The 57671-nt window shown below is 60.1% G+C and carries 47 protein-coding genes, 4 tRNA genes and 1 other RNA gene (2 of these 52 only partly in view); 12 read left to right on the top strand and 40 right to left on the bottom strand.

Features of this window, described 5'->3' with window-relative positions:
• Positions 1-369, bottom strand: partial view of a lysophospholipase L2 gene (gene pldB, locus WA302_RS22700; protein ID WP_043142212.1) — the 5' end (the start) only. 675 nt of this gene lie to the left of the window's left edge; the window shows 369 of its 1044 coding nt (coding positions 1-369); the start codon lies at positions 367-369; the stop codon falls past the left edge of the window.
• A gap of 148 nt (positions 370-517) precedes the next feature.
• Between pldB and rhtB the strand changes: the two genes are divergently transcribed.
• A complete protein-coding gene (rhtB, locus tag WA302_RS22695; protein ID WP_060434791.1) occupies positions 518-1138 on the top strand; it encodes a homoserine/homoserine lactone efflux protein in 621 nt (206 codons plus the stop codon).
• Positions 1139-1186: 48 nt separating this feature from the next.
• Here the strand turns inward: rhtB and rhtC are convergent, their stop codons facing one another.
• The 3 genes from rhtC to pldA are packed head-to-tail and all read right to left on the bottom strand — an operon-like array spanning position 1187 to position 4574.
• Positions 1187-1807 carry a threonine export protein RhtC gene (gene rhtC / locus WA302_RS22690; RefSeq protein ID WP_043142215.1) on the bottom strand — a complete coding sequence of 207 codons (621 nt, stop codon included), beginning with the start codon at positions 1805-1807 and terminating at the stop codon, positions 1187-1189.
• Between the two features lie 12 nt (positions 1808-1819).
• Positions 1820-3652, bottom strand: coding sequence for an ATP-dependent DNA helicase RecQ (gene recQ / locus WA302_RS22685; protein ID WP_025304878.1), 1833 nt, complete (start codon positions 3650-3652; stop codon positions 1820-1822).
• A 43-nt stretch (positions 3653-3695) separates the two neighbouring features.
• The gene (gene pldA, locus WA302_RS22680) at positions 3696-4574 is read right to left on the bottom strand and encodes a phospholipase A (protein WP_025304877.1); all 879 of its coding nucleotides are present in this window, start codon (positions 4572-4574) and stop codon (positions 3696-3698) included.
• Positions 4575-4777: 203 nt separating this feature from the next.
• Between pldA and WA302_RS22675 the strand changes: the two genes are divergently transcribed.
• Positions 4778-5248, top strand: a complete 471-nt coding sequence (locus WA302_RS22675) for a thioesterase family protein (RefSeq protein WP_336064754.1) — start codon at positions 4778-4780, stop codon at positions 5246-5248.
• Between the two features lie 66 nt (positions 5249-5314).
• The gene (gene rarD, locus WA302_RS22670) at positions 5315-6202 is read left to right on the top strand and encodes an EamA family transporter RarD (RefSeq protein WP_025304876.1); all 888 of its coding nucleotides are present in this window, start codon (positions 5315-5317) and stop codon (positions 6200-6202) included.
• Between the two features lie 16 nt (positions 6203-6218).
• Here the strand turns inward: rarD and corA are convergent, their stop codons facing one another.
• On the bottom strand, positions 6219-7169 hold the full coding sequence (gene corA / locus WA302_RS22665; RefSeq protein ID WP_004934262.1) for a magnesium/cobalt transporter CorA: 951 nt from the start codon (positions 7167-7169) through the stop codon (positions 6219-6221).
• A gap of 444 nt (positions 7170-7613) precedes the next feature.
• On the opposite strand from corA, the gene WA302_RS22660 reads away from it, so the two are divergent.
• Positions 7614-8087 carry a WbuC family cupin fold metalloprotein gene (locus tag WA302_RS22660; protein WP_033636654.1) on the top strand — a complete coding sequence of 158 codons (474 nt, stop codon included), beginning with the start codon at positions 7614-7616 and terminating at the stop codon, positions 8085-8087.
• 45 nt (positions 8088-8132) lie between these two features.
• Here the strand turns inward: WA302_RS22660 and uvrD are convergent, their stop codons facing one another.
• The 6 genes from uvrD to lptM form a co-directional block, all read right to left on the bottom strand.
• Complete coding sequence (gene uvrD, locus WA302_RS22655; RefSeq protein ID WP_313245171.1) at positions 8133-10295, bottom strand: DNA helicase II; 2163 nt, start codon at positions 10293-10295, stop codon at positions 8133-8135.
• Between the two features lie 78 nt (positions 10296-10373).
• Complete coding sequence (gene yigB / locus WA302_RS22650) at positions 10374-11090, bottom strand: 5-amino-6-(5-phospho-D-ribitylamino)uracil phosphatase YigB (protein WP_025304873.1); 717 nt, start codon at positions 11088-11090, stop codon at positions 10374-10376.
• The gene (gene xerC, locus WA302_RS22645) at positions 11090-12001 is read right to left on the bottom strand and encodes a tyrosine recombinase XerC (protein WP_148123034.1); all 912 of its coding nucleotides are present in this window, start codon (positions 11999-12001) and stop codon (positions 11090-11092) included. Before xerC ends, yigB begins: the two co-directional genes overlap by 1 nt.
• On the bottom strand, positions 11998-12711 hold the full coding sequence (locus WA302_RS22640; protein WP_049209356.1) for a DUF484 domain-containing protein: 714 nt from the start codon (positions 12709-12711) through the stop codon (positions 11998-12000). Before WA302_RS22640 ends, xerC begins: the two co-directional genes overlap by 4 nt.
• Positions 12708-13532 carry a diaminopimelate epimerase gene (dapF, locus tag WA302_RS22635; RefSeq protein ID WP_025304871.1) on the bottom strand — a complete coding sequence of 275 codons (825 nt, stop codon included), beginning with the start codon at positions 13530-13532 and terminating at the stop codon, positions 12708-12710. Before dapF ends, WA302_RS22640 begins: the two co-directional genes overlap by 4 nt.
• 71 nt (positions 13533-13603) lie before the next feature.
• Positions 13604-13810, bottom strand: a complete 207-nt coding sequence (gene lptM / locus WA302_RS22630; RefSeq protein WP_004934241.1) for an LPS translocon maturation chaperone LptM — start codon at positions 13808-13810, stop codon at positions 13604-13606.
• A gap of 78 nt (positions 13811-13888) precedes the next feature.
• Between lptM and cyaY the strand changes: the two genes are divergently transcribed.
• Complete coding sequence (cyaY, locus tag WA302_RS22625; RefSeq protein WP_004934237.1) at positions 13889-14209, top strand: iron donor protein CyaY; 321 nt, start codon at positions 13889-13891, stop codon at positions 14207-14209.
• Between the two features lie 36 nt (positions 14210-14245).
• On the opposite strand, the gene WA302_RS22620 is transcribed toward cyaY, so the two are convergent.
• Positions 14246-16798 (bottom strand): class I adenylate cyclase, encoded by a 2553-nt coding sequence (locus tag WA302_RS22620; protein WP_019452546.1) that lies wholly within the window; start codon positions 16796-16798, stop codon positions 14246-14248.
• A gap of 316 nt (positions 16799-17114) precedes the next feature.
• Here WA302_RS22620 and hemC point away from each other — a divergent pair, with 316 nt between their 5' ends.
• Genes hemC through hemY form a run of 4 tightly spaced genes read left to right on the top strand, consistent with a single transcriptional unit; the run spans position 17115 to position 21140 of the window.
• Positions 17115-18056 (top strand): hydroxymethylbilane synthase, encoded by a 942-nt coding sequence (hemC, locus tag WA302_RS22615; RefSeq protein WP_041037210.1) that lies wholly within the window; start codon positions 17115-17117, stop codon positions 18054-18056.
• Complete coding sequence (hemD, locus tag WA302_RS22610; RefSeq protein WP_049209355.1) at positions 18053-18793, top strand: uroporphyrinogen-III synthase; 741 nt, start codon at positions 18053-18055, stop codon at positions 18791-18793. Before hemC ends, hemD begins: the two co-directional genes overlap by 4 nt.
• 22 nt (positions 18794-18815) lie before the next feature.
• Complete coding sequence (gene hemX / locus WA302_RS22605) at positions 18816-19940, top strand: uroporphyrinogen-III C-methyltransferase (RefSeq protein ID WP_016929498.1); 1125 nt, start codon at positions 18816-18818, stop codon at positions 19938-19940.
• A 3-nt stretch (positions 19941-19943) separates the two neighbouring features.
• On the top strand, positions 19944-21140 hold the full coding sequence (gene hemY, locus WA302_RS22600; protein ID WP_004934228.1) for a protoheme IX biogenesis protein HemY: 1197 nt from the start codon (positions 19944-19946) through the stop codon (positions 21138-21140).
• A 707-nt stretch (positions 21141-21847) separates the two neighbouring features.
• Here the strand turns inward: hemY and WA302_RS22595 are convergent.
• From WA302_RS22595 to trxA, 20 genes are all read right to left on the bottom strand, one after another.
• A non-coding RNA gene (locus tag WA302_RS22595) (RtT sRNA) lies at positions 21848-21976 on the bottom strand.
• Positions 21977-22011: 35 nt separating this feature from the next.
• Positions 22012-22088, bottom strand: a tRNA-Pro gene (locus tag WA302_RS22590).
• 74 nt (positions 22089-22162) lie between these two features.
• Positions 22163-22249: transfer RNA gene (locus tag WA302_RS22585), tRNA-Leu, on the bottom strand.
• A gap of 41 nt (positions 22250-22290) precedes the next feature.
• Positions 22291-22366, bottom strand: a tRNA-His gene (locus WA302_RS22580).
• A gap of 63 nt (positions 22367-22429) precedes the next feature.
• Positions 22430-22506 (bottom strand) — tRNA-Arg (locus WA302_RS22575).
• 135 nt (positions 22507-22641) lie between these two features.
• Entirely contained in the window at positions 22642-24045 is a 1404-nt protein-coding gene (gene thrP / locus WA302_RS22570) for a bifunctional threonine/serine APC transporter ThrP (protein WP_025304867.1), read from the bottom strand.
• A 366-nt stretch (positions 24046-24411) separates the two neighbouring features.
• Complete coding sequence (gene wecG, locus WA302_RS22565; RefSeq protein WP_025304866.1) at positions 24412-25152, bottom strand: lipopolysaccharide N-acetylmannosaminouronosyltransferase; 741 nt, start codon at positions 25150-25152, stop codon at positions 24412-24414.
• A 14-nt stretch (positions 25153-25166) separates the two neighbouring features.
• Entirely contained in the window at positions 25167-26534 is a 1368-nt protein-coding gene (gene wzyE / locus WA302_RS22560; protein WP_336064752.1) for an ECA oligosaccharide polymerase, read from the bottom strand.
• Positions 26531-27616, bottom strand: coding sequence for a TDP-N-acetylfucosamine:lipid II N-acetylfucosaminyltransferase (locus WA302_RS22555; protein WP_261456758.1), 1086 nt, complete (start codon positions 27614-27616; stop codon positions 26531-26533). The genes wzyE and WA302_RS22555 overlap by 4 nt, the downstream gene beginning before the upstream one ends.
• Positions 27613-28863: a lipid III flippase WzxE gene (gene wzxE / locus WA302_RS22550; RefSeq protein WP_025304863.1), complete on the bottom strand. Its 1251-nt coding sequence runs from the start codon at positions 28861-28863 to the stop codon at positions 27613-27615. The genes WA302_RS22555 and wzxE overlap by 4 nt, the downstream gene beginning before the upstream one ends.
• A 1-nt stretch (position 28864) precedes the next feature.
• Positions 28865-29995 (bottom strand): dTDP-4-amino-4,6-dideoxygalactose transaminase, encoded by a 1131-nt coding sequence (gene rffA / locus WA302_RS22545; RefSeq protein ID WP_049203642.1) that lies wholly within the window; start codon positions 29993-29995, stop codon positions 28865-28867.
• Positions 29982-30713 carry a dTDP-4-amino-4,6-dideoxy-D-galactose acyltransferase gene (gene rffC, locus WA302_RS22540; RefSeq protein ID WP_043142245.1) on the bottom strand — a complete coding sequence of 244 codons (732 nt, stop codon included), beginning with the start codon at positions 30711-30713 and terminating at the stop codon, positions 29982-29984. Before rffC ends, rffA begins: the two co-directional genes overlap by 14 nt.
• Complete coding sequence (rfbA, locus tag WA302_RS22535; protein ID WP_043142249.1) at positions 30691-31572, bottom strand: glucose-1-phosphate thymidylyltransferase RfbA; 882 nt, start codon at positions 31570-31572, stop codon at positions 30691-30693. Before rfbA ends, rffC begins: the two co-directional genes overlap by 23 nt.
• A 48-nt stretch (positions 31573-31620) precedes the next feature.
• Entirely contained in the window at positions 31621-32694 is a 1074-nt protein-coding gene (gene rffG, locus WA302_RS22530) for a dTDP-glucose 4,6-dehydratase (RefSeq protein ID WP_193389589.1), read from the bottom strand.
• Positions 32685-33947, bottom strand: a complete 1263-nt coding sequence (gene wecC, locus WA302_RS22525) for a UDP-N-acetyl-D-mannosamine dehydrogenase (protein WP_049203647.1) — start codon at positions 33945-33947, stop codon at positions 32685-32687. The genes rffG and wecC overlap by 10 nt, the downstream gene beginning before the upstream one ends.
• Complete coding sequence (gene wecB, locus WA302_RS22520) at positions 33944-35074, bottom strand: non-hydrolyzing UDP-N-acetylglucosamine 2-epimerase (RefSeq protein WP_043142254.1); 1131 nt, start codon at positions 35072-35074, stop codon at positions 33944-33946. Before wecB ends, wecC begins: the two co-directional genes overlap by 4 nt.
• Before the next feature lie 86 nt (positions 35075-35160).
• On the bottom strand, positions 35161-36213 hold the full coding sequence (gene wzzE / locus WA302_RS22515; RefSeq protein WP_043142257.1) for an ECA polysaccharide chain length modulation protein: 1053 nt from the start codon (positions 36211-36213) through the stop codon (positions 35161-35163).
• A gap of 27 nt (positions 36214-36240) precedes the next feature.
• Positions 36241-37338 (bottom strand): UDP-N-acetylglucosamine--undecaprenyl-phosphate N-acetylglucosaminephosphotransferase, encoded by a 1098-nt coding sequence (wecA, locus tag WA302_RS22510; protein ID WP_025304855.1) that lies wholly within the window; start codon positions 37336-37338, stop codon positions 36241-36243.
• A 296-nt stretch (positions 37339-37634) separates the two neighbouring features.
• Positions 37635-38894 (bottom strand): transcription termination factor Rho, encoded by a 1260-nt coding sequence (gene rho, locus WA302_RS22505; protein ID WP_004934188.1) that lies wholly within the window; start codon positions 38892-38894, stop codon positions 37635-37637.
• Between the two features lie 400 nt (positions 38895-39294).
• Positions 39295-39621, bottom strand: a complete 327-nt coding sequence (gene trxA, locus WA302_RS22500; RefSeq protein WP_025304854.1) for a thioredoxin TrxA — start codon at positions 39619-39621, stop codon at positions 39295-39297.
• A 131-nt stretch (positions 39622-39752) separates the two neighbouring features.
• Here trxA and rhlB point away from each other — a divergent pair, with 131 nt between their 5' ends.
• Both rhlB and ppx read left to right on the top strand, forming a co-directional pair.
• On the top strand, positions 39753-41039 hold the full coding sequence (rhlB, locus tag WA302_RS22495; protein WP_025304853.1) for an ATP-dependent RNA helicase RhlB: 1287 nt from the start codon (positions 39753-39755) through the stop codon (positions 41037-41039).
• A gap of 5 nt (positions 41040-41044) precedes the next feature.
• Positions 41045-42541, top strand: coding sequence for an exopolyphosphatase (gene ppx, locus WA302_RS22490; RefSeq protein ID WP_025304852.1), 1497 nt, complete (start codon positions 41045-41047; stop codon positions 42539-42541).
• 32 nt (positions 42542-42573) lie between these two features.
• Here ppx and rep read toward each other — a convergent pair whose 3' ends face one another.
• The gene (rep, locus tag WA302_RS22485) at positions 42574-44598 is read right to left on the bottom strand and encodes a DNA helicase Rep (protein ID WP_043142264.1); all 2025 of its coding nucleotides are present in this window, start codon (positions 44596-44598) and stop codon (positions 42574-42576) included.
• Between the two features lie 109 nt (positions 44599-44707).
• Between rep and ppiC the strand changes: the two genes are divergently transcribed.
• Positions 44708-44989 carry a peptidylprolyl isomerase PpiC gene (ppiC, locus tag WA302_RS22480; protein WP_004934175.1) on the top strand — a complete coding sequence of 94 codons (282 nt, stop codon included), beginning with the start codon at positions 44708-44710 and terminating at the stop codon, positions 44987-44989.
• Between the two features lie 26 nt (positions 44990-45015).
• Here the strand turns inward: ppiC and WA302_RS22475 are convergent, their stop codons facing one another.
• The 7 genes from WA302_RS22475 to bcsA form a co-directional block, all read right to left on the bottom strand.
• On the bottom strand, positions 45016-46518 hold the full coding sequence (locus WA302_RS22475; RefSeq protein ID WP_025304850.1) for a M16 family metallopeptidase: 1503 nt from the start codon (positions 46516-46518) through the stop codon (positions 45016-45018).
• A 260-nt stretch (positions 46519-46778) separates the two neighbouring features.
• Positions 46779-48065 carry a dicarboxylate/amino acid:cation symporter gene (locus WA302_RS22470; protein ID WP_016929514.1) on the bottom strand — a complete coding sequence of 429 codons (1287 nt, stop codon included), beginning with the start codon at positions 48063-48065 and terminating at the stop codon, positions 46779-46781.
• Between the two features lie 273 nt (positions 48066-48338).
• Entirely contained in the window at positions 48339-50345 is a 2007-nt protein-coding gene (gene hmsP / locus WA302_RS22465; protein ID WP_025304849.1) for a biofilm formation regulator HmsP, read from the bottom strand.
• Between the two features lie 228 nt (positions 50346-50573).
• Positions 50574-54047 carry a cellulose synthase complex outer membrane protein BcsC gene (gene bcsC, locus WA302_RS22460; protein WP_261456757.1) on the bottom strand — a complete coding sequence of 1158 codons (3474 nt, stop codon included), beginning with the start codon at positions 54045-54047 and terminating at the stop codon, positions 50574-50576.
• Entirely contained in the window at positions 54029-55141 is a 1113-nt protein-coding gene (bcsZ, locus tag WA302_RS22455; RefSeq protein ID WP_043142331.1) for a cellulose synthase complex periplasmic endoglucanase BcsZ, read from the bottom strand. The genes bcsC and bcsZ overlap by 19 nt, the downstream gene beginning before the upstream one ends.
• Positions 55142-55146: 5 nt before the next feature.
• On the bottom strand, positions 55147-57453 hold the full coding sequence (gene bcsB, locus WA302_RS22450; RefSeq protein WP_089181522.1) for a cellulose biosynthesis cyclic di-GMP-binding regulatory protein BcsB: 2307 nt from the start codon (positions 57451-57453) through the stop codon (positions 55147-55149).
• Positions 57454-57515: 62 nt separating this feature from the next.
• A protein-coding gene (bcsA, locus tag WA302_RS22445) for a UDP-forming cellulose synthase catalytic subunit (protein WP_025304845.1) crosses the window boundary here: on the bottom strand, positions 57516-57671 show its final stretch. Its footprint extends 2448 nt past the window's final position; the window shows 156 of its 2604 coding nt (coding positions 2449-2604); its start codon lies beyond the right edge, outside the window — the gene reads right to left on this strand; its stop codon occupies positions 57516-57518.

Below are 57671 nucleotides of genomic sequence, written 5' to 3'. Positions count from 1 at the left end.
AAGCTGCTCGAAATCGTCCACGTAGTCGGCGAAGTTTACCACATGACCGCGGTGCGTATCCGCCAGTAAACGCCCGGAACGCCCTTGGCCGCGATGATCGACGATCACCACGTCGTAACCGCAGTGGAACAGATCGTAGGCCACCTCGGGGTATTTCACGTAGCTTTCGATGCGGCCGGGGCTGACCACCACCACGCGCTGATGCCGCGCGGAACTGAAACGCACAAAGCGGATCGGCACGCCGTCCACGCCGCTGAACTCGCCTTCTTCGCGCTGCCGCCAGAAATCCAGCAGCGGCCCGGTGGCGAAGGCAGCGAACTGCGTTTCACGCGTTAACCAGTCATCGGAGCTGAGAGTGAACGAGGTCATCGAGAGCGTTTTCCCTGTGGGGCCGGCGGAAAAATGTGACCGCTGGCACAAGAAATCATACTAGCGTATTGTGATTCAATTCTGACAAAAAACGGCGCCGCCTCGGCGCATTGTGGCACAAAACGACACTTTCAGGGAGCCGAGAACCATGACCTTGGACTGGTGGTTAACCTACCTGCTGACCACGCTTATCCTTAGCCTGTCCCCTGGATCCGGCGCCATCAACACCATGAGCACCGGCATCAGCCACGGCTATCGCGGCGCCGCCGCGTCAATCGCCGGCCTGCAGGTCGGGTTGAGCGCGCACATCGTGCTGGTGGGCATCGGTCTCGGCGCGCTGATTTCTCAATCATTGCTGGCGTTCGAACTGCTGAAATGGTTGGGCGCCGCCTACCTGGTGTGGCTCGGCATCCAGCAATGGCGCGCCGCTGGCGCGCTGGATCTGCATGCGCTGGCGGGCAGCATGCCGCGCCGCCGTCTGTTCCGCCGCGCGGTGCTGGTCAACCTGACCAACCCGAAAAGCATCGTGTTCCTCGCCGCGCTGTTCCCGCAGTTCATCTTGCCCAATCAACCGCAGGCCGAGCAGTACCTGGTGCTCGGCGTCACCACCGTGGTGGTGGATATTCTGGTGATGATCGGTTACGCCACCCTGGCGACGCGCATCGCCGGCTGGCTGAAAACGCCGCGCCAGATGCAGCTGCTTAACCGGGTGTTCGGTTCACTGTTCATTTTGGTGGCGGGGCTGCTGGCGACCGCCCGCAAAGCCTGACAAAAAAGGCCGGGCATCGCTGCTCGGCCTTGGGCATCTCACCGCCGGTCAGCGGGTAAAGATCAGGTGTAACCCGAAGCCGGTGAACAGCACGCCCGCCACCCCGTCGATCCACTTGGCCAACCGCTGATAGCCGCGGCGCATCGCCGGCAGCGCGAACACCACCGCCACCAGGCTGAACCAGACGAAGGTCTCGGCAACGATCAGCAAGAACAGCCCCCAGCGCGCGCCGGCGCCGACGCTGTCACCGACGAACAGCGAGAACACGCTGCCGAAATAGATCACCGCTTTCGGGTTGGACAAATTGGTCAGGAAGCCGCGAATAAAGCTGCGCCCGGCCTTCGGCAACGCCACCTGGGCCTCCGCCGCCGGCTGCGCTCGTTGCGCCCGCGCGGAACGCAGCAGCTGCCACCCCATCCAGCACAGGTAAATGCCGCCGCCGACCATGATGATCTGATGCAACCAGGCCATCTTCTGCAGGATCAGATGTAGCCCCATCAACGCCACGCCGGCCCAAACCACGATGCCGAGCGAAATGCCGACCACGCCCATCATCGCCTCACGGCGCGAACGGCTGGCGGCGGTTTGCGACACGAAAAAGAAGTCCGGCCCCGGGCTCATCAGCGCAATCAGATGCACCAGCGCCACGGTGAGAAACAGCATCAGCATGATTTATCGCCCTCAGTCTTCATCATTGTCGAGATGGTCGCGGATCATCGCCATAAAGGGCGCGCCGAAACGCTCCAGTTTGCGCTGGCCGACGCCGTTGACGCTCAGCAGATCGCCGGCCTTGATCGGCATCTGTTCGGCCATTTCCAGCAGCGTGGCGTCGTTGAACACCACGTAAGGCGGGATGTTTTCTTCGTCGGCGATCGATTTGCGCAGTTTGCGCAGCTTGGCGAACAGCTTGCGATCGTAATTGCCGCCGTAGGATTTCTGGTTGGCGCTGCTGCGCGACTTCAGGCTCTGAATACGCGGCACCGCCAGCTGCAGCGCCACCTCGCCGCGCAACACCGGACGCGCCGCCTCGGTCAATTGCAGCGCCGAGTGCATGGCGATGTTCTGGGTGATAAAGCCCAGGTGGATCAGCTGACGCAGCACGCTGGTCCAGTGTTCGGTGGTTTGATCGCGGCCGATGCCGTACACCGGCAGCTTGTCGTGACCGTATTCACGAATGCGTTGGTTGTTGGAGCCGCGCAGCACTTCCACGATGTACCCGAGGCCAAAGCGCTGGCCGACGCGGTACACGCAGGACAGCGCCTTGCGCGCGTCCTCCAGCCCGTCGTAGCGCTTGGGCGGATCGAGGCAGATGTCGCAGTTGCCGCAGTTCTCGTGCTTGCCTTCGCCGAAGTAGTTGAGCAGCACCAGGCGACGGCAGGTTTGCGCCTCGGCGAACGCGCCCATGGCGTTCAGCTTGTGACGCTCGATGTCCAGCTGTTGCCCGGCGGGTTTCTCCTCCAGGCAGCGGCGCAGCCAGGCCATGTCGGCCGGATCGTACAGCAGGATGGCTTCGGCCGGCAGGCCGTCGCGCCCGGCTCGGCCGGTCTCCTGATAATAGGATTCGATATTGCGCGGGATGTCGAAATGCACCACGAAGCGCACGTTGGGTTTGTTGATGCCCATGCCGAAGGCGACGGTGGCCACCACCACCTGCAGATCGTCGCGCTGGAACGCTTCCTGCACCTGCGCGCGGCGATCGTTGTCCAGCCCGGCGTGGTAGGCACCGACGCTCAGCCCGCGGCTTTGCAGGCGCGCAGCGGTGTCTTCCACCTTGGCGCGGCTGTTACAATAGATAATGCCGCTCTTGCCGCGCTGATCCTGCACGAAGCGCCACAGCTGGTCGAGCGGTTTGAATTTTTCCACCAGCGTGTAACGGATGTTCGGCCGGTCGAAGCTGCTGACCTGCACCAGCGGATCCTGCAGCGACAGCAGACGCACGATATCGCCGCGGGTGGACTCGTCGGCGGTGGCAGTCAACGCGATCACCGGCATCGACGGGAAGCGCTGTTTCAGTTGGCCCAGCGCGCGATATTCCGGCCGGAAGTCATGGCCCCACTGCGAGATGCAGTGCGCCTCATCCACCGCCAGCATTGCCGGCGGGCAGTGGTCGAGCAGGTTGAGGAAGCTTTCCATCATCAGCCGTTCCGGCGCGATGTACAGCATCTTGATGTTACCGTTGCGGCAGCCGGCCATGACGTCCAGCTGCTCCTCGCGGGTTTGCGTCGAGTTATAGCAGGCGGCGGAAACGCCGTAGGCCAACAGTTGGTCGACCTGGTCCTTCATCAGCGAGATCAGAGGGGAAACGACCAGCGTCAGGCCGTCCATCACCAGCGCCGGGATTTGGTAGCACAACGACTTGCCGCCGCCGGTCGGCATCACCACCAGGCAATCCTGCCCGCCGATCGCGGCGTTGATAATCGTTTGCTGCCCCGGACGGAATTGCTGATAGCCAAAGGTATCGCGCAATACCTGCTCGGCCAGCAACTCTCTGTTAATCACTGCTGCGGTTGACACACACTTCCCCATTTTTTCATCGGTACACACCCAGCGGGTATGATTACATAATATCGTTCAGCATGACACCAACGCCCACCCGTGTCTGCCGGAAGTTATAGTCGATCAGCGATTCGCCGTAGCCGCTGAATACCTGGGTATAGAAACGCACGTTGCGGGTGATCGGATAGCTCCAGCCCAGCTCCGCGCCGCCGTAGCCGCTGTTCCAGTTATAGTGGCTGTCGACGCTGAACACGCTGTCGCCCCAGGCGTAACCGACCTTCAACCGGTAGTATCCCATGTATTTGGTGATGTCCGGGTTGTCGTCGTTGCTCGAGCTCTCCGAGAAGCGGAACCAGGGCTTGAGATCCACCTGCCAGTTGCCGTTTTGCGCCATCAGCCGCGCATAGCCGCGATTCCAGCTGCGCGACGTCGGATCCGAGCGGCCGTTAGACTGATGGTTAACGCCGATTTCAACATCGCGCAGCGTCCAACCGGCAAAACGGTAATCGGTCGCCCACCCCACGAACAGCTGCGGCTCGTAGTTGGTTTCGCGGAACGGCGAAGACTCGCCGCGGTTGGACAATTGCCACCAGGAGCGCTGAGTATAAGACGCGCCGAGCACCGAGTTGTCGCCGGCAATGCCCCGCCACAGCGGAAACGCCAGGCTAAGTTGGTATTTCACCTCGTCCTTGCGCGCCTTGTCGCCCCAGTTGTACGTCTTGATGGCCTCTTTGTTGATATCGCTGGTGTCGGTGTACAGCAGATAATTGGGATCGTAAGGATACAGCGTGAACGGATTCTCGTGCTCCTGCAGCAGGTTGGCGATAATGCTGCCGCGCACCGCCGGCTTATCGTGAATCTGCTGCTCTTTGGCTTCCTCAGCCAATGCCAGCGCCGGCATCAGCAGCGTGGCGGAAACGATCCCTGACAAAATGCGCATAACCTCTCCTCACTCCAACGAAAAAGGGCAAGCCCGGAAAAAATCAGGCCATTTTACACACAAAGGGCGTTTTACCGCAGCGCAGGCCGGTTTTATTGGAATAGTCTGGAAAGCAACAAAGGTTAAGCATAAAATCAACATTTCATTAACCTGGACTGACCAGTTAGCTCCCTTAAAACGCAAAAGAAAAATGGAAACCCGCTATGTCGACCACACCACTGACCCTGGAAGCCGCCCGCCGCAAGATCGGCGAAATCTTTGTCTACCACATGCCGTTCAACCGCGAGCTTGGCCTGGAGCTGCGCCGCTTCGACGATGACTACGTCGAGCTGAGCTTCACCAACCAGCGCAAGCTGGTAGGCAACGCCGCACAGGAAATTCTGCACGGCGGCGTGATCGCCGCGGTGCTCGACGTCGCCGCCGGGCTGGCTTGCGCCGGCGGCGTGCTGACGCGCCTGGAGCCGCTGATCGAAGAAGAGATCGCCGCCAAACTGTCGCGCATGGGCACCATCGATCTGCGCGTCGACTATCTGCGCCCCGGCCGCGGTGAACACTTCGTCGCCTCCGCCAGCGTGCTGCGCAGCGGCAACAAGGTCGCCGTGGCGCGCGTAGAACTGCATAACCACGACGGCCTGCATATCGCGACCGCCAGCGCCACCTATCTGGTAGGCTGATGATTGTGTGCGGTGAGCGTCTTCAGTACACTCACCGCATCTTAAGTTCCCCACCAGAGTGACGTCATGGACGCAAAGCAAACGCGTCAGGGCATTTTCTTCGCCCTGGCCGCCTATTTTATGTGGGGCATTGCCCCGGCCTATTTCAAACTGATCCAGCAAGTGTCCGCGGACGAGATCCTCACCCACCGGATCATCTGGTCGTTTTTCTTCATGCTGGCGCTGATCACGCTGGGCCGCAACTGGCCTAAAGTGCGCGCCGCCTGCCAAAACCGCAAACGACTGCTGCTGCTGGCGGTCACCGCGCTGTTGATCGGCGGCAACTGGCTGCTGTTCATCTGGGCGGTGAACAATCACCATATGCTGGAAGCCAGCCTGGGCTACTTCATCAACCCGCTGGTTAACGTGCTGCTGGGGATGCTGTTTCTCGGCGAGCGCTTTCGTCGCATGCAGTGGGTGGCGGTGGCGCTGGCATTCACCGGGGTACTGGTGCAGCTCTGGCAGTTCGGCTCGTTGCCGATCATCGGTCTGGGGCTGGCGTTCAGCTTCGCTTTCTACGGCCTGCTGCGCAAGAAAATCGCCATCGACGCCCAGACCGGCATGCTGATTGAGACGCTATGGCTGCTGCCGGTGGCGGCCGCCTATCTGTTCCTGTTCGCCGACAGCCCCACCAGCCACCTGAGCGCCAACCCGTGGTCGCTGAACCTGCTGCTGGTCGCCGCCGGCATCGTCACCACCGTACCGCTGCTGTGCTTCACCGCGGCGGCTACCCGGCTGCGCCTGTCGACGCTCGGTTTCTTCCAGTATCTCGGCCCGACGCTGATGTTCCTGCTGGCGGTCACCTTCTACGGTGAGACCATCGGCCAGGACAAGCTGGTGACCTTCGGCTTTATCTGGGCGGCGCTGATCCTGTTCACCCTCGACGCGCTCTACACCCAACGCAAGCTGCGCTAAGCCCGGCGCCGCCGGGTTACAGCCAGTTTTTGCGCTTGAAGTACAGGTAAGGGGCCAGGCCGGCCAGGATCATCAGCGTGATGGCGCCCGGGTAGCCGAACGACCATTTCAGTTCCGGCATGAATTCGAAGTTCATGCCGTAGCTGGAGGCCACCAGCGTAGGCGGCAGGAATACCACCGACACCACCGAGAAGATCTTGATGATGCGGTTCTGTTCGATATTGATGAAGCCCATCGCCGCCTGCATCAGGAAGTTCACCTTCTGGAACAGCGATTCGTTGTGCGGCAGCAGGGATTCGATGTCGCGCAGCACTTCACGCGCCTGCTCCAGCTGGCCGGTCGGCAAACGCGCCTTGCGCACCAGGAAGTTGAGCGCGCGCTGGGTATCCATCAGACACAAACGCACCTTCCAGCCGATATCTTCCAGCTCCGCCAGCGTCGACAGCGCGGCGTCGTATTCGTCGCCCTGATGCCCTTCCATGATCACCCGGCTGAGCTGTTCCAGATCGCTGTAGATGTTCTCTATCTCGTCCGCCAGCTGTTCAATCTTGGTTTCGAACAGATCCAGCAGCAGTTCGTAGGCGTTGCCTTCAAGCATGGTCTGGTTGCGGGCGCGCATGCGGTACAGGCGGAACGCCGGCAGTTCACGCTCGCGCAGGGTATACAGGCGGCCGTCGCGAATGGTGAAGGCCACCGTGGAGTTGCCGGCGTGATCTTCCGCATCTTCGAAGTAGAAGAAGGAGTGGATATGCAGACCGTCTTCGTCTTCGAAGAAACGGGCGGAGGCTTCGATATCGTCCAATTCGGGACGCGTCGCCAGGCTTTGTCCCAGCTCATTCTGCACGCGCTCACGCTCGCCCTCTTCCGGCTCGACCAGATCAACCCACAGCGATGACGTGAGATCATCCGAGTCGTCCAGTTCCAGACGGGACAAGCGGCGGTTATCTAATTTAAAAGCGCTCAGCATGTGCCAAAACTCCGTGAAGGTAACGGGTGCGGACAACGCGTTGAAGCACAGAAACAGAGGGGATGCGTATCACCGATTGTTTCAGACCATGAAGAGATCTGACTCATAGCGACACTTTGCGGGGTCGCCGACAACCACGAAGGCTATCAGCAAAAACGGAGAGCCTTAGAAGTTATACCTGCGGCGCAGGTCAGTGAGCCAGTATCTACTGGGTGTGTCCAAGGCGTCTGTCCTCAATGATAATAGTGCGCGCATGTTACGCCGAGAAGAAAAAGCCTGTCAACACGTTAGGCGGGATAATTGCGCAACAAATCATCACGATGATCAATGGCAGAAATGACGCTTAAACCGTACTGAAAAAGTCGCGACGATCGCTTACCGCCACCAAGAATGTTGCTAAGATGACATCACCCTAATGGTACGACAAGCATGCGGATTTAAACGATGAAACAGATTACCGCCCATGAACTGACCGCGATGAGCGAACAGGCCGCCAGCGTGCCCCGCCTGCGCGCGCACCGCACCTTACACGAAGAGCTGAGCGACCCGGTGCAACGCCTGGCGATCGCCATGGAGCCCGGCACCTATATCCGCCCGCACCGCCACCCGCAAACCTGGGAGCTGCTGACGCCGCTGCGCGGCCGCTTTGTGGTGCTGCAGTTCAACGATGACGGCGTCGTAACACAGCGCACCCTGCTTGGCGAAGAAACCAAAGTGCTGGAGATGCCGGCCTTTACCTGGCATGCGGTGCTGTCGGTCGATGCCGGCGGCGTGGTGTTCGAAGTGAAGCAGGGCCCGTATCAGGCGCTGACCGAAGAGGACTGCATGCCATGGGCACCGCAGGAAGGCGGCGAAGGCACCGAAGCGGTGATGCGCTGGTATGCCACCGCGCAGGTCGGCGATCGCTACCCTCACTGATAATGAACGATTGCAGGGGCCTGCCCCTGCAACTCTCCCCGCTCTTTATACCGTTTCCAGGCGAGCGTAGGCCGCCACCAGCCACTTGATGCCCTCGCCCGGGAAAGCGATCTGTAACCGGCTGTGCTCGCCGCTGCCTTCCAGATTGACGATGGTGCCTTCGCCAAACTTGGGATGGCGCACGCGCTGGCCCAGCTTGTAGCCGGTTTCGTTCTCGCTGATCGGCGTGCCCATGCGGCGGTGATTGACCGGGCGCGATACGCTGGCGCGCAAGCGCACTTCTTCCACACACTCTTCCGGCAGTTCGCCGATAAAGCGCGACGGCCGATGGTAAACCTCTTTGCCGTACAGACGGCGCGTTTCGGCATAGGTCAGCGTCAGTTTCTGCATGGCGCGCGTTACGCCCACATAGGCCAGACGGCGCTCCTCCTCCAGACGGCCGCCTTCATCCAGCGACATCTGGCTCGGGAACATGCCTTCTTCCATGCCGACGATAAACACCAGCGGGAACTCCAAGCCCTTGGCCGAGTGCAGGGTCATCAGCTGCACCGCGTCCTGATAGGCGTCGGCCTGACCTTCGCCCGCTTCCAGCGCCGCATGCGACAGGAACGCCTGCAGCGGCATCAGATCCTGATCTTCTTCCTGATAGCTGAACTGACGCGTCGCCGTCACCAGTTCCTCAAGGTTTTCGATACGCGCCTGCCCCTTTTCGCCCTTTTCCTGCTCATACATGATGAACAGCCCGGAGTCGCGGATCACCCGGTCGGTCTGCACGTGCAGCGGCATGTCAGCGGTTTCATGCGCCAGCGACTCCACCAGTTCGATAAAGCGCTGCAGCGCCGACGCGGCGCGGCCGGCCAACACTTTGTCCTGCATCAGCTCGCGCGTCGCCTGCCACAGCGTCAGCTGGCGATCGCGCGCCGCCTGGCGCACCACGTCGAGGGTGCGATCGCCGATGCCGCGCGTCGGGGTGTTGACCACGCGCTCGAAGGCCGCATCGTCGTTGCGGTTGGAAATGAGGCGCAGGTAAGCCAGCGCATCCTTGATTTCCTGGCGTTCGAAGAAGCGCTGGCCACCGTAGATGCGGTACGGCATCGCCGTCTGCAGCAGCGCCTCTTCCAGCACGCGCGACTGGGCGTTGCTGCGGTACAGGATGGCGCAGTCGTTCAGCGCGCCGCCGTTGTCTTGCCAGGTCTTGATGCGGTTGACCACGAAGCGCGCTTCGTCGAGTTCGTTGAAGGCGCAGTAGAGGGAAATCGGCTCGCCTTCGCCGCCTTCGGTCCACAGATTTTTGCCCATGCGCCCGTCGTTGTTGGCGATCAGGGTGTTGGCCGCTTTCAGGATGTTGCTGGTGGAACGGTAGTTCTGCTCCAGGCGGATGGTTTCCGCGCCGGGGAAATCCTTCAGGAAGCGCTGGATGTTTTCCACCTGCGCGCCGCGCCAGCCGTAGATCGACTGGTCATCGTCGCCGACGATCATCACGTTGCTGTTGCCGCCCGCCAGCAGGCGGATCCAGGCGTACTGGATGCTGTTGGTATCCTGGAATTCGTCCACCAGCACGTTGGTGAAACGCTCGCGGTAGTGGTTGAGGATATGCGGCTTGTTCAGCCACAGTTCGTGCGCGCGCAGCAGCAGCTCGGCGAAATCCACCAGCCCGGCGCGATCGCAGGCTTCCTGATAGGCCTGATAGATGCGCAGCCAGGTGGCCTCTACCGGGTTGTTGTAGGTCTCAACGTGCTGTGGCCGCAGGCCCTCGTCTTTCTTGCCGTTGATGTACCACATCGCCTGACGCGGCGGCCACTGTTTCTCGTCGACGTTCAGCGCCTTGATGATGCGCTTGAGCAACCGCAGCTGGTCGTCGCTGTCGAGGATCTGGAAATCCTGCGGCAAGTTGGCCTCCAGGTGGTGGGCGCGCAACAGGCGGTGCGCCAGGCCGTGGAAGGTGCCGATCCACATGCCGCCCTGGCTGGTGCCGATCAGATGTTCGATACGGTGGCGCATTTCCGCCGCCGCCTTGTTGGTGAAGGTCACCGCCATGATCGAATACGGTGAGCAGTTCTCCACCGACAGCAGCCAGGCGATGCGGTGCACCAGCACCCGCGTCTTGCCGCTGCCCGCTCCGGCCAGAACCAACAGGTTGCTGCGCGGCGCCGCCACGGCTTCACGTTGTTTTTCATTCAGGCTGTCGAGCAGATCGGAGACGTCCATAGGCACCACTAATGGTTAAGGGAAAACCCGCCGGTGACGGGTTTTTCACTGGAAATTTATACAGAGTTCTGGCAGGGATTATAACAATGCTGTCAGCGATGCCAACTGCGAAATCTCAATATGCGGCAGCAAGCGGCTGTCGGCGGCCTGCATCAGGCAGCGTTGCCGATCGTTGATCCAACAGGCCTGCAGCCCCGCGCGCAGCGCGCCGGCCACGTCGGTGGTCAGATCGTCGCCCACGTGCAGGATCTGCTCGGGCGCCACGCCCAGCCGCTCAACGGCCAGGTGGTACATGTCCTGATACGGCTTGGCGCGCCCGTCCGGCCCGGAGCGCAACACGAACTGGAAATAACCGTCCAGGCCGCACAGAGACGGATCGACGTTGCCGTTGGTGATCGCCACCAGCGGGTAGCGCGCGGCCAACGCCTTCAGCGTGGCGTGGGTCGCTTCCGGCACCTCAATGCGGCTGCGCCACAGCGCGAAGTTCTGCATCGCCGCATCGGCCCCGATCGCCGCTTCGGCGTCGCGCAGCCCCTGCCGGCTCAGCGCCAGATGAATGGCGCGCCAGCGCCACTGGGTGACGTCGTGGTAGATCTCCGGTTCCTGCTCGCGCAGCTCCTGACGCAGGCGATGAAAATCCGCCGACTGAAAGCTGCTCAGGCCGGGGTGGTAACTCTGCAGGAAGGCCACCGATTGTTGTTCGGTTTGCCGGATCACCGGACGGTTATCATACAGCGTGTCGTCCAGATCGAAAGTCAGCGCCGCCAGCGGGCGCAGCGGGCGATAAAAATGCATCAGGATTTCCCCCGTTTGGCACGCGGATGCGCGGCATCGTACACGTTCGCCAGATGTTGAAAGTCGAGGTGGGTATAAATTTGCGTGGTGGTCAGGTTGGCGTGGCCGAGCAGCTCCTGCACCGCGCGCAGATCGCCGCTGGACTCCAGCATGTGGGTGGCGAAGGAGTGGCGCAGCTTGTGCGGGTGAATATGGCTGTTAACGCCCTGTTTCACGCCCCACTCGGCGAAGCGTTTTTGCACGTTGCGCGTCGAGATGCGCCGCCCCTGATTGGACAGGAACATGGCATCGTCCTGCGGCCCAAACAGATCGCGCATTGCCAACCAGTGTTCCAGCCAGGTGACGGCGGTGCGCCCGATCGGCAATTTACGCTCTTTGCTGCCTTTCCCCATCACCCACACCTCGCCGGCGGCCATATCGACATGACGGCAATCCAGCCCCACCAGCTCGGAGAGGCGCAGGCCGGCGCCGTACATCACCTCCAGCATGGCGCGATCGCGCACCGCCAGCGGATCGTTAAGATCGATCTCCAGCAGTTGGTTCATTTCATCGACGTCGATATTTTTCGGCAGATGGCGGCCGCTGCGCGGCGTGCGGATGCCCTTGGCGGGGTTGGCGTGCAGCACGCCCTGGCTGACCAGCCAATCGAGGAAGCTACGCAACGAAGAGAGCCGCAGCGCCAGGCTGGCGGACTGCAGACCGGTGCGTTTGCTGCGCGCCGCCAGCATGCGCACCCGGGCGGCGTCCAGCGCCGCCCAGTCGGTGACGCCGATCTCCTGCGCCAGGCGCATCAGCGCCGCCAGCTGGCGTGAATAGCTGAGCTGCGTCAGCGGGCTGAGTTGCCGTTCTACCTTGAGATAACGCAGAAACGCGTCCACCGGCTGCTGCAGGCTGGGCGCAATCGGCGTCATGCTCGTTCGATCCAGCGTTCCAGCAGCGCCGGCAGCATGCGCGCCAGTTGATTGAGCATCACCGTGCCCATGCCCTGCTGATAGTGTTGCGTATCGCGGCTGCTGAAGATCACCATGCCCAGCTCGCCGTCGTCGCCCAGCATCGACAGCGCCACCGAGCCAATCTGGCCGATCTGTTTGGCCTGCGGCAACAGCAGCAGCAGCTCGGGGCCGTTCAGGCCGCCGAGGTAGTGTTGTTCGCTGCCCAGCCGCTGAATGCGGAACGGCTCGAACGCCGAACGCGTCAGCGCCAGGTGGGTGAAATCGGAAGGCGCGCCGATATTCCAGCGCTCGGCGAACAGCCGAACCGTGGCACCGGCCAAACCGAAGCCGCGCGCCCAGCGCTGCAGCCGGTTGAGCATGTCCTGCAGGCTGTCGGCGGTGGCCAAATCGGCCTGCAGGTGCAGCAACCGGGCGAACAGCCCTTCGTTGGCGCTGGCCTGCTCCATCAACAGCGTGATCTCTTCTTCCAACCGTTCGATGTGATTGCGCTGGCGGGCCAGGTGCCATTCCACCAGCGAAACGGTGCCGCGCACCGGGTGCGGCACGCGCATCTGCTCAACCTGGCGCGCGTTGCGAATAAAGAAATCCGGGTTCTGCAGCAGGTACTGCATCATGGTGTCGTCATCCAGCGCCAGGCCGGCGACGCTCTGTTCTTCTACGCTTTTCATAGATGAATAAATCCGTCATAGACATGGGTTGCCGGACCGGTCATAAACAGCGGGTTGCCCGGCCCTTTCCAGCGAATATGCAGGCTGCCGCCCGGCAGTTCTACATGCACCTCTTCTGACAGCAATTCCTGTTGGATCCCCACCGCCACCGCCGCACAGGCGCCGCTGCCACAGGCCTGCGTTTCACCAGCGCCGCGTTCATAAACGCGCAGCTTGATGTGATCGCGGCTCACCACCTGCATAAAGCCGATGTTGGCCCGTTCCGGGAAGCGTTCATGCCCTTCCAGCACCGGCCCAAGCAGCTCCACCTTGGCAGTTGTTACATCGTCCACCTGCAAAACACAATGCGGGTTACCCATCGACACCACGCCGCACAGCACGGTATGTTCCGCCGCGCGCATGATGTAGGTCTTTTCAGCCTTAGTGGCGCGGAACGGCACCGCCTGCGGGTCGAAATTCGGTTCGCCCATGTTGACGCACACCAGATCGTCGTCGGTGACACTGAGCACCATGCGCCCGGTTTGGGTGCTGACACGGATGTCGCGTTTGTTGGTCAGCCCTTTCAGCCGCACGAAACGCGCGAAGCAACGCGCGCCGTTGCCGCACTGCGCCACTTCGCTGCCGTCGGCGTTAAAAATTCGGTAGTGAAAATCCAGTTCGGGATCGTAAGGCGGTTCTACCACCAGCATCTGGTCAAAGCCGACGCCCAGGTGCCGATCGGCCAACCGGCGGATCAGCTCAGGTGAAAAATAGACATTCTGTGTAACGGCATCGACCACCATAAAGTCGTTGCCCAGACCGTGCATTTTGGAGAACTGCATATCATACTCCGCTATCTGGACGCGCTATCCGTCTTGATGTTGCGGTGGCGCTCGCTACCGCAAACCGGGGTTTACTGGTCAACCATCGACGGTTTTTGCTGAGAGCCAGACTGCTCCTGCTGGTTCTTTTGCACCTGATCGCCCGTTTGCACCGGCGGCTTGGCCGGTTTCTGGCTGGCGGGATCGGCAGGCGGGAAGTAAAGCGGGCCTTTCAGACCGCAGCCGGCGAGGCCGGTAACCAGAACTGCCATCAGCGCATAGCGTAGTTGTTTTTTCATTTGCATTAATGCCTGTAATTCATGCGTCCAAGGTCTCTATAATCGCAGGTGGATCATGAAAAGCAATAGGAATTGAATATGAACGACAGTGAGTTTCACCAGTTGGCCGACCAGCTGATGCTGAATATTGAAGAGACACTGGACGATTTTGACGGCGATGCGGATATCGATTACGAAACCAATGGCGGCGTAATGACGCTGAGCTTCGAAAACGGCACCAAAATCGTCATCAACCGCCAGGAGCCGCTGCACCAGGTGTGGCTCGCCACCAAGGCCGGCGGTTATCACTTCAACTACCGCGACGGCGTTTGGCTATGCGATCGCAGCGGGCAGCCGTTTTATCAGCTGCTCAGCGAAGCGGCCAGCGCGCAGGCCGGCGAGGAACTGCATTTTTCCTGAGGCTAAGCAGGGCTCGGCAACCGAGCCCTTGCGGCGTCAATGCAGCTGGAACTGCTGTTTCAGCGGCTGAGCGGCGCCGTCGGCCACCGTCACGCACAGGCTGGACAGCACGTTGCTGCGGAACGGGATCACCTGCGTGCGCCCGTCGAGTTGCACGATCTGATAGAACTGCGGCAGATTGAAGTTGATGAAGCTGGAGCCGTAGGTGAAGCGATCGTGCGACGAGGAGTAGAAGCGGCTGACGTCGCGCACCAGCTCCTCTTTACTGCCCTCGCAGTGGTGATACACCTCCACCCGATTCGACTCATCCAGAATATAGATGTTGAAGCCCTTGTCGTCTGAGGTGTCTTCGAAGAAGAACTGGATGATCCCCTCGCTGGCGAAGCCGTCCACCACCGGCGGCAGATGCACCTGATCGGTTTCCACCTTGATAGACAGGCCGTGCAGCTTGTTGTTGGAGATGGCGCCGTAAAACTCCACCGCATTCTCCAGCTTTTGCACCGACACGCTCAGGCGCTCGAAGAACAGCCCCCAAGTCTGCCCGGCAACGCGCACCGCCTTGAAGCGGCCGGGTTCCAGCCGGGTACTGGACAGGCGCAGCTCGATGCACTCCGACACCAGCTGCTGGATACGGGTGCGGATCAGGCCGCGCAGGTGCTGGCTGTAGCAGAACACTTCCACCGACTCCGGCGGCGCGGCGTCCTGGTGCATTTTGCCGAGAATGGTCTTCAGCGCTTCCAGCACCGACTGCTCGCCGCTGAAATGCAGGGTACGCACTTCGTTCCAGGAGTTGCGATACAGCAGATCGATACTGCCCACCAAACACTGCTGCTGCTGGCCGAAGCTGAACACGTCCAGTTTGCGGAAATCGAAGTGCACCACCTGATTGCGGAAGGCGGCGGTCGGATCGTTTTCCAGATTGACGATGATGGCCAGATGGCGAATTTCGCACGGGCTGTACAGCGCTTTCGGCGTCGGCGCCGGCAGGCGCAGCGGGAAGTGATGAGAAACGTCGGCCACCAGCTCCTGCAGCTTGGCGGTGTCGCACAGGTTGCCGCTCTTGATGTGCAGGCGGGTCTGCGGCGTTAGCAGGCCGTTGAAATAGGCCCAGGCCACCAGCTTGTTCAGGTAGCGGTTATATTCCAGCGGCTGATGGCTGACGATCGAATCCATAGCCGGTGCCTGATTATACAGGTACCAGCCGGTGCGGTTGGCGCGGCCAACCGGCACGTGAATAAAGGTTAAATCGTTTTCCGACAGGTCCGGTGAGATCTGCGGGTTCACCAGCGTCACCTTGCCGGGCAGCGCTTCGAACGCCGCGTACAGTTTGCGGGTCAGCACGCCGATATCCTGCGGGCTGGCGCTGACGCTGAGGTTGTTGCGGCGAGCGAAACGGATCAGGTTGCGGTAGCTTTGCATCATCGCATCGAGCAGTTCGTTATGCGCTTCGCGCACCCGCTCGATTTTCCAGTTGGCGCGGTTATCCAGCATCGCCAGACGCTCTTCGCTCCAGCCCCACTCGCTGACCAATTGGCTGAGGATCTCGCGTCGCCAGCCGACGCAGGCCTTGGCCAGCGACAGCTTTTCACATACTTTCAGGTAAAAACAGCGGCGGGCCAGATCGAGGCGGGTGGTGTCGTTGATGTCGGTCAGGTAGCGGGTCACGCGCTCAAGCATCATGCAGTAGGCATCAAGCCCGAAGCTGACGATCTCACCCTGATGCAGCCGGTGTTTGATGTCCGTCGCCAGCAGTTGGGTATTGGGGTATTCCCAGGAATAGGCTTCCAGCAGCAGGGTCTTCAGCACCGCCTTGTAAGGCGAATCGATGCTCTTGTACAGCTGCCACAGGCTGGCGCCGAAGTACTCTTCCGCCGACAGCGAACTCAGGCCACCGAGATCCAGCCACTCGTTCGGCGTCAGCGCACCCTGCGCGTACAGCGACAGCACGTATTCATCGTAGTGCGCTTCTTCTTCACCCGGTACCATGTTCCACAGGATGCGTTTGCCAGCCAGGCGCACTGCGGTGCGATAGAATTCATCGAGCAACAGGATGTGCTGCGTCGAGCCGCAGTCTTCGCCACCCAGGCTGCCGCTTTCATTATGGCGGAAGCGGTTTTCGTCGATCAGGAAGAAGCTGACCTCCACCCCCATCGAGGCGGCCCACTTCTCAAGCAGGCTGCATTTTTGCTGCAAACGGGTGCGTTCTTCGTTGTCCAGCCAGGACTGGTGGCAGACCCAGATGTCGAGATCCGAGCTGCAGCTTTGGCCGATAGACGAGGTGCTGCCCATCGAGTAGACGCCGGTGATCGGCAGCTCGCCGCTGGCCGGCTTGTCAAACGGGCTGCCCCATTTGTCTTCTAAATCGTTCAGGTAATCTTGTTGAGTTTCATCAGGCGTGTAGAGGCAAATGCCATGGGGAACGTTACCGTTCAGGTAACCCGGCATCAGCGGGTGGTGGTGGTGCAGTAAGGTGGGCAGCAGACTGTATACCCGTTGAAACGCGGGCTTCATAGCCGCTAGGGCGCGATCGACGCGTAGCTGATTGATCGCATCCAGTCTCTGCTTCAATGTCTCGATGTAGAGGTACAAGACGTCTCGCCTGATTATCCCGGTGTTTAGAAAAAAACCCGTATTCCATAAGCGCCGTTAGTGTAAGAAGAATATTTGGCGACTTATTGCTGGAAACGTGATCAATTTAACACCTTGCTGATTGACCGTAAAGGAGGTAACGCTTCACAATTATTGTAGCGCTTCCCTAAACGATTTACCCGCAGTGTTAACTGCCCCAAAGCACATCACACGTCCCTTTGATTCCGTTGTCCTTTTTCCGCCTCCGGCTTCTTGCACTGACAGTATTGGCTCTCAGTGGTAGGATGGATGGCGAAATATAAAAACGGTAACAAGCATGTTAGACAAAATTATTCGAATTGCCACCCGACAAAGCCCGCTTGCACTCTGGCAAGCACATTATGTGCAGCAACGTCTGATGGCCAGCCATCCCGGCCTGCAGGTCGAGTTGGTGCCGATGGTGACGCGCGGCGACGTTATTCTGGATACGCCGCTGGCGAAAGTCGGCGGTAAAGGCCTGTTTGTTAAAGAACTCGAGCTCGCGCTGCTGGAAGGCCGCGCCGACATCGCCGTGCACTCGATGAAAGACGTGCCGGTCGATTTCCCTGCCGGCCTCGGTTTGACCACCATTTGCGAACGCGAAGATCCGCGCGACGCTTTTGTTTCCAATCGTTTCGCCTCGCTCGATCAGCTGCCGCAGGGCAGCGTGGTCGGCACCTCCAGCCTGCGCCGCCAGTGCCAACTGCGCGAACGCCGCCCGGACCTGATCGTACGCGACCTGCGCGGCAACGTCGGCACTCGCCTGGCCAAGCTGGACAACGGCGACTACGACGCGATTATTCTGGCGGTGGCCGGCCTGAAGCGCCTGGGGCTGGAGCAACGCATCCGCAGCCCGCTGAGCGCCGAAGAGTGCCTGCCGGCGGTCGGCCAGGGTGCGGTCGGCATTGAATGCCGTCTCGACGACAGCGTCACCCGCGCGCTGCTGGCGCCGCTGAACCATGCGGCCACCGAAACCCGCGTGCGCGCCGAGCGGGCGATGAACACCCGCCTGGAAGGCGGCTGCCAGGTGCCGATCGGCAGCTATGCCGAACTGGATGGCGACAGCCTGTGGCTGCGCGCCCTGGTCGGCGCGCCGGACGGCAGCCAGATGGTGCGCGGCGAACGCCGCGGCCCGGCCGCCGAAGCCGAACGGATGGGCGTTGAGCTGGCGGAAGAGCTGCTGGCGCGCGGCGCGCGCGAGATCCTGCGCGAAGTTTATCAGGGAAATCCGCCGGCATGACGATCCTGGTAACCCGCCCATCGCCTTCGGGAGAGCAGTTAGTGAGCCGGCTGCGCGCACTCGGCCGGGTTGCCTATCATGCACCGCTGATCGACTTCGCCCCCGGCAGCGATCTGCCGCAGCTGCCGCAGGCGTTGCAGCAGTTGAACGCCGGCGATCTGGTATTCGTGCTGTCGCAGCATTCGGTGAACTATGCCGATTCGGTCATCGGCCGCGCCGGACTGAGCTGGCCCGCTCACCTGGCCTATTACGCCATTGGCCGTACCACCGGACTGGCGCTGCACCGCATCAGCAGTTTGCCGGTGGAATACCCGCGCGAGCGCGAGATCAGCGAAACGCTGCTGCTGCTGCCGGCGCTGCAGAAACTGGCGGGCAAACGCGCGCTGATTTTACGCGGCAACGGCGGCCGCGAGTTGCTGGGCACAACGCTGAGCGAGCGCGGCGCCGACGTCAGCTATTATGAATGCTATCAACGCAGCCCGGTGCACTACGACGGCAGCGAGCAAAGCGCCCACTGGCAGCGTGCCGGTGTGGATACGCTGGTGGTGACCAGCGGTGAAATGTTACAACAGCTCTATACTTTAGTTCCTGATTACTATCGTTCTTCATGGCTGCTGCGTTGCCGCCTGGTAGTAGTGAGCGAACGCCTGGCTACCCTCGCCCGGGATTTGGGCTGGCGTACGATTCGGGTAGCTGACAACGCCGATAATGACGCGCTGATCCGCGCGCTACAATAATCTGACTATGGGATGTGCCACTATGACGGAACAAAATACCCCAGCCGCCCCGGTTGAAGAGCCAACTACCGCGGTTGAGAGCTCCCAGCAGCCAGCCGCTGCCAGCCGCAAAGGCAAGAACACCGGCCCGGTGCTCGGCGCGATCGCTATCGTGCTGGTCATCGCCCTCGGCGCGGGCGGCTATTACCACACGCACAAGCAGGCGCAACAGCTGATCGCCGCCAATCAGGCGCTGCAGCAGCAGCTTGAAGGCGTGAAGCAGAGCCAACAGCAGGAAAGAAATGCGCTGGAAGGTCTGCTGCAGCAGCAGGGTAAAACCCTGGACGCCGCCGATCGCGAGCAGGCGAATCTGGCGCGTCAACTGAGCGAGCTGCAGGAAAAAGTGGCGACCATCTCCGGCAGCGACGCCAAAACCTGGCTGCTGGCGCAGGCCGATTTCCTGGTGAAAATGGCCGGCCGCAAGCTGTGGAGCGATCAAGACGTGACCAGCGCCGCCGCGTTGCTGAAAAGCGCCGACGCCAGCCTGGCGGACATGAACGATCCTAGCCTGCTCGACGTGCGCCGCGCCATTACCGAAGACATCAGCACGCTTTCTACGCTGACCCAGGTCGATTACGACGGCATCATCCTCAAGGTCAATCAGCTGTCCAACCAGGTGGATAACCTGCGCCTGGCCGATAACGACACCGACGAAGCGCCGATGGATCAAAACAGCAGCGAGCTCTCCGGCTCGATCGGCGAATGGCGGCAGAACCTGGCCAAGAGCTGGCGCAATTTCATGGCCGACTTCATCACCATCCGCCGTCGCGATACCAGCGCCGAACCGCTGCTGGCGCCGAACCAGGACATCTACCTGCGCGAAAATATCCGTTCGCGCCTGCTGGTGGCCGCACAGGCCATCCCACGCCACCAGAACGAGACCTACAAGCAATCGCTGGAAACCGTCTCCACCTGGGTGCGCGCCTATTTCGACACCACCGATCCGGCGACCAAGGCTTTCCTGGAAGAGCTGGATAACCTGAGCCAACAGTCGATCTCGATGGACGTGCCGGATCAGCTGAAAAGCCAGCCGCTGCTCGAAAAAGTGATGCAGACCCGGGTGCGCAACCTGATGACCCAGTCCCCTGCCGCTCACCAGGAGGGTTAAGCCATGTTACGCGTGCTATTTCTGTTCCTGGTGGTGATCGCCAGCGTGGTGCTCGGGCCGATGTTGGCCGGGCATCAGGGCTACGTGCTGATCCAGACCGATAACTACAATATCGAAACCAGCGTCACCGGCCTGGTGATCATGTTGGTGCTGCTGTTCGTGGTGCTGCTGGCGATCGAGTGGATCCTGCGCCGCATCTTCCGTACCGGCGCCCGCACGCGCGGTTGGTTTATCGGCCGCAAGCGCACCCGCGCGCGCCAGCAAACCAAAGCCGCGCTGATCAAACTGGCGGAAGGCGACTATAAGCAGGTTGAGAAGCTGATGACGCGCAACGCCGATCACGCTGAACAGCCGGTGGTGAACTACCTGCTGGCCGCCGAGGCCGCGCAGCAACGCGGCGATGACTTCCGTACCAATCAATATCTGGAACGCGCCGCCGAAGCTGCCGACACCGATCAGCTGCCGGTGGATATCACCCGGGTTCGCATCCAGCTGGCGCAGGGCGAGAACCACGCCGCGCGCCACGGCGTCGATCGCCTGCTGAACCAGGCGCCGCGCCATCCGGAAGTGCTGCGCCTGGCGGAACAAGCCTATCTGCGCACCGGCGCCTACGCGTCGCTGCTGGAAGTGCTGCCGTCGATGCGTAAAATCGAACTGCACAGCGAAGAGCAGCTGCAGGCGTTGCAGCAGCAGGCTTACATCGGTCTGATGAATCAGGCGATGGCGGACGAAGGCAGTGAAGGCCTGAAGCGCTGGTGGAAAGATCAGAGCCGCAAGACGCGTCACGAGGTGCCGCTGCAAATCGCGATGGTGGAACACCTGATCGAATGCAACGACCACGAACTGGCGCAGGAGATTGTGCTCGACAGCCTGAAGCGCCAATACGACGAGCGCCTGGTGCTGTTGCTGCCGCGGCTGAAGTCCGGCAACCCCGAGCAGCTTGAGAAAGCGCTGCGTCAGCAGATGAAACAACACGGCGCGACGCCGCTGTTAAACAGCACGCTGGGGCAACTGCTGATGAAGCACGGCGAGTGGCAGCAAGCGGCCGACGCCTTCCGCGAAGCGCTGAAACAGCGTCCGGACGCCTACGATTACGCCTGGCTGGCCGATACGCTGGAGAAACTGCATCGTTCGGATGAAGCGGCGCAGATGCGGCGTGAGGGGCTGATGTTGACGCTGAAACAGAACGGCGGCGAATAACGCCCTGCCCGAGAGAGAAGAGCGCGGCCCCGATGCCGCGCTTTTTTTTTTGCTCAGGGTTTTTCTGTGGCGCAAAAAAAAACACTTGCCGTATGGCAAGTGTATAAAGAAGCAATCAGGTCTAGGACAACAGGGGCGGTGCCTCACTCAACGTTCTGCCCTGAGCGTGATGACGGGTTAGTCATCGTTCTCGTGGGCGATAGGCACCCTAAATCGGCTCTGCGTCATTCCCAGGGTTTATGAAGCCTAAGGCGAACATAAGAGGTGGAATGAGCATCTACGCTATAGATATAGCATTTGGCGTGCCAACTTTTATATTGAGTCCATCCCCATAAGAAAATAGAATTCAAAATATTGAAAATATTGATTTTTATTTAATTCCATCCTTTGCGTTGCAAACCACTTCCTGGCATTCCTTGCCAGCGGCCGTTATCAGGATGTCGCCTCAAAACGACGACTTAAGCCAAAGCCAACTTTATCTTTTTAAATCAATGAATTATTTGTCTCAACCTGACGACAGCGCTGGATGGCGTTGTCGCTGAAAACCAACACGCTTGCCAGCAGAGACAAAATGCCCATCCTTCGATACGCAAAAAACCCGCGCATTGCTGCACGGGCTTGTCGGTATTAGCTTCGTCATGCTGAGAAAACTTGCTCTCATAAACGGCAGATGTAAAAAAACCGACTTGCGTCGGTTTCTTTGAAAGTGGTCGGCGAGAGAGGATTACGCGCATCTTTGATGCGCGCCCTGCGGGCCGTTGCTAAAGCAACGTTGTCTCGCTTCGCGAGGCTCGAACCTCCTGCGGAGGTACTCATCCTCATAAACCGCAGACGAAAAAAAACCTGCTTTAAAAAGCAGGTTTTTCGAATGTGGTCGGCGAGAGAGGATTCGAACCTCCGACCCACTGGTCCCAAACCAGTTGCGCTACCAAGCTGCGCTACTCGCCGATTTGTGTTGCTCATACTACCCGATTTATCAGACCGTTGTCCATATAAATCTTATATTTATCAGATATTTTGCGTGGTGCGAAGAGAGGGACTTGAACCCTCACGTCCGTAAGAACACTAACACCTGAAGCTAGCGCGTCTACCAATTCCGCCACCTTCGCACTGTCACAAAATACTGCTAAATCTTCACTTCGTTAGGAAGTGGGGTGGCTAATGGGACTCGAACCCACGACAACTGGAATCACAATCCAGGGCTCTACCAACTGAGCTATAGCCACCATTACTACTTCTTCTTACTCACGCGGTAATATTACCACCGCAGCTCCTGCGCACAAACTTAATGGCGCGCCCGACAGGATTCGAACCTGAGACCTCTGCCTCCGGAGGGCAGCGCTCTATCCAGCTGAGCTACGGGCGCGTAGCGCCGTTGCGGGAGGGGATACTACGGATTTACGCCAATCCTGTCTAGTGCTTTTTCGCAGAAATGTTGCGTTTGATTACGCTTTGCTCACTCCTGCGCAGGAAAGCGCACTCCGTAGCCCCTTTTCACCGTTTATTGCCGCGTTTCTACCCGATTTTCAGCCGGATGATGTTTCTTATGCATACCGAAAGCGAAGTAGCACAGGCTGACGCCGGCTAAGAAAATCGCCCCGACCAGCAGGGAAATTCGCGTATCTGGGTTGATTCCCATGCCGACCAGCACGCAAACCAGAAAAGCGATGGTCAGATAGTTCACATACGGGAACATGATCGACTTAAAGCTGTGGGTTTTGATCGCTTCCTTATGGGCACGGCGGAAATAGAGCTGGCTTATCAGCACCACGAACCACGGCACCATGCCCGGCAGCACGCTGGCGCTGTAGACATACACGAACACCTGCTCCGGATTCGGGATGATGTAGTTCAGCGCGGACCCCACCAACAGACAGGCGATGGTGACGGCGATGCAGTTCACCGGCACACCGCTGGCGGAAAGCTTGGTCAACGCCGCCGGCAGTTGGCGGTTCTTGGCCAAGGCGTACAGCATGCGGCCGCCGCTGTACATGCCGCTGTTGCAACCGGAGAGCGCGGCGGTCAGCACCACAAAGTTGATAATGCCGGCGGCGGCGACGATGCCGATCTTGGCGAAGGTCAGCACAAACGGGCTGCCGGTGGTGCCGATGCCGTTCCACGGGAAGATGGTCACGATGACGAAGATTGCGCCGACATAGAAGATCAGGATGCGCCACAGGATATTGTTGATCGCGCGTTTCAGCGTCACCTGCGGGTTCTTGGCTTCCCCGGCGGTGATGCCTACCAGCTCAACCCCCTGATAGGACGCCACCACGATGCACAGCGCAAACAGGAAGCCTTTCCAGCCACCGGCAAAGAAACCGCCGTGCGCCGTCAGATTGGCGAAACCGATAGGCTCACCGCCGTTGCCGAAACCGAAGAAGATCACCCCCAGCCCCACCAGAATCATCACGATGATGGTGGTGACCTTGATCATGGCGAACCAGAACTCCAGCTCACCGTACAGGCGCACCGCCGCCAGGTTGGCCAGCGCCACCATCGCCACGGCGATCAGTGCAGGCACCCACTGCGGTATTTCCGGGAACCAGAACTGCACATACACCCCGATGGCGGTGATCTCAGAAATACCAACGGCGATCCACATAAACCAGTAACCCCAGGCGGTCAGGTAACCGAAGTAGGGATTCATGTACTTATGCGCGTAAACGGCAAACGACCCGGCGACCGGCTCGAGGAACAGCATCTCCCCCATCGAACGCATAATGAAAAACACGAACAGCCCGGCGATGATGTAAGCCAGCAGCACCGACGGCCCGGCCCATTTCAGCGTACTGGCCGAACCCATAAACAGGCCGACGCCGATGGTGCCCCCCAGAGCGATAAGCTCGATGTGCCGGGCCTCAAGGCCCCGGTGTAGCCCTTGCGGTTTCTCTTTGTGTGCCATAAATCCTCAATAATTTTTCTCGGGTTGTGTTTGCCTGCCGGCCGCTGCCGGTCGTTATTGTCATTATTAAAAGAATAAATCATCCCCTGCCGTTCGGGTTGGCATCAACGGGTAGTCGGAGCGAAGTTACCGTGAGAAGAACATCGTTCAGCGCTGTCGCATCAGGCTTCAGCGGCCGGGGATAATTTCCGGGCGGTATCGTTTCGCATTTCGCCGCTATAAGCAAACCGCAATTTAAAACTTTATGGAATAAATGCGGCTGCGTTTAGGGCTGGGGGTTATAGATATGCGGGAGAAACGTGCAAAAGCAGATTATTGGTACAGCAGACCGGAGCGGAACAGCACTTTCCGCCCCGGATGTAGAGGTTACATCTTGCCGCTGTAGTAGTAGCCGACAAACTTCAACAGCTTCAACTGCCGGCCGATGCGGCTGGGCTGGCTGAGCAGGCGGTAGAGCCACTCCAGACCGAGGTTCTGCCACACCTTGGGCGCACGCTTCACGTGGCCGGTAAAGACGTCGTAGGTGCCGCCCACGCCCATGTACAGCGCCTGCGGATGCACCTTGCGGCAGTCGCGCATCAGGATCTCCTGCTTCGGCGATCCCATCGCCACCGTCACGATAGCGGCACCGCTGGCGCGAATACGCTCGAACAGCGCCTCACGTTGCTCCGGTTTGAAATAGCCATCCTGGCTACCCACCAGGTTGACATTCCACTGGCTGCGCAGCTTTTGCTCGGTTTCCGCCAGCACCTCCGGCTTGCCGCCGACCAGGAAGACCGGCGTGCCTTCACGACCGGCGCGCTGCATCAAGGCTTCCCACAGATCGGCGCCCGCAACGCGCGAAACGTCCGCCGCCGGGTATTTGCGGCGAATCGAGCGCACCATGCTGATGCCGTCGGCGTACTTGTACTCCGCCTCATCCAGCAACGCATGCAGCGCCGGGTCCTCTTCCGCCTTCAGGATCTTTTCCGCGTTCATGGCCACCAGCGTGCCCTGTTTGACCCGGCCGCCGTCGAACAGAAAGTCCATGCAGTGCGCCATATCGCGAAAGCCCCACAGGCTGAAACCGCGCAGCTCATACTGCGGCACCGAAATCTTTGTTTCCATCGTTCTCATTACCCTTACAAAAGACCGTCCGCCCGTGGGGGAGAGGCCAGCGCGCGGGCGCGCGTCACTCTGGCCTTGATCAGCCCGGCGGTATCGAACAGCCAATACAGCAACTTCGCCAGCACCAGACAGGCGCCGAAAATAATGCAGAAGAACACCACGCGCGACACGAATGAATCCACCCCTTCGCGCGCCAACACAATCATGTTGAACACCGCTCCGAAGCAGAATCCTTGCAGGATAGCCGCCTTATAGCGGTTCGGCTCGGTTTTGCCCAACTCATACAGCCAGTCGAACCACTTGATGATCATGCCCACCAGAATCGCGCCGAGCGGGATAAACAGCGCGCCGCCCATCACCACCAGCGAACCGATCAGCGTCGGGGATATCGCCAGCCCGGAGTGGTTGTTCAGCACTTCCCAGGTGAAATAGTTGGCCGAGTTCAGCACCACGTCCGGCCGGCCCGGCCATAGCCACGTTGGGATAAAGACGTAGAAATCACGCAAGATCGGCGCCAGGCCCTGGAAATCGATCTTGTCGTAATTTTGCAGCAGCAGCGCCAGGTTTTCCCACGGCGAGAAAGTATCGCGGGTCAGATAAAGGAAGGTATAAAACGCTTCCGCGCCGCTGACGTCCAGGCTGTAGCGCTTCAACGCCAGCCAGAACATGCCGACCACACCGAATATGCCCGCCGCCGCCAACATCCACAGCGTGATCCAGCCGCGCACGATACCGATAAACAGGAACAGCGCGAAGGCGATGATGATATTGGCGCGGGTGCCGCCGACGATGACGTAGGTCAGAATGCCGAACGCCACCGTCGCCACCAGGAACAAGAACCAGGCGCGCAGATCCTGCCGCAGGAAATAGACCACCAGCATCGCCGGAATGAAGAAGTAGAAGAACCGTTTGAGCGCCACGCCGGACACGTCGCTGGAGAAGATCTGGCTGTAGGAATTGAGCTTGAACAGCAGGAAGCCGTTCTGCATGAAGAAGATACCCACGGTGCCGATCGCCACCAGGGCCAGAAGCACCCAGGTCATATGGGTTTCCACCCGGTTCATGGTGAACAGCGCCGCACGCGGCTGAGAGCGGCGCTTGCGCAGCCGGGTCTTGTAGGTGACGTAATAGATGGCGTAAAACGCCGTCGCCGACAGCAAGGCGTACAGCAGAAACTCCACCGGTACCACCTCGACGTCAAACTGAAACACTAGCAGACAGGTCAGCGGGAAGCCGAAATAAAACGTCAGCAAATACAGCAGCGAGAAGAAGACGTTGAAGTTAAAGCGCACGCGCCGAAACTCCTGGTAGGTCAGCGTCAGAATAAACGTCAGGCTGACCAGGTAGACGACGAACAGGCCGCCGAATTGCACCAACGTCATGAGAGCTCTCCCGCCGCCAGCGCCAGAGCTTGCTGCCAGCCGTCGACATAGTTCGGATTGAAGAAGGCGATCGTCTGCTTGTCCACCGCCGCCAGCTGACGCTGCGCTTCGCGCACCACCGCCTCGTCGAGCGAGTCACCGTAGAACAGCACCGGCAGGTGCTGTTCCGCCAAATCCTGCCAGAACGGGTTCTGCCGGCTGAGCACGAAAGGCACGCCAAACTGAATCAGCAGGCACAGGGTGCCTATCCCCTGCTGGCGATTGAAAATGAAATAGCCGAGATCGCAGGCGCGCAGAATATTGAGGTAGTCTTCAAATGCCACCTGCTGCGTGAGCAGCTGCAGATTTTTCTCGCCGAACAGCGGCAATCCGGCGGCACGCACCTGCTCGATGTAAGCGTCGTTATTGGCCGGATAGCCCATCGGCAGGATCACGCGCACGTCGGCGCCGAACTGCTGATGGATCGCCTGCAGTGCTTCGATATGCCGATTGCTGCGATCACCGGAGTTGCCCACCAGAATCGTCATCGGCCCGGCCAGATTTTTCTCGACGTGAACGTCGGTCAGCGCCGGATCCATGCGGGTCGGGAAGTACAGCAGCGAAGCCGGTACCCGCGCATGGCGCTGCTGGTAGTGAATCACGTCGCCGCGGGTAGCAAATACATTCCCCACCCGCCCCTGGGCAATGCGGCGCAGCAGATAAAACAGCCTGAATTTCCAGCTGGTGGCGTCTTCGTACAGATCGGCGCCCCAAATATGCCAACTGATCTGACGCGCCTTGATCTTGCCGCTCAGCAGCGCCAGCCACAGCCCCGGATTAAACTGGCCGTGTAGGAAGAAGCGCGCAGCGCGATCGGCCTGGGCGCGGGCGATCACCGCCGCCGCCAGGCTTTTCTTATCGGCGTAAGGCTCAATATTCAGGGCGGGGAAATCCCCCAGTGCCGCCACATCCTTGGCCGCCACCATAAAATGCCGCGTCTGCTCAGCCGGCAAACGCGGCACCAGCACGTCGTTGAAGAAGCGCAGCACCGTCTGGTTATGATGCGGGATATCGGATCCCAGAACGTGAATCAGTGTGGTCATACTCGTCTACGATAAATAAGAAACACGCAGCTACAGAGCGCGAAATACACGATGTAGGTTGCCATATAGGCCTGAGCCGCACCCAGCGCGCCGTGCTGCGGGATCAGCCAGTGCGAGAACAGCGTCAGCAGCAGAAACTGGCTGACTTCCGTCAGGATATAAAAGCGCAGCGACGCTTTAGCGATCACCAAATAGCCGAACACATAAGCCCCGACTTTCAGCACGTCGCCCACCAGTTGCCAGGCAAACAGATCGCGCATGGCGACGAATTTATCCGAGAACAGCAGCCAGATAGCGAAATCGCGCAGCACCCAGACCGTAAAGCTCGCTGCCGCTACCGCCGGCAGCACGAATTTCAGCGAGCGCACGATCTCCCGCGAGATGGCGCCCTTGTCCGTCAGCCGCGACAGCGTCGGCAGCAGATAGACGGTAAACGAGGCGGTGATAAACTGCAGATAGGCATCGGAAATGCTGCTGACGCCTTGCCAGATCCCCACCTCATCCCAACCGTAATGCGCGGCCAGCAGGTTTCGCATCATGACGTAGGCCACCGGCAGCGTCACCGAGGTGATCAACGCCATGACGGTGAATTTGCCGAGGTTACCGGCCACCCGTTTGTCCCAACGCAGCGCCAAATAGCGCAGCGGCAGCGTTTTGCGCCGCCACAGCATCAGCCCGGCCGGCAGCACCACCAACGCCGGCACCAGCGCCAGCCCCGCCAGCGCACCTTCATAGCCGCCCAGCTTGAAGCACAGGTAATATGCCACCACGCCGATCAGGCTACCGCCGATCACCGCCAGCGCATTGCCCATCGCGTCGCGATAGCCTTTCAGCACCGCCATGAACAGGTTGGCGTAGGCGATGCCCATCTGAATGAAAGCGACGGCGCGCACCACGCCGACGTAATCGGCATGCCCGAACAGCCCGATGCTGATCGGTTCGGCGGCGAACAGAAACACCAGCGCCAGCAAGGTCGAAAAGCCCAGCACGATGCTCGACGCGGTACCGACCGCCAGGCGCAAACGCTGCGGATCCTGATGGTACTCCGCAACGTATTTGGTTATACCGTTAAAAATACCCGCGCCGGACAGCACGCCCAGCACGGTGATCAACTGGCGAAAGTTACCCGCCTGCCCCACGCCGCTGGGGCCAAACGCTACCGCCAGCAGTTTCACCACCAAGAGCCCCACGCCAATTTTGATCAGCGTGGAGCCGGCGGTCCATATCGATGCTTTTGCCAACGACATATCAGGCAAAGAAGCTCAGGATGGTATTGATTACCGTACGCTGATTGACATCAGACATATTGTAGAACAGCGGCAAGCGCACCAGACGCGCACTTTCCTGCGTGGTGTAACGATCTTCGCCGGCAAAGCGGCCAAACTGTTCGCCGGCCGGGCAGTCATGCAGCGGGATATAGTGGAACACGGCCATGATTTCGGCTTCCTTCAGGTAGTCGATAAAGGCCGTGCGCTCTTCGATATCACGCAGCTTGATATAGAACATGTGCGCGTTATGCACGCAGTCGGCTGGGATGCTCGGCAGTTCGATGCGGCCGGCCTTTGCCAACGACAGGAAGCTGTCGTAGTACTTCTGCCACAGTGCCAAACGGCGCTGGTTGATGCGTTCCGCCACTTCCAGCTGGCCCCACAGGTAAGCGGCCTGCAGGTCAGACATCAAATAGCTGGAACCGATGTCGCGCCAGGTATATTTATCGACCTGGCCACGGAAGAACTGGCTGCGGTTGGTGCCTTTCTCGCGGATGACTTCCGCCCGATCGATCAGGGCCGGATCGTTCACCAGCGTCGCGCCGCCTTCGCCGCCGGCGGTGTAGTTTTTGGTTTCATGGAAGCTGAAGCAGCCGATATGGCCAATGGTGCCCAATGCCTTGCCTTTGTAGGTCGACATCACACCCTGCGCGGCGTCTTCCACCACGAACAGGTTATATTTCTTCGCCAGCGCCATGATGGTATCCATCTCGCAGGCAACGCCGGCATAGTGCACTGGCACAATCGCGCGGGTTTTATCGGTGATCGCCGCTTCGATTTTGGTTTCGTCGATGTTCATGGTGTCCGGACGCAGGTCGACGAACACCACTTTGGCACCGCGCAGCACAAAGGCGTTGGCGGTTGAAACGAAGGTAAAGCTCGGCATGATCACTTCGTCACCCGGCTGAATATCCAGCAGGATGGCGGCCATTTCCAACGACGCGGTGCAGGAAGGCGTCAACAACACTTTCGCGCTGCCGAAACGCTGTTCCATCCACTGCTGGCAGCGACGGGTAAAGCCGCCGTCGCCGCACAATTTGCCGCTGCCCATGGCAGCCTGCATATATTCCAGTTCAGTGCCAACAACCGGTGGAGCGTTAAATGGAATCATGTCTACCTCTGTATAACCAGTACGCGGTGCTTTCAATCACGGCACCCTGTCGTTGATAGAGTCGTAATGCGGCGATATTGCCTGTCTGGGTCGCGACCCGCAGGCGCTGCATTCCTTGCCGCCGACATTCGGCCAGCGCCGCAGTCATCAGCCGAGTGCCAATGCCCCGGCCTGATACGCCGGGGAAAGCCGCCAGCAGGCCGATACGCATTTCCTGGCCGCCAATGTCACGCAGGCTGACAAATCCCTCTGGCCGCCCCTGTTCGTCCAGCGCCAACAGGCACTGATGATCGAAGGTGCCCAGAACGGCCTTTTCGATCCACAAAGCATAAAACCGGCCGCTGTCATCAGGTTGATACCAGGGGGTACGAAAGCGGCTGACGGTGAACGCCTGAGCCGCCGCGGTGCGCAATGCCGGGATATCGGCTTCTGCCGCCAGGCGGGACGTCTGGGCGACGAAACCCGGTTCAACCACGTGATCATGCTCAAGAGCCAGAACCAGATCGACCTCGCCCTCAACCAGGCGAAATCCCAAATCAGCCAGACCGTCCGCCAACGCAAGGTGCTGAGCGGGGACTTTGGCCTGCACCAAGGCATAAGCCGCCAGATCGGCTTCGGCAAGCGCCGGAGCCGAGGAGGAGAAGCTGAGTTTCGCGCTGTCTAGCGCGAAAAACTCGCTTTCCCACGCCAAAGGCTCAATAGTGGCGTGGACGCACATGCAGCAGATCCAACAGGTACTTACCGTAACCGGTTTTCGACAAGGCGTTGGCGGCACGTTTGAGTCCCTTGTCATCCAGCCAACCGTTGCGCCAGGCAATTTCCTCTAGACAGGCGATTTTAAAGCCCTGGCGTTTTTCTACCGTCTGCACGAAGCTGCTGGCTTCCAGCAGACTGTCGTGAGTCCCGGTGTCCAACCAGGCGAAACCGCGTCCCAACAGCTCGACGGTCAGTTCACCGCGCTCCAGATACATCTGGTTGATGCTGGTGATTTCCAGCTCGCCGCGCTCAGAAGGCTTCACCTGCTTGGCAAACTCCACCACTTGGCTATCGTAGAAGTACAGACCGGTCACCGCCCAATCGGATTTCGGTTTCTTCGGTTTCTCTTCGATCGACAGCGCACGGAAGTTGCCGTCAAACTCCACGACGCCAAAGCGTTCAGGATCCATGACCTGATAACCGAACACGGTGGCCCCTTCGGTGCGGGCCGCGACGGTTTTTAATTTCGGGCTGAAAGATTGGCCGAAGAAGATGTTATCGCCCAACACCAGGCAGCAAGAATCGCCGTTGATAAACTCCTCGCCGATCAGAAACGCCTGCGCCAGACCTTCAGGCTTAGGCTGCGCAGCGTAGCTGAGATTGACGCCGAACTGTTCGCCGTTACCCAACAAACGTTCGAAGGACGGCAGATCTTCCGGGGTCGAGATGATCAAAATGTCGCGGATCCCCGCCAGCATCAGTACCGACATCGGGTAATAGATCATCGGCTTGTCATAAATCGGCAGCAGTTGCTTGGACACGCCACGAGTGATCGGATGAAGACGCGTACCGGAACCGCCAGCCAGAATAATACCTTTCATACTTACTCCAAAAACCGCCGCGCCGCCGCAGAGCGACGCGGCGTTAAATTAATCTGACAACCCTAAACGCTCGCCGGCATAAGAACCGTCTTGCACCCGGCGCCACCAGGTTTCGTTAGCCAGGTACCAGGCTACCGTCTTGCGAATGCCGCTTTCGAAGGTTTCCTGCGGCCGCCAGCCCAACTCACGATCGATTTTGCTAGCGTCGATGGCATAACGCATGTCGTGGCCCGGGCGATCCTTCACGTAAATGATGAGATCGCGGTAGTTCGCCACGCCTTCTGGTTTGTTTGGCGCCAGTTCCTCCAGCAGATCGCAAATGGTCTGTACCACTTCGATATTCTTGCGCTCGTTGTGGCCACCAATATTGTAAGTTTCGCCCACCACGCCTTCGGTCACGACCTGATAGAGCGCACGCGCGTGATCCTCGACATACAACCAGTCACGCACCTGCGCGCCGTTGCCGTATACCGGCAGCGGTTTGCCGGCTACCGCATTCAGGATCACCAACGGAATTAACTTCTCCGGGAAGTGATAAGGACCGTAGTTATTCGAACAGTTAGTCACGAGGGTCGGCAAACCGTAGGTGCGTAACCAGGCACGCACCAGATGATCGCTCGACGCCTTGGAGGCGGAATACGGACTGCTCGGCGCATAGGGCGTGGTTTCGGTGAACAGATCGTCGGTGCCGTGCAGGTCGCCGTACACTTCGTCGGTGGAGATATGATGGAAACGGAAAGCCAGCTTCTTCTCCGCCGCCAACGGCTGCCAGTAATGGCGCGCCGCTTCCAGCATCGTGTAAGTGCCAACCACGTTAGTCTCGATAAAGGCCGCCGGGCCGTCGATAGAACGATCGACGTGGCTTTCCGCCGCCAGGTGCATCACTACATCCGGTTGATACTGGGCAAATACCCGATCCAACCCGGCGCGATCGCAGATGTCGACCTGCTCAAAAGCATAGCGCTCGCTCTCGGCCACCACCGCCAGCGACTCGAGGTTACCGGCATAGGTCAGCTTATCCACCACCACCACGCTGTCGCCGGTGGCCTCGATGATGTGCCGCACAACTGCGGAGCCAATGAAACCGGCACCACCGGTAACTAAAATACGTTTCAACGCCATACTCCTTTGGTATCAACAACCCATGTTTGTTTTACATCTTCCGGCCGGATGGCCCTGAACTGTTGGTGATCGACCAACATCACGATCACATCGGCCTGCTGCAACGCCTCGGCAATCGGCGTCAACGTCACATGGCCCGCCAGCGACTTCGGCAACTGTTCGACGTTCGGTTCCACCGCCAGCGTTTCGCCGACGTGCCATTCGGCGATCAGGTGCGCCACCTCTACCGCCGGGCTTTCACGCAAATCGTCGATATTCGGCTTGAAGGCCAGGCCGAAACAGGCAATTTTCACCTCGGACGCGCGCTTGTCGGTGGCGGCCAGGCAATCGGCCACCGCCGCTTTCACACGGTCGACCACCCACAGCGGTTTGCCGTCGTTCACCAGGCGTGCGGTGTGGATCAGGCGCGCCTGCTGCGGATTCTGCGCCACGATAAACCACGGATCGACGGCAATGCAGTGACCGCCGACGCCCGGCCCCGGCTGCAGAATATTCACCCGCGGATGGCGGTTTGCCAGGCGGATAAGCTCCCAGACGTTAATCCCCTGCTCGGCGCAAATCAGCGACAGTTCGTTGGCAAAGGCGATATTCACGTCGCGGAAGCTGTTTTCCGTCAGCTTACACATCTCGGCGGTGCGCGAATTGGTGATCACGCATTCGCCCTCGAGGAAAATCTTGTACAGCGCGCTGGCGCGCTCCGAGCACTTCGGCGTCATGCCGCCGATCACGCGGTCGTTTTGAATCAGCTCCACCATCACCTGCCCCGGCAACACGCGCTCCGGGCAGTAGGCGATATTCACGTCCGCCGCTTCACCCGCGTGCTGCGGGAAGCTGAGATCGCTGCGCGCCTGCGCCAGCCATTCTGCCATTTGTTCGGTGGCGCCCACCGGCGAGGTGGACTCCAGGATCACCAGATCGCCTTTTTTCAGCACCGGCGCCAGCGATTTCGCCGCCGCTTCGACATAGGCCAGATCCGGCTCGTGATCGCCTTTGAACGGGGTAGGCACTGCGATCAGGAACGCATCGGCCGCCCGTGGTTTGGTCACCGCCTGCAGGAACCCGCCGTCGACGGCGTCCTTGACCACTTTATCCAGATCCGGCTCGACGATGTGGATCGCGCCGCGGTTAATGGTATCTACCGCATGTTGGTTAACATCTACACCCACCACTTTTTTCTTGCGGGAGGCAAACGCCGCCGCCGTTGGCAAGCCGATATAACCCAGGCCGATAACCGAAATAGTGTCAAAACTCATAGTTTCACCTGATGATTCTTTAAAGCTTCGAGGATACGCTGACAGGCATGCCCGTCACCGTACGGGTTGTGCGCCCGACTCATCGCGTGATATTCGCTTTCGTCCGTCAACAGCCGGGTCACCGCTTCAACAATTTTGGCCACATCGGTGCCGACCAGACGCACCGTGCCCGCATCTACCGCCTCCGGGCGTTCGGTGGTGTCGCGCATCACCAGCACCGGTTTGCCTAACGATGGCGCCTCTTCCTGAATGCCGCCGGAATCGGTCAGGATCATGTAAGCCTGGGTCATCAAATAGACAAACGGCAGATAATCCTGCGGTTCGATCAGCATGACGTTGTCGATGCCTTTCAAAATGCGATTCACCGGCTCACTGACGTTTGGATTGAGATGCACCGGATACACCACCTGCACTTCCGGGTGATTGCTGGCGATCTCCGCCAGCGCGCTGCAAATCCGCTCAAAGCCGCCGCCAAAGCTTTCGCGGCGATGGCCGGTGACCAAGATCAGTTTCTTGTCGGCGTCGAGGAACGGGTAACGCTGTGCCAGGCCCGCGCGCAGCGCAGCATCACTCATCACGCGGTCGCGCACCCAGAACAGCGCGTCGATTACCGTATTGCCGGTCACGAAAATGCGGTTGTCCGGCAGCAGCTCGCGCAACAGATTCTGGCGCGAGTTCTCGGTTGGCGCGAAATGGTACATCGCCAGATGGCCGGTCAGTTTGCGGTTGGCCTCTTCCGGCCAGGGAGAATACAGATTGCCGGTACGCAGCCCGGCCTCGACATGCCCAACGGGGATGCGTTGATAGAACGCCGCCAGGCTGGTCGCCAGCGTGGTGGTGGTATCGCCGTGCACCAGCACCACGTCCGGTTTGAAGTCTTCCAGCACCCCTTTCAACCCTTCCAGGATGCGACAGGTGATTTCCGTTAGCCCCTGGCCGGGTTTCATGATGTTCAGGTCGTAATCCGGCGTGATCTCAAACAACCGCAATACCTGATCCAACATCTCACGATGCTGTGCCGTTACGCAGACTCTTGCGTCAAAGGCCTCATCCTGGGCCAGTGCATGTACCAGCGGCGCCATTTTAATGGCTTCAGGTCTGGTGCCGAAAACAGTCAACACTTTCACAGCGAATCTCTTTTGGTCGGTTAATCGCAGGCACCGCCTGCGAATGGGGAGCTCACGCGCCCTGCATCAGATTATTATATTATTTTTTAACTACGCGGCCGACGCGCCAAGGCAACACCCGCGCCAACCAAAGCGCCCATCGCGCCCCACAGAATCAGCCAGAATACCCGGCGTGGGCTGTCACGTTTTACCGGCTCTTCCGGCGTGCGCAAATAACGATAGGTCTGGAACTTCTCATCCAACGTCGGGCCAACGTTCAGCGTCGCCAGCATCGCGCGGTTCTGATCGTAATCCAGATCGTAGGTCGGGCCGGAGGCCTGCAGGCCTTCCAGACGTGCCTGCAGCATTGGCCGGCCCAGCAGGAACAGATCAGAATCCGGCAGTTGCTCGGCCGGAGTGTCGGTTTGCGTGCGGCTAATCCCCTGGCTTTCAGCGATTTTCAGCGCCTGCTGCGTGGTATTCAGCTCGCGCTTGTAAACCGACTCTGCCACCGCTTCCTGACGCTTGACCTGCGCCTTCATCGAGGTGGTGCGAGCGGCCCATGCCCCTTGGATCTCTTCGTTCAGGTGCAGAGCAGCACGGTGGCTGGCGAAAGCCACGTATTGACGCAGCAGGCGGTTGGCGTCCGCGGCGGTTTCCGCCGTCAGCTTCACGCCGTCGTTCGGGACTTTTTTGTCGTCACGCGGCGTGAACAGGATGTTGTTGATCAGCTCGTCGAGCAGCGCCGCATCGGCGCGGGCATCCCCTTCCTGACGTTGCTTGTAATAATCACTCTGCAGCCAGAAATCGCGACGCGTATCGTAAGCCGCCAGTTGCATGATGAACTCATTGTACGCTTCATCCGCGATGCTCGGCTGATCGCCCGCCGCCGCCGGCAACGTGCGCACATCCAGATTGCGCAGGAACTGTTGCTGGGAGTAGTAACCGCCCAGCGCATTCACTGTGGGTTTGTCGGTGATTGCGGTCGCGCTCCATTCTTGCTTAACCAGATAAGAGACGATCAGCGCGACCGCCGCGAACAGCACCGCAATGCCGATTATCCACGGTTTGCCGCGCCACAGGGTGCAGCACAGGCCGCGGATATCGAGTTCGTTATCCACCGCCGGGGTATGCTTGTCAGACGTTGTTTCTGGATTCATCACAGCCAAAAAGCCTCTGGTCTCTGGTTAAGGTACTTGCTTGTTATCGCCCGAACGCCGCAGCCGGCGCTTGATACGCTTAATGTACCGCGCAACCCGCCAGGCGCGCTTGATGCAGTAACCGTACAGGAAGAATGCAAGCAAGAATAATGCCAACATAACCCACTCAGGGATAAAAGTCAGGCGTTCGCCGATCACGCCCACCGCCGCCAGCAATGCGGCCGCCAGGGTGATCAATACGAAAGCCTGCCGTGGCGTAAAGCCGGCGCGCATGATCAGGTGGTGAATATGTTGACGATCGGGAGAGAAGGGGCTCATCCCCTTGCGTAAACGACGATACATGATTGCTATCATGTCCATCAGCGGAATAGCGATGATCCACAGCGCAGTCACCGGGTTAATCGAGTGTGCCTTGCCCTGCGAGCTTTGCAACAGCAGCCAAATGGCGGTAAAGCCGATCAGGGTACTGCCGGCATCCCCCATGAACACCTTATAACGGCGGCCGAGGATGCCGAGGTTGAGCAAAATATAGGGAACGATGGTGGCGATCATCGCAAAGCACCAGAACGCCATCTCATGGTGACCGCTCAGGTACAGCAACAGACCCAGCGCGCCGAAGGAAACGCATGACAGCCCACCCAGCAGGCCATCAATGCCATCGACCATGTTGAAGGCGTTGATCGCCGCCCATACCGCGAACAGCGTCACCAAATAGCCGAACGGCCCCAGCAACATCTCCCAGTCGCCCAGCACATGGCCGAAGCTGCGCAGATACAGACCGGCGAACACCATCATGGCGATGCCGACCAACGCCTGCACCAGGGCGCGGATCTTAACGCTGATGTCAAAACGATCGTCGAGCGCGCCCACAAACACCAGAATGCCGGCGCAGGTGAGGTAAAGCTTGGCGTGCGCGATAGGCTGTTCGGAGATCCAAAATGCGAAGCACAATCCGGCATAAACGGAAATACCGCCGACCAGAGGAATCAGCCCCTGATGGCGTTTGCGATAATTGGGTTTATCTACCAGACCAATACGTTTTGCCGCCTTGCGGGCAACAAAGAGAAAAGCCAAAGAAAACAGGAAAACAAATAGAATTTCAGTACTCATAGTGAGTAAGTTCACAGTTAACAGATCTCTGTAGAAGATAAGGCAGCTTACCACGGGCAATAGCTTGTGCCATCGGCCCCCGCCACCTTTCGGTCATTTCCTATGACAACGGTGATTCATGCCTATTTTCTTCGCATCGGCTGACAAAACGACAGCAGCAAAGCCGACCGACGCAACGCCGACCGACAAACAAGATGAATTCTCAATAAGTCGAGGAAACAACTTACTTTTCCATTACTGCTACTTATCGTATCCGCCAAAAGCGAAAAACGCCACGACTAGGCGTGGCGTTCAGCGAATTTTTTAACGAATTATGAGCGTTTCATCATATCGAAGAATTCATCGTTGGTTTTAGTCATCGCCAACTTATTAATGAGGAACTCCATCGCGTCAATCTCACCCATCGGGTGAATGATTTTGCGCAGGATCCACATTTTTTGCAGCTCTTCGGAGGTGGTGAGCAGCTCTTCTTTACGGGTACCGGAGCGGTTGTAATCGATCGCCGGGAATACGCGTTTCTCGGCGATTTTACGCGCCAAGTGCAATTCCATGTTGCCGGTACCTTTAAATTCTTCGTAGATCACTTCGTCCATCTTCGAACCGGTATCAACCAGCGCGGTCGCGATGATGGTCAGGCTGCCGCCCTCTTCCACGTTACGTGCCGCACCGAAGAAACGCTTCGGACGATGCAGGGCGTTGGCGTCCACACCACCGGTCAGCACCTTACCGGAAGCCGGTACCACGGTGTTGTAGGCACGCGCCAGACGGGTGATAGAGTCAAGCAGAATGATCACGTCTTTCTTGTGCTCAACCAGGCGTTTGGCCTTCTCGATTACCATTTCGGCCACTTGCACGTGGCGCGAAGCCGGTTCGTCGAAGGTCGATGCGATCACTTCACCTTTCACCAGGCGCTGCATCTCGGTCACTTCTTCCGGACGTTCGTCGATCAGCAGCACCATCAGCACGCAGTCTGGGTGGTTGTAAGCGATACTCTGCGCAATGTTCTGCAGCAGCATGGTTTTACCGGCTTTCGGCGGTGCCACGATCAGGCCACGCTGGCCGCGGCCAATCGGTGCCGCCAGGTCCAGTACGCGCGCCGTCAGGTCTTCGGTCGAGCCGTTGCCGCGCTCCATCCGCAGACGGGAATTGGCGTGCAGCGGCGTCAAGTTCTCGAACAGGATCTTGCTGCGGGCGTTTTCCGGCTTGTCGTAGTTGACTTCGTTGACTTTCAACAGGGCAAAATAGCGCTCGCCTTCTTTTGGCGGACGAATCTTACCGGAAATGGTGTCACCTGTGCGGAGGTTGAAGCGGCGGATTTGGCTAGGGGATACATAGATGTCGTCGGGACCGGCGAGGTAGGAACTGTCTCCAGAGCGGAGGAAACCGAATCCATCCTGCAATATCTCGAGCACGCCGTCGCCGAAGATATCTTCTCCGCTTTTCGCATGTTGCTTCAGAATGGAGAAGATAATGTCCTGCTTGCGCATGCGGGCAAGGTTTTCCAGCCCCATATTTTCGCCGAGAGTAATCAGCTCAGAAACCGGCGTATTCTTTAATTCGGTAAGATTCATAGTGGTGGGTTCTTAAACTCGGGGTATGTCTCGAACTTGTATCGTGAATGGTATGGCAGCGAGATGCGTGCCTGTTTACTGGACGTTCGATCACCGGGCGCAGAGCCGTCGCGGTAAGAAATGGCTTACATCGGGCGCACGCATTGACGGTTGAAGATCGAAGGTACCTTAAAAATGATTTTTGCAAAACCGTTTGATTGCCAAAACACGGGCTGAGTTCAGTTTACTTTCAACGCCAGTGGTTCGACACAGAGTATAGCTTTAGATTCAAACTCTTTAGATTTAAAACTTCGGGCAAGTTCTATATGCAGTGTGGTTAAACTTAACACGCTTCTTGGCAGGCGTCTAGCGGTGAATTGAACATCACCGCCAGGCACCTGATACTGGGCTTCCCGCCCGATTACAGATTCGCGTTCAGGAAATCTTTGAGCTGACCTTTAGACAACGCGCCAACCTTGGTCGCGGCCACTTCACCGTTCTTGAACAGCAACAGCGTAGGGATGCCACGGATACCGTACTTAGGCGCGGTAGCCGGGTTCTGATCGATATTCAGCTTGGTGATGGTCAGTTTGCCTTCGAACTCTTCGGCAATCTCATCCAGAATCGGAGCAATCATCTTGCACGGCCCACACCATTCAGCCCAGAAATCGACCAGGATCGGCCCTTCCGCATTCAGCACATCGGCTTCGAAGCTGCTGTCAGTCAGGTGAATAATTTTATCGCTCATGTTCTACTCCACAGGATTATGTCTACCTTGTTGGTGTAGCATTAACCAACTCAAGGTGATTTTATTGCACCGCGTTTATTTCAACGGATGTGCTTTCGTAAAGCAATAGTTAGCTGATATTCTACCACACTATGAGCAAAACACACTTGACCGAACAGAAGTTTTCCGACTTCGCCCTGCACCCGTTAGTCCTTGAAGCCCTTGAGAAAAAAGGGTTTCACAATTGCACGCCTATCCAGGCGTTAGCATTGCCGCTCACGCTCTCCGGGCGTGACGTTGCAGGTCAGGCGCAAACCGGTACCGGAAAGACGCTGGCGTTTTTGGCGTCTACTTTTCACTATTTGCTGACTCACCCGGCGAAACAGGATCGCCAGACCAATCAGCCGCGCGCCTTGATCATGGCGCCTACGCGTGAACTGGCGGTGCAAATCCACTCCGATGCTGAAGCGCTCTCCCAGAGCACCGGCCTCAAACTGGGCCTGGCCTACGGCGGCGACGGCTACGACAAACAGCTGAAAGTGCTGGAAAGCGGCGTGGACATTCTGATTGGCACCACCGGCCGTTTAATCGATTACACCAAGCAGAACTATGTCGATCTCGGCGCGATGCAGGTTGTCGTGCTGGATGAAGCCGATCGCATGTACGATCTTGGCTTTATCAAAGACATCCGTTGGCTGTTCCGCCGTATGCCTACGGCCGATCAACGCCTGAACATGCTGTTTTCCGCTACCCTGTCCTATCGCGTACGCGAATTGGCCTTTGAGCAGATGAACAACGCCGAATATGTTGAAGTGGAACCGGAACAGAAAACCGGCCACCGCATTAAAGAAGAGCTGTTCTACCCGTCCAACGAAGAAAAAATGCGTCTGCTGCAGACGCTGATCGAAGAAGAGTGGCCGGATCGCGCCATCATCTTCGCCAACACCAAGCACCGCTGCGAAGACATCTGGGGCCATCTGGCCGCCGACGGTCACCGCGTCGGCCTGCTGACCGGTGACGTGGCGCAGAAAAAACGCCTGCGCATCCTCGACGATTTCACCAAGGGCAACCTGGATATCCTGGTCGCCACCGACGTCGCCGCGCGCGGTCTGCACATTCCCGCCGTCACGCACGTCTTCAACTACGATCTGCCTGACGACTGCGAAGACTACGTGCACCGCATCGGCCGTACCGGCCGAGCAGGCGCCAGCGGCCACTCCATCAGCCTGGCGTGTGAAGAGTACGCGCTCAACCTGCCGGCGATCGAGACCTATATCGACCACAGCATTCCGGTGAGCAAGTACAACAGCGATGCGCTGCTGACCGATCTGCCGGCGCCGAAGCGCCTGTCGCGTCCGCGCGGCGGCAACGGCCCACGTCGCAACTCCGCGCCTCGTCGCGGCGGCGCGCCGCGCAGCAACCGTAAACGCCCGAGCTGATCGCCATGCTCAGCTCCAGCACGCTTTATGCTGCCATCGATCTCGGCTCCAACAGCTTCCACATGTTGGTGGTGCGCGAGGTAGCCGGCAGCATTCAGACTCTGGCGCGGATCAAGCGCAAGGTGCGCCTGGCGGCCGGGCTGGATCAGCACAATCACCTGTCGCATGAGGCCATGCAGCGCGGCTGGCAGTGTCTGCGGCTGTTCTCTGAACGCCTGCAGGACATTCCGCGCGAGCAGATCCGCGTCGTCGCCACCGCCACGCTGCGCCTGGCGTCCAACGCCGATGAGTTCCTGCAGGTCGCCGAGCAAATCCTCGGCTGCCCGGTGCAGGTGATCAGCGGCGAAGAAGAGGCACGGCTGATTTATCACGGCGTCGCGCACACCACCGGCGGGCCGGATCAGCGGCTGGTCGTCGACATCGGCGGCGGCAGCACCGAACTGGTCACCGGCACCGGCGCACAGGCATCGCAGCTGTATAGCCTGTCGATGGGCTGCGTTACCTGGCTGGAGCGCTACTTCAGCGACCGCAACCTCGGGCAAGAAAACTTCGAGCGCGCCGAACAGGCCGCGCGCGAAATGGTGCGGCCGATCGCACCGCAGCTGCGCCAGCAAGGTTGGCAGATCTGCGTCGGCGCTTCCGGCACCGTGCAAGCGCTGCAGGAGATCATGGTGGCGCAAGGCATGGATGAACGCATCACCCTGCCCAAGCTGCGCCAGTTGAAACAGCGTGCCATTCAGTGCGGCAAGCTGGAAGAGTTGGAGATCGAAGGGTTGACGCTGGAGCGCGCGCTGGTCTTCCCGAGCGGCTTGTCCATTCTGCTGGCCATTTTCCAGGAGCTCGGCATCGAGAGCATGATGCTGGCCGGCGGAGCGCTGCGTGAAGGCCTGGTTTACGGCATGCTGCATCTGCCGGTGGAGCAGGATATTCGCATCCGCACCATCCGCAACCTGCAGCGCCGTTACCTGATCGATACCGAGCAGGCCGAACGCGTGAGCCAGCTCGCCGCCAATTTCTCGCAGCAGGTCGCCAACGAGTGGCAGCTGGACACCCGATGTCGCGAGCTATTGCACAGCGCCAGCCTGATCCACGAACTCGGCCTCAGCGTCGATTTCAAGCAGGCGCCGCAACACGCCGCCTACCTGATCCGCCACCTGGACTTACCCGGCTTTACCCCGGCGCAGAAAAAACTGCTGGCCACCCTGCTGCAAAACCAGAGCAACCCTCTCGACCTGTCGCTGTTGAACCAGCAAAACGCCCTGCCGCCGCGCACCGCGCAGCGTCTGTGCCGCATTTTGCGCCTGGCGATCATCTTCGCCAGCCGCCGCCGCGACGACACGCTGCCGGCGGTGCGTTTACGCGCCAATCAGGACGATGAACTGACGGTGATTTTGCCGCCGGGGTGGCTGGAACAGCATCCGCTGCGCGCCGAGGCGCTGGAGCAGGAAAGCCACTGGCAGAGCTACGTCCACTGGACGCTGCGGTTGGAAGAACAACGTTGAAATGACCAGGGCGCGATGAGCGCCCTGTCTTTTTAATTCCCGCCTTTGGCCTTGGCCAGCTGGGCGCGGATATTGGCCAGATGGCTCTGCCCTTTCTGCATCCGCTCCTGCGGGCTCACCACTTTGCGCTCGGTTTCCCACGCCAAATCGTCCTGCGGCAACTCCAGCAGGAAGCGGCTCGGCTCCGGCCGCACCAGCTCACCGTACTGACGGCGCTCGCGGCACAGGGTGAAGATCAGCTCTTTTTGCGCGCGGGTGATCCCCACATAGGCCAGACGCCGCTCTTCGTCGACATTGTCTTCGTCAATGCTGCTCTGGTGCGGCAGCAGGCCCTCTTCCATGCCCACCAGGAACACGTAAGGGAACTCCAGCCCCTTGGAGGCGTGCAGCGTCATCAGCTGTACCTGATCCAGTTCTTCTTCGCTTTCGCCGCGCTCCATCATGTCGCGCAGGGTGAAGCGCGTCACCACCTGGGTCAGCGTCATCGGCTCGTCCAAATCGTTGCCTTCCAGCATCTCCGTCATCCAACCGAACAGCGTGTTGACGTTCTTCATCCGCATTTCGGCGGCCTTCGGGCTGGTCGAGGTTTCAAACAGCCAGCTTTCATAATCCACGCCGCGGATCAGATCGCGCACCGCCGCCACCGGCTCACGCTCCGCCTGTTGAGCGATGCCGCCCAGCCAATGGGTGAAGCGCTGCAACGATTCCAGCCCGCGCCCGGTCAAGTGCTGGCTCAGCCCCAGATCGAAACTGGCGTGGAATAAACTCTTGTTGCGCTGGTTGGCCCATTCGCCGAGCTTCTGCAGCGTCGCCGGGCCGATCTCGCGCTTGGGGGTATTGACGATGCGCAGGAAGGCGCTGTCGTCCTCCGGGTTGGTCAGCACGCGCAGGTAGGCCAGCAGATCCTTGATCTCGGGGCGCGAGAAGAACGAGGTGCCGCCGGAAATCTTGTACGGAATGCGGTTCTGCATCAGCATCTTTTCAAACACCCGCGACTGGTGGTTGCCGCGGTACAGGATCGCATAGTCGCCGTAGTTGGTCTTTTTCACGAAGTGGTGGGCGATCAGCTCCCCCACCACCCGCTCGGCTTCGTGCTCCTCGTTGTTGGCGGTCACCACTTTCAGCTCTTCGCCATACCCCAGCTCGGAAAACAGCCGTTTTTCAAACACGTGCGGGTTATTGGCGATCAGGATATTGGCCGCCTTCAGAATGCGCTCGCTGGAACGGTAGTTTTGCTCCAGTTTGATCACCTGCAGCGCCGGGAAATCCTCCTTCAGCAGCACCAGGTTCTGCGGCCGCGCGCCGCGCCAGGAGTAGATCGACTGGTCATCGTCACCCACCACGGTAAAGCGCGCGCGGTTGCCCACTAACAGCTTCACCAGCTCGTACTGGCTGGTGTTGGTATCCTGGTATTCATCCACCAGCAGGTAGCGGATGCGCTGCTGCCAGCGTTCGCGCACCTCTTCGTTGCGTTGCAACAGCAGCGTTGGCAACAGGATCAGGTCGTCGAAGTCCAGCACGTTGCACGCCCGCATATGGGCGTGGTACAGGCCGTAGCAGTGGGCGAACAGCTTGTCGCGCTCCGAGCGCGCCAGCTCCGCCGCCCGCTGGGGATCGATCAGGTCGTTTTTCCAGTTGGAGATGGTCGAAATCAGCTGCGCCACCAGCGTTTTATCGCTTTCCAGCCACTTTTCGGTCAGCTCTTTCAACAGCGCCAGCTGATCCTGGTCGTCGAACAGCGAGAAGTTGGATTTCATCCCCAACGCCACGTATTCCCGCTTGATGATCTCCAGCCCCAGGGTATGGAAGGTGGAAATCATCAGCCCGCGCGCCTCTTTGCGCCCCAGGGTTTGCGACACGCGCTCTTTCATCTCGCGCGCGGCCTTGTTGGTAAAGGTCACGGCGGCGATGTGCCGCGCCTGGTAGCCGCAGTGGTGGATCAGGTGGGCTATCTTGTTGGTGATAACGCGCGTCTTGCCGGAACCGGCACCGGCCAACACCAGGCAGGGCCCGGTAACGAATTCGACGGCTTGTTGTTGGCTGGGGTTTAATCGCATGGTGCTGGCTTGCTCGGCTGTAAAACGTGGAAGGGAATTGTAGCAGAAAGCGCCGACGAGATTTAGCGGGTATAATCAGCGCAATTTTCGCATCGACAAAGGCAATACCATGGCAAAAACGGCGTGCGCCCTGCACATTCTGGTAGACAATGAAAAGCTGGCCAACGAGCTGCTGGCCAAGCTGAAGCGCGGCGTCAGCTTCGACACGCTGGCGCGCAAATACTCGAGCTGCCCGTCAAAACGCAACGGCGGCTCGCTGGGCGAGTTCAACAAAGGCGCGATGGTGCCGGCGTTCGATAAAGCGGTGTTCAGCATCCCGCTGCTCAAACCTTACGGCCCGGTCAAAACCCAGTTCGGTTACCACATCATCAAGGTGCTGTACCGCAACTGAGGGGGCCTGAGCCCCCCTGCGGCGAATTACTGCGCGCTGGCGTCCGTCGCCGGCGCTGCCACCGCGGCGTCGGCCGGCTTGGCTTCTTCCGTCACCACCGCCGGCGCCGGCATCATGATGCCGTCATAGGTTTCCTGCAGCTGCTTCATGCTCATTTCCGGCTCGCCCTTCGGCTGCATCAGCACTAGCGTCGCCTCCTGAGAAAGCTGCAGCTTCAGCGCCTGATTCAGCGTCTCCAGCGTCAGGCTGGACAGGAACTCCTGGCGCAGCTTCTGATACAGCTCCGGCGCGATATCCACCACCCCGCTCTGTTGCGAGCGCAGACGCTGGCTCATCAGCACATCGGTGTCGGTACGGGCGTAGGTCGCGAACAGCTTGCTCAGCTGATCGTTTTTCTGCGCCAGCAACGCATCGAATTCTTCTTTCGACAGGCCGTTGTCACGCACGTTGGCCAGCTCGCGGGCAATAAAGCCCAGGCTGCCGTTCAGATTGTTGTTCGGCGTATCCAGATGAATGGCGCACTGCCCTCGTTGATACTGCACGCGGCAGTCAAAGCCCAGATGCAGGCTCTTCTGTTCGCTTTTTTCCAGCGTCTGCTGGAGATGCCAGAACAGCGCCTCGCGGGCGAGATCGCCACGCCAGTAACGAAGCAGGCTCTGCGAATCGCGAATCGGGTGCCACGGCGAATCCCACATGATCGACAGCGTATCCTGTTTCACCTGCTCGCTGATCAGGCTCACCGGCTGCTGCGGCAGCGGTGTCAGCGTCGGCATCGGGGCCGGGGTTTCACGTTTGCCTTGCAGCGGCGAGAACGCCTTGTTGATCTGCTCGCCCAGGCTGCGGCTGTCAACCTTGCCGACCACGAACAGCGTCATGGCATCCGGGGTATACCACTGTTGGTAGAATTTCTTCAGCTGCTCGAGGTTGACCGGCCGTTTTGCCGGCTGCGCCGGATCGTGCGCCAGCAGCGTCGAGCCTTTCAGGCGGTAACGCCACCAGACGTCTTGGGTATTAGGCGGGAAAGTGCCGACCGGATTGATGCTGGAATTCATCACCGCATGCACCGTATGCTCGTCGATCGCCAATTTGCCGGTGGTATCCGCCAGCCAGGCCAGCGCTTCTTTCAGCAGGTCGGGCCGGTTGTTCGGCAGGCTGAGGTTATACATGGTGAAATCATACGAGATGATAGCCGGCGGCAGCGGCCGCTCGTTGTCCACGCTCTGCTGCCACAGGGCGCGCAGCTGCGGGGCCGTGAAGCTTTCGCTACGCGCCAACGCCAGCCGCGGCAGCAGATGAGCAAAGCCGGTCTGCTGCGAAGACTCCACCAAAGAGCCGGTATTGACGATCAACCGCAGTTCAACGCGGTCACTCGGCCGCTGCGGCGTATCGAGAATCTGCCATGAAAACCCGTTGGCCAACGCCCCCTGCTGCCAGGCAGGGTCGGGTTGTAGTGCTTCAGCCTGCACGCTGCTACTGGCTGCAGCCAATAGCAACCCACCAACTATAAGATGAATTCTGGTGCCCTGCATGTGAACCCCTACTTAATGACTATCCAATTTCTTATGCAAATGCGTGTATTCCATTCAATGGAATCATAAAAATACGCCCTGAGTTTCACGGTGGGGCGGAAAGCAGAAAGTGTACCACCGTGTTAGACCGCGCGCCTTTGCGGATGTCACTCATTAGAGTGAAAAATAATGGATTGCGGGGTTTTTAATGCAAAAAATCGTTACGAGGCAGGGGAAGAACCTCACCGGCCGCGGATGCGGCCGGTGATTTACCGCCGATATCAGGCGGAAGGCAGCGTTTTGTCCGCGCCGGTGTTTTTGTTGTTCAGCGTGTCTTTCAGCTGTTTTTCATCCAGCTGGTTACACCATTTTGCCACCACCACGGTCGCCACCCCGTTGCCCACCAAGTTGGTCAACGCACGGGCTTCCGACATGAAGCGGTCGATGCCGAGGATCAGCGCCAGGCCGGCCAGCGGCAGGTGGCCGACGGCGGAGATGGTGGCGGCCAACACGATAAAGCCGCTGCCGGTGACACCCGCCGCCCCTTTGGAGGAAAGCAGCAGCACCACCAGCAGGGTAATCTGATGCATGATGTCCATGTGGGTATTGGTCGCCTGCGCGATAAACACCGCGGCCATGGTCAGGTAGATAGAGGTGCCGTCCAGGTTGAAGGAGTACCCGGTCGGAATAACCAGACCCACCACTGATTTCTTGCAGCCCAGCTTCTCCATTTTATCCAGCATGCGCGGCAGCGCGGATTCGGACGACGAGGTCCCCAGCACGATCAGCAGCTCTTCTTTGATGTAGTTGACGAATTTGAAGATGCTGAAGCCGTTGGCGCGGGCGATGCTGCCCAACACCACCACCACGAACAGGATACAGGTGATATAGAAGCACACGATCAGTTGGCCGAGTTGCACCAGGGTGCCGACACCGTATTTACCGATGGTAAACGCCATAGCGCCGAAGGCCCCCAGCGGCGCGAGGCGCATGATCATGTTGATGATGCCGAAAATCACCCGCGAGAAGCTGTCGATCACGTTGTAGATCAGCTGCCCTTTGTCGCCCAGACGATGCAGGGCGAAGCCGAACAGTACCGCGAACAGCAGCACCTGAAGAATGTTGCCGCTGGCGAACGCGCCGATCACGCTGCCGGGGATGATGTCCAGCAGGAACGGAATGATGCCCTGCTGCTGTGCCTGCTCGGCGTAGACCGCCACCGCCTTGGCGTCCAGCGTGCCGGGATCGACGTTCATGCCGGCGCCCGGTTGCACCAGGTTGACGATCACCAGACCGATAATAAGCGCGATGGTGCTGACGATTTCAAAATACAGCAGCGCGATGGCGCCGGTGCGCCCCACCGCCTTCATGCTTTCCATGCCGGCGATGCCGGTCACCACGGTGCAGAAGATCACCGGTGCGATGATCATCTTGATCAGTTTGACGAAGCCATCGCCCAGAGGTTTCATCTCGGCGCCGAGGTCAGGGTAGAAATGGCCAAGCAGGATACCCAGCGTGATCGCCGTCAGTACCTGAAAATAGAGGCTCTTAAAGATCGTTGTTTTCATATGAACATCCTATGGGGGGAAGACACGCACCAGGCAGCAGTCTAAAAATCCAGCCTGTTCATTGCTTGCGCGGAAAATAACACCCACTTAACAACATGGAAATAATTTGTTGCACCCGCCCCTGAGGGTTGATGTGAATTTAAGAGCTGAAACGCGTCAGTCGAGGTGCAAAGCTGAAAATTGCGTAAGCCTTTGTTTGCACTAACGCAAAAGAGGTAGATAAAGAATAGCGATTTTCGGACGGGGAAAAGTACCGGAAAGGTCACGCGGCGCTCACGGCGCCGCGCGGCAAAACTCGGCTTCGAACGCTTCGCGCGGCAGCGGCCGGGCGAACAGGAATCCTTGCCCGCTGCGAATGCCGTGCTGCAGCAGCCAGTCGCGCTGCCCGGCGTTTTCCACGCCTTCGGCCATCACCGGTAACGCCAGCACTTCGGAGATCGAACTGACGATACGCGCCATCGCATCGTCGGCCGGCAGCCCCTGAATGAAGCTGCGGTCGATTTTGATCAAATCGATCGGCAGGGATTTCAACCGGTTCAGGTACTCCAGGCTGGAGTAGCCCATGCCGAAGTCATCTAGCGCGATAGACAATCCCAGATCGTGCAGCTCACGCAGCAGCGCCAGCGCGTGGTCGAGATCGTCGATGCGTACCGTCTCGGTGATCTCCAGCAGCAGCTTGCGCGGATCGATCCGATACTGCGCCAGCAGGTTTTTCAGATGCGGAACAAACGCCTCATGTTGCATCTGAATACCGGAAACGTTGACCGCCAGCGGCAGCGCAATGCCGCGTTGCTGCCAGTCCGCCAGGATGCGGCAGGACTCTTCCAACACCCAGTTGCCGAGAGGCACGATCACACCCAGCTCTTCCGCCAGCGGGATAACGTCGGCCGGCAGGGTATAGCTGCCGTCATACTGCTGCCAACGCAGCAGCGCTTCGGCGCCGATCACCTCGTTGGACTGCATATCGATCTGCGGCTGCAGGAACAGCGTGAAATGCCGCTGCTCGATGCCGTGCAAGATCTCGCTCTCCTGGGTCAACCGCTTCTGCGTGCGTTCCGTCAGGCTGGGCTCGAAGAACAGGATTTGATTTTTTCCTTCGCGGTGCGCGGACATCATCGCCGAGGTGGCGCTGCGCAGCAGCTGTTCCGCACTCTCCCCCTGATTGAGGTAGTGCGCGATGCCGATACTGGCGTTGGGCCGCAGCGCCAAACCTTCCAGCGTCAACGGCGCGTTGATCTCCGCCATGATACGCCGCGCCAGCTGCATGGCGTGGAACGGCCGCTCGATGCCCTTGGCCAGAATGGCGAATTCGGTATTGCTCAGCTGTGCCAGCACGCCGTTTTCGTCGATGCAGCCGCGCAGCTTCTTCGCCAACGCCAGCAGCAACGCTTCACGCATCGCCGGGCTCATCACGCCAGACGCTTCATGCAGCGTCTCGATGCCGATCACCAACAGGTTAAAACGCTCGGGGCGCAGGCTGGAGGCGATATGCTGTTCCAGCAACGCGTTCAGCAACGCCGGATTTGGCAATTCGGTCACCGGGTGGCGGGTGCTCAGGCGGCTCATGTCGGCATGCGCCTTGGCCAACGTCTGTTGATTGCGGTTGTAGTTGCGCACCAGCAGGCCGAGCTCGTCGTCCTGGTGCAGCGCCGGTAGCATCAGTTGGTGATAGGGCGCTTCGTCCTGCGAGATGTTCTCCAGCTCTTTGGCCATCGCGCGCAGCGGGTGCACCATCAACCGGTTCATGCACCAGGTGATGGCCACCGACAGGATCAGCGCCAGCAGCAGGTAGGTCGACAGCATGGTCGACAAAATGCTGAGGATAAACTGGTACATGCGGAACGAATCGGCCTGCAGCACCAGATAGGCCAGCGGCTGCTGGTTGGCCGGCACCCGTTCCAGCGAATAGAGCGGCACGGAAATTTGGATAGGCAGTTCAAACAGCCGGGCGATCAGCGTCGGCACCGGCCGCTCCGGCGGGAAATTGGCGTGCAGCGCCTGAAACTCGTTCGGCAAGACGATATCCGCCCGGCTGAGAATGCCGACCGGCAACAGGGTGTTCAGCACCCTTTTGGCTTCCGGCACGTCCATCCGCAGCACCGCTTCCGCCAGCGGCTGGCGCACGGAGTGAGCGATATTCTCCAGTTGCTGGGCGTAGTCATCCCTGCGCTGCTGCACAAAGTGGAATAACTGGATCACGATAAAGATGCAGATCGTGACCAGCGCCACGCCGGACACTGTCGCCATCTGCTTAATCGTTAACGAACGCCTGACCCGCAAACCTGCTCTCCGTGAAATCGGGCTAAAACAAAAAGGGGGCTGACTCTCACCCGCCCCCTCGAACCGGGCTGAGTATACTCGATCATCGGCTGTTTTTATCTGGCTATGCCGCAGGCAAAACCAAGAAAATCGCGGGTTTCAGTCTTTTCCTAAAGCGAACAAACACGACCCGGACACAGGGTAACAAAACTCCCCGGCGTCCGACACTCCGAATCTTTCCTCTTCCGACTACTTAAAGTCGGCGTAAGGCGTCAGCGGCTGCGGCGGCAAATCGAGATCCCCCTGCCAGCCGGCCAGGGAATAGCGCAGATAAATCAACGCGTGGCTCGGCGTATAGTCCTTCGCCTGTTGAATGTCGATGCCGGCGCCGAGCGTCCAGTGCGAACTGAGACGGCGTTCGACGATTGCCCGCAGGGTATAACCGACGCCGCTTGAGGAGCTGCCGTCCTCGACGGCGAACTTATCGGGCAACGAATCCGGGATCAGCCCCTGCAGTGGATAACGGCGCTGGCTGTCGGTTTTGGAATGGGACAGCGAAACCGAACCGCCCAGCTCCCACGACCAGTTCTCGGTGCGCTGACGGTAGTTGACCGGCAGCGACAGAGACAGATATTGCTGCGGGCTGTAATAGCCGCCCTGCCCCAGCGAATAACCACTCAAATCCTTCTGGTAATGCCACAGCATGGTATTGAGCCCGACGCTCAGGCGGCGATTGTCTTCGTTGATCAGCTTGTAGTAGTAACCGGCCATCAACCGCTGCCGCTGGTTGTCCGCCACATTCTTGCCGGTAATCTGGTGCGCGCTGAGATCTGCCCACACGCCGTTCGCCTCGCCGCGATCGTAGCTGGCGCTCAGGCTGACGCCGGTGGCGCGCACGCCGCCCCAGGTGATACCGGTGTTCGGATCTTTGGCACCGCCGAACGCCAGCAGCGAGCTGGAGATCGGCCGCCGCGAGGCCGCCAGCGTCCAACCGATGTGGTTCCAGTCGCCGCTGTAGGCCAGGCCGCCGGTCCAGTCGACCACCTCAAAGCCCATCGGCGTCGTGCCGATATCGGCGGCCCAGCGATCGTTTTTCCAACCGGCCGCCACGCTGGTGCCGGTGGTTTTCTGGTGTTCATCGCCGCGGCACCCTTGCGTGTTGCAAGTGCCGAAGGTCTCGTAATAGTGGCCGCTGCCGTCGGTCGAGAAGCGGCCGGCATCCAGCTGCACGGTGTCAGTGCGCAAGAAGGCGCGCCCGTCATACAGCGGCATGTCCACCTGCAGCATGGTGTCGTGCGCGTTGAAATCGGAAATGCCGCCGGTACCGCTCGAGCGCCAGTAATCGTGATCGAGCGTGACGTTCACGTCTTGCTGTCGATACAGATCCGCGGCGTCGGAGCGGATGCCGCGTTTCAGCCAGTCGTCGCCCGCGTTATTGCGCATCAAATAAGTGTAGCTGTCATTATCCTGCGGCAGCGTCGGCGTGATGCCGCCGGCCACCATCGCCTGCCGGAAATCCTGCTGCGCCCGCTCAGGCTGTTGCTGAGCCCGCTCCAGACGGGCGGCGTCACGGTAGATCAGCGCCTTGGTCTGCCCGACGGGTTCTGAAGCCGCCGCCGTTTTCAGCCGGCCGAAGAGCGCGTCGGCCTGCTGCGCATCGCCGACCGCACTCCAGGCGTTGGCAACCCGCCGTTGGCTGTTGAGCGAAGCGTCTTGCGGCTGCGGTTCGGTTTTCAGCCGCTGGCGCGCCGCGTCAAGATCTCCCTGCGCCACATAGGCTTCGATCTCGCCCAGCTGCGCATCCGGATTGTTCGGTTCACGGCGTTTCACCCGCTGATAGTCGTCCAGCGCCGCCGCATACTCCCCGCGCGCCAGCGCCCAGTCGGCGAGCAGCAAATCGATGCGGGTGTCCGCCGGCTGCCGGCGCAGATAGGCTTCCGCCGCCGGTTCGTCACCGGCCGCCCGCAGCCGTTCGGCCTGTTCGATTATCGCCTGCATTTTCAGCCGCTGCGCCAGTTCGCGCATATTGTCGTTCCACTGCGCCGCCGGCAGCGTATTGAGCTGCGCCAGCGCCTGCCTGTCGCGATCGCTGCCGGAAAGATAGAGCGCATAGGCGTAGGTCAGCTGCGGATTGGCATGCAGGCGCTGCGCCAGCTGCCGGAACAGAGCGTCCGCCTGCTGCGGCTGCCCAGCCTGACGCAGCGCCTGCGCGTAGCGATAGGTCAGCCAGACATCGTCGGGATCCATCGCCTGGGCGCGGCGATAAATTTCCACCGCCTGTTGCCACTGTTGCTGCGCCGCCAGCGCCTCCGCCTGCTGTTTCAACATATCGAGCCGCAGCCCGTCGAGGGTGCTGCGCAGCTTGGCCTGTTGGCTGCGCGGCAGGCCGCTGAGGTAGGCCAGCGCGTTTTCCGGCGACTGCCGTTGATAGATATTCACCAGGCCGCGCAGCGCGCTGCCGTTGCCGGGGTCGCGCCGCAACGCCTGCTGATAAAACCCTTCCGCCGCGGCGTCATCCTTGCTCGCCACCGCCACATCGCCCAGGCCGATAAACGCATCGCCGTCGCTGTCGTCGAGCTGGCGCGCCTGCTGATATTTCTGCCGGGCCAGCGCGAGATTGCCGGCCTTGAGCGCTTTGTCGCCCTCGTCGATCGCCAGCCAGTAGCCGGTGCTCTTGATCAGGCTTTGCCATTTGCCGCTGCCGTAGCCATTCTTGTCGGCCGCCAGCGCCTGGCGAAACAGCTTCAGCGCCTGCGGGCGGTCACCGGCGCGTGAATAGGCCTGGCCGAGCGCGCCCAGCACCTCGGCGTCGTTCGGCGTCGCCGCCAACGCCTTTTGCAACTCAGGAATGGCCGCCCGGCTGCCGCCTTTATCCACCTGTGCCAGGCCGCGCACCCGCGCCTGATAAGCCGGATCGGCCAACAGTTTCTGCTGTCTGGCCAGCTCTTCACGGGCGCGGGTCGCCTGATCGCCGGTGTCGAACACGCCGAGGAAACGGTTGAGCGCCGCCACGCTTTGCGCGCTGACCGGCATCGCTTTGACCTTGTCCAGCCACAGATCGGCGGCATCGCCGCGCCCGGCCGGATCGGCGGCGATCTTCTGCAGCAGTTCATAGGCCTGCGCGTCCTGATTCTGACTGAACAGCATACGCGCCAGCGACATGCGCAGCGCCACGTTGCCGGAATATTGCTGGTCCAGCGCCTGCAACTGCTTTAACGCCTTCGCCTCCTGCCCCGGCAAACGCGCCACCAGCCGCCAATACTCCACCGCCAGATCGAGCGTCGGCGGCTCGCCGTGGAACAGCGCATCGTACTGCGCCTTGGCCTCCGGCAGCCGGCCGGCGGTCGCCATCAGGCGGGCCTGCTGCAGCTTTTGCCGGGTTTCCGGCTGGGTCAGCAGCATGTTCATTTGCGCCTGGCGATAGGCGCTGGACTGCGGCGCGAGAGTTTTCAGCTTGTCCAACTGCTGTTGCGCCAGCGCCATGTTGCCCTGCCGCAGCGCCAAACGCATACGCGCGGCGATCACGTCCGGGTTATTCGGATCCATCAGCTCGAGCCGGTACAGCGACTGGCGCACCAGATCGTCCTTGTTGCCGGCCTCGCCAATGCGCACCTGCTCCAGCAGCCACTGCTCCGGGGCCACGGCCTCCGCGGCGCGCGCCTGCGGCAGCATCGCCAGGCTCAGCGGAATCAAATTCAGCCAGTTTATTTTGAAGTTGTGCATTGGCCGTCCCACGAGGGTTGCAATTCACCCTGACGATTAAAGCGATAACGTTGTTGATCCCACCCCTGACCGAACAGCGTCAGCGAGGCGCTGAAATAAGCGTCGTCACCCGGCGGATGTTCGCTGATGCGTTGCCGCTGTGTCGCCAGCGCCTCGGCCTGCGTCGCCAACATCGGCAGCATTGAGGCGGAAAAGCCGACCGGGCCGTCACCGGTGGTTTTGCCGCTGGCGGTATCGGTTTTCTCCGGCGGCACACCCTGTTTGGCGGTGAGCTGCGCCATCGGCTGGAAGCGTGCGAGCAGCGCCGCCTTATGCTCATCGTCGTCCGCCAGCATGCCGGCCCACAGATAGACCCGAATCGCGTCGTAGCTGCCGACGTTCGGCTTGACGGTATCCGGCTGCCAGCCGGTGCCGACTCGCCACACCACCCAGTCCGGTGAGAAGCCGTGCGGCGCGCTGTCCAGCCACAGCCGCTGATTGACCTGGCGCATCGCGCGCCACGGGCCGTTCAGCGCCGCAAAACGCGCCAGCAGCTGCGGCGGCAGGTAGCTGGGGTTCAGCCGCCAGCGATCTTCCGCCACAAACCCGACTTTGCCCGGCAGCAACATCAGGCCCAGGCCGGGGATGTCGGCCACTTCCTCGCGGCCGATGCGTTGCAGCAGCAGCGTTCCCAGGGTTTGATAACGCCGGCTTTTCCACAGGCGGCCGGCTTCGAGCAGGTTATAAGCGATCCACAGATCGGCATCTGACGCCGAGTTGGCGTCCAGCACCTTCCACTGCTTGTCGTCGCTCTCGCCCCACAGCCAGGCGGGCAAACGGGCGCTGAGATCGCCCGCCGCCAGGTTGTTCTCCGTCCAGGCCAACAGCCGATCGAAGGTCGGCCGGTCGTTGGCCACCAGAGCGAAGAACAGGCCGTAACTCTGTCCCTCGGAGGTGGTGATCTTGTTCGGACTGCTCGGATCGATCACCCGCCCCTGCGGGCTGATGTAGAATTGCTTGTACTGTTGCCAGCCCGGCCACTCGCAGACCGCCGCCGCGCTGAACGCACACAGCAGCAGCATGCCGAGCGACAGGCGTTGCAGCATCGCGCTCACCGCCGTCAATCCCGATCTTCAGGCGCCAGACGACGCCGGCTGAAGGCCTTCAGGCCGCGCCACAGCATCAGCCCCAGGATCACCACCAGCACCACCGCGATCACCGCCAGCAGGACCGGATGGGTGGAGAGGGCATACCACAGCCGCTCCCACCACGGCAGGTGGCCGACATAGTAAATATCGCCGACGCGCAGGCTGTTGACCCCTGATTCGCGGATCACCGCCACCGAACCAAACACCGCGGCGCGCTTGCCGCTGTCCAGCAGGGCATTGTTGAGCAGCTCATAGCCGCGCGGGCTGTCCGCCAACAGCGCCACGATGCTGCGCTGGTCGTTGAACGGCGACTGTACGCCGATGATCGCCGACATTGCGCCCTCGGAGCTGACGGTGGTCTTGCTGTCCGGCTTGGTGTCCTCTGCCAGCACTTCCGCACTCGGCAGCGGCGGCTGCCGCGTCGGCTGTTTCACCCAGCTTTGGGTCGCGTCCACCAGCAGACTGATTTTCTTGTCGTCGCGCAGCGCCGGCGGAATGGTGCCGACCATCAGGATGTCGTCGTCGCGATCCTTGGCCTGCGACCAGTCGTCGCTCAGCGTGAAGGCCAGCGCCGGATAACCGGTTTGCGCGCCGATCACACCCAGCGCGTTCAGCAGCGCGCTGACCTGCGCCGGCTGCGGTTTCTGGTTCACCAACACCAGCGTTTGCGACAGATCCGCCAGGCGGCTGAATGGGAAGCCGGCGTTGGCGAAGGCGCGCAGGTCCGGCATCGCCATAAAGTGGCGGTAGCCGGAGAAATCGATGGTAGACGCACCGTCGATCACCGCGTGGTTTTGCGTGAAGGAATAGGTTTCGCAGCGCCCTTCCGCGCCGCTGGCCAGCAGCGTGGTGTAGTCAAAGTCAAAGCGCAGCTGGTTGGTAGCCCCCAGCCGCAGCGCCGGGATATTGACGTTCTTGTCGGAGTCGAGCAGCCCCTGCGTCAACGGCAGGCGCAGCAGCTGCGCGCCCTGTTCGTGTTCCGGCACCAGCGAGTAAGCCTGCACGAACTGGTTGTTCAGGCTGACGCTCAGCCGCGAACCGTCCTGAATGCGCGGCGCGGTATAGCGGTATTTCAGGTGCATATCGATGCCGGTGCTGCGGATCAGGAACAGGTCCGGCGGCAGGTTCATGGTCAGCGAAATCGGGCCAGGCTCGATGCCGCTGGTTTGCAGCTGTTCGGCATATTGCTGCAGCTCGGCGAAGGTCATCGGCCGATCGGTGCGCACCCAGTTCGGCGCGTCGTAAGGCTGGCGCGGCGCGAGCTGTTCCACCTTGTCCACCGTCACGTTCTGGCCGCGGAACAGAATGTTGCCCTGCGCGATGCCCTTCACCGCGGTGATCAAATCGTTGTCGTCACGCCCCTGAATCAACAGCAGTTTGACGTACGGATTGTCGGGGTGGCTGATCATCTCCACCGTCGGGCCGTTGACCGCCGGATAATCACGCAGGAAATCCGGGCGCTGCGAGTTGGTGGCGAACACCACCGCGTGCTGCGTCGGCAGCGCGTTGTACAGCGTCGGGAAGGATTGCCCGCGCCACTGCGCCTTGCTGCCGAACCAGGAGGCCAGAATACCCGCCGCGCGCTGCTGGGTGAGGTCAGGCTGGCCGGCGAACACCATCGGCAGCGTCAGCGGCCGATTGTCACGGCTGTCGAAGAACGGCTCAGGGAAGTGCGACAGCTCGTTTTTCACCGGCAGCGTCTGGAAACGCAGCTTCAGCGCGCTGGACTTGCTGACGTCGAGCCACAGCGAGGTGCTGGCCGGGTTTTCGCAGATGTTCTGATAATGACCGACGAACACCAGCCTTACGCGGTTAAAATCGGTGATATAGCGGGGATCGATCACCATCTGGATGCGATTGGGCTTGCCCAGTTGCTCTTTGGCGAGGGTGGTTACGCCCATCAGTTCGTCGTTCAGATAGACCTTGACGTGCGACTCCACCGGGATCAGCGCCGGTGACGGCGTAAACTCCATATCGAGCATCGCCTGCGAGACCACCTCATCGCTGCGCACGCCGAATTCGATCTGTCCGTCCGGCCGGGTGCCGCGCAGAACAAAGGTGCCCGGCGGCGGCGCTATCTGCGCAAACGACAGCGATACGTCGCGCACCGGCGCATTCGGATCCTGCGGTGCGGTGGCCAGCGGTGGCGCGGTCGCCGTATCGGCCGCCGCGGCGATCGGCGGCTGGGCCGCCACGGTCGGCGCGGTGGCGGTTTCGGCCTGCGACAGGGTACTGATGCCTAAGGCCAGAGCAGTTAACCAGGTTATTTTTCGCGTCATCGTATCATCATCAATGTTGGAGCCTGTTCACCGGGCGAGTGAGCGGGCGGTTGAACTCGCAGCTAACCCACTGTTTCTTGTTGACCCAAGGTCGGATCCCTGCCGACGCCGCGCGGAATAAACGACACGACCCAGGCGGTCAGCGACGTGACCCCGACCAGCAGACCGCGCACCAGCGGCGGCGCGTAATCCGCCATGCGCACATAGCCCCGGAAGCC

Source organism: Serratia sp. 201 (assembly GCF_037027545.1).
Lineage (GTDB): Bacteria > Pseudomonadota > Gammaproteobacteria > Enterobacterales > Enterobacteriaceae > Serratia > Serratia bockelmannii.
The sequence above is the reverse complement of the archived record's forward strand: the minus strand, read 5'-3'. Positions and strand labels throughout refer to the sequence as shown.

Coding starts and splice junctions, on each gene's coding strand:
- rhtB (WP_060434791.1), top strand. CDS start 518: ATGACCTTGGACTGGTGGTTAACCTACCTGCTGACCACGCTTATCCTT.
- rhtC (WP_043142215.1), bottom strand. CDS start 1,807: ATGCTGATGCTGTTTCTCACCGTGGCGCTGGTGCATCTGATTGCGCTG.
- pldA (WP_025304877.1), bottom strand. CDS start 4,574: ATGCGCATTTTGTCAGGGATCGTTTCCGCCACGCTGCTGATGCCGGCG.
- WA302_RS22675 (WP_336064754.1), top strand. CDS start 4,778: ATGTCGACCACACCACTGACCCTGGAAGCCGCCCGCCGCAAGATCGGC.
- rarD (WP_025304876.1), top strand. CDS start 5,315: ATGGACGCAAAGCAAACGCGTCAGGGCATTTTCTTCGCCCTGGCCGCC.
- corA (WP_004934262.1), bottom strand. CDS start 7,169: ATGCTGAGCGCTTTTAAATTAGATAACCGCCGCTTGTCCCGTCTGGAA.
- WA302_RS22660 (WP_033636654.1), top strand. CDS start 7,614: ATGAAACAGATTACCGCCCATGAACTGACCGCGATGAGCGAACAGGCC.
- uvrD (WP_313245171.1), bottom strand. CDS start 10,295: ATGGACGTCTCCGATCTGCTCGACAGCCTGAATGAAAAACAACGTGAA.
- yigB (WP_025304873.1), bottom strand. CDS start 11,090: ATGCATTTTTATCGCCCGCTGCGCCCGCTGGCGGCGCTGACTTTCGAT.
- xerC (WP_148123034.1), bottom strand. CDS start 12,001: ATGACGCCGATTGCGCCCAGCCTGCAGCAGCCGGTGGACGCGTTTCTG.
- WA302_RS22640 (WP_049209356.1), bottom strand. CDS start 12,711: ATGAAAAGCGTAGAAGAACAGAGCGTCGCCGGCCTGGCGCTGGATGAC.
- dapF (WP_025304871.1), bottom strand. CDS start 13,532: ATGCAGTTCTCCAAAATGCACGGTCTGGGCAACGACTTTATGGTGGTC.
- lptM (WP_004934241.1), bottom strand. CDS start 13,810: ATGAAAAAACAACTACGCTATGCGCTGATGGCAGTTCTGGTTACCGGC.
- cyaY (WP_004934237.1), top strand. CDS start 13,889: ATGAACGACAGTGAGTTTCACCAGTTGGCCGACCAGCTGATGCTGAAT.
- hemC (WP_041037210.1), top strand. CDS start 17,115: ATGTTAGACAAAATTATTCGAATTGCCACCCGACAAAGCCCGCTTGCA.
- hemD (WP_049209355.1), top strand. CDS start 18,053: ATGACGATCCTGGTAACCCGCCCATCGCCTTCGGGAGAGCAGTTAGTG.
- hemX (WP_016929498.1), top strand. CDS start 18,816: ATGACGGAACAAAATACCCCAGCCGCCCCGGTTGAAGAGCCAACTACC.
- hemY (WP_004934228.1), top strand. CDS start 19,944: ATGTTACGCGTGCTATTTCTGTTCCTGGTGGTGATCGCCAGCGTGGTG.
- thrP (WP_025304867.1), bottom strand. CDS start 24,045: ATGGCACACAAAGAGAAACCGCAAGGGCTACACCGGGGCCTTGAGGCC.
- wecG (WP_025304866.1), bottom strand. CDS start 25,152: ATGGAAACAAAGATTTCGGTGCCGCAGTATGAGCTGCGCGGTTTCAGC.
- wzyE (WP_336064752.1), bottom strand. CDS start 26,534: ATGACGTTGGTGCAATTCGGCGGCCTGTTCGTCGTCTACCTGGTCAGC.
- WA302_RS22555 (WP_261456758.1), bottom strand. CDS start 27,616: ATGACCACACTGATTCACGTTCTGGGATCCGATATCCCGCATCATAAC.
- wzxE (WP_025304863.1), bottom strand. CDS start 28,863: ATGTCGTTGGCAAAAGCATCGATATGGACCGCCGGCTCCACGCTGATC.
- rffA (WP_049203642.1), bottom strand. CDS start 29,995: ATGATTCCATTTAACGCTCCACCGGTTGTTGGCACTGAACTGGAATAT.
- rffC (WP_043142245.1), bottom strand. CDS start 30,713: ATGTGCGTCCACGCCACTATTGAGCCTTTGGCGTGGGAAAGCGAGTTT.
- rfbA (WP_043142249.1), bottom strand. CDS start 31,572: ATGAAAGGTATTATTCTGGCTGGCGGTTCCGGTACGCGTCTTCATCCG.
- rffG (WP_193389589.1), bottom strand. CDS start 32,694: ATGGCGTTGAAACGTATTTTAGTTACCGGTGGTGCCGGTTTCATTGGC.
- wecC (WP_049203647.1), bottom strand. CDS start 33,947: ATGAGTTTTGACACTATTTCGGTTATCGGCCTGGGTTATATCGGCTTG.
- wzzE (WP_043142257.1), bottom strand. CDS start 36,213: ATGAATCCAGAAACAACGTCTGACAAGCATACCCCGGCGGTGGATAAC.
- rho (WP_004934188.1), bottom strand. CDS start 38,894: ATGAATCTTACCGAATTAAAGAATACGCCGGTTTCTGAGCTGATTACT.
- trxA (WP_025304854.1), bottom strand. CDS start 39,621: ATGAGCGATAAAATTATTCACCTGACTGACAGCAGCTTCGAAGCCGAT.
- rhlB (WP_025304853.1), top strand. CDS start 39,753: ATGAGCAAAACACACTTGACCGAACAGAAGTTTTCCGACTTCGCCCTG.
- ppx (WP_025304852.1), top strand. CDS start 41,045: ATGCTCAGCTCCAGCACGCTTTATGCTGCCATCGATCTCGGCTCCAAC.
- rep (WP_043142264.1), bottom strand. CDS start 44,598: ATGCGATTAAACCCCAGCCAACAACAAGCCGTCGAATTCGTTACCGGG.
- ppiC (WP_004934175.1), top strand. CDS start 44,708: ATGGCAAAAACGGCGTGCGCCCTGCACATTCTGGTAGACAATGAAAAG.
- WA302_RS22475 (WP_025304850.1), bottom strand. CDS start 46,518: ATGCAGGGCACCAGAATTCATCTTATAGTTGGTGGGTTGCTATTGGCT.
- WA302_RS22470 (WP_016929514.1), bottom strand. CDS start 48,065: ATGAAAACAACGATCTTTAAGAGCCTCTATTTTCAGGTACTGACGGCG.
- bcsC (WP_261456757.1), bottom strand. CDS start 54,047: ATGCACAACTTCAAAATAAACTGGCTGAATTTGATTCCGCTGAGCCTG.
- bcsB (WP_089181522.1), bottom strand. CDS start 57,453: ATGACGCGAAAAATAACCTGGTTAACTGCTCTGGCCTTAGGCATCAGT.